Source organism: Terrabacter sp. 01T434 (assembly GCF_056398545.1).
This window is the reverse complement of record NZ_JBFTPP010000008.1, coordinates 113,452-169,280: the sequence shown is the minus strand read 5'-3', so window position 1 is coordinate 169,280 and position 55,829 is coordinate 113,452. Positions and strand designations below refer to the sequence as shown.

The window sequence follows — 55,829 nt, the reverse complement described above, 5'->3', positions numbered from 1 at the left end:
ATCCTCACGGAGCCCGCTGACCGTGGGGTGGTCGACCGGCACACCTCCACGCCCGCGGCGGGTGGCCCGGGAGGGGCGCTGCTCGAACCATCCCCGCGCCTCCGGCGTCCCGCGCCGCGGGTGGACCCGGTCGGAGGGTGCATCCTGGGGCGGCCGGACGTCCAGGTGGCCCGGGAAGCGCCGGTCCGCGCGGTCACGCAGGACGTCGACCGGGATGGGCTCCACCTCGCGGCCGGCATGGTCCACGACGGCAAGCCGAAGGCCGGCTCTTCCGAGGATGACCGACAGCGTCGCCGTGTCCACCTTGGTGACCCCCGACTCGAGCCGCCCGATGGTGGCCCTCGACATGCCGATCTCATCGGCGAGCTCCCGCTGGCTGAGGTCCGCGATTCGCCGCGCGCGCACGATGTAGCGCGCACCGTCGAAGATCTCGCTCGACAGGTCCGTGTCACCCGGCTCTGCAGACCCTGGGGAACCTTCCCGTTCCGTCTCGCTCACGGCCACCGCCTCCCTCGTGCACGAGATGCTGGCAGGGACGGCTGACACTCCTTCACTTTTGGCTACACTTCTTGCCGCGCTCGCGACCTGCTCCCCAGAGCGGAGCAAGGTCCGATACGCAAGCACCCGACAAACCGTCCCACGACTCGGCACTTGCTCCGGAAGGCGGAGCAGGTCACGAGGAGGCGGCGCGAAGTCCCACTCCCGACGACGTCCTGCTCAGAGTTCCTTGATGATGTCCTCGACGCGCTCCTTGGCGTCGCCGAAGAGCATGGCGGAGTTGTCGCGGAAGAAGAGCGGGTTCTGGACCCCGGCGTAGCCGGCGTTCATCGAGCGCTTGAAGACGACGACGTCCTTGGCGTTCCACACCTTGAGCACCGGCATTCCGGCGATCGGCGAGGTCGGGTCCTCGGCTGCCGCCGGGTTGACCGTGTCGTTGGCGCCGATGACGAGGACGACGTCGGTGTCGGGGAAGTCGTCGTTGACCTCGTCCATCTCCAGGACGATGTCGTAGGGCACCCTGGCCTCGGCGAGGAGCACGTTCATGTGGCCCGGGAGCCGGCCCGCGACCGGGTGGATGCCGAACCGCACGTCGACCCCGCGCTCGCGCAGCTTGGACGTGAGTTCGGCGACCGGGTACTGCGCCTGCGCGACGGCCATGCCGTAGCCGGGGGTGATGACCACGGACGACGCGTTCCTGAGCAGGTCGGCGACCTCGGCCGCATTCGTCTCGCGGTGGTCGCCGTAGTCGACGTCCGAGTCGAAGACCGCCCCGTCGGAGCCGAACCCGCCGGCGATGACCGACACGAACGACCGGTTCATCGCCGTGCACATGATGTACGACAGGTACGCACCGGACGAGCCCACGAGCGCGCCGGTCACGATGAGCAGGTCGTTGCCGAGCATGAAGCCCGCCGCAGCCGCCGCCCAACCCGAGTAGCTGTTGAGCATCGACACGACGACGGGCATGTCACCTCCGCCGATCGAGGCGACCAGGTGCCAGCCGAACGCGAGCGCGATGGCCGTCATGACCAGCAGCGGCACGATCGAGTGCGCCGCCACGAACCAACCGAGCAGGCCGGCGGACACCACAAGGGCAGTGAGGTTGAGCCAGTGCCGCGCCGGCAACATCAGCGGCTTGCTCGAGATTCGCGCCGACAGCTTGAGGAAGGCCACGATCGAGCCCGTGAACGTCACGGCGCCGATGAAGACGCCGAGATAGATCTCGACGAGGTGCACCGAGTCCCCCGCGCCGCCGGACGCGAGGAAGGTGTTGAGCCCGACGAGCACCGCCGCCGCGCCGACGAACGAGTGGAGCATGGCGATCAGCTCGGGCATGCCGGTCATCTCGACGCGTCGCGCGCGCCAGATGCCGATCACGGCGCCGATGGCCATCGCAACCGCCACGGCGATGACGTTGCCCCAGGGGGCATCGCGCAGGGCGAGCCAGAGGGTGGCGACGAGGGCGATCCCCATGCCGACCATGCCGAGCACGTTGCCGTCACGCGCGGTCTCGTGCTTCGAGAGCCCGGCCAGCGACATGATGAAGAGCAGGGCGGCGACGATGTAGGCGGCCTGGATGAGCGAGGTGCTGACGTCGGTCACGGTTCAGCCCTTCCGGAACATCGTCAGCATGCGGCGGGTCACGGTGAAGCCACCGAAGATGTTGATGCTCGCGATCAACGTGGCGAGGAAGGCCAGGACCATGATCACCAGCTGCGAGCCCGGCGACGTGCGCGCCGCACCCAGCTGGAGCAGGGCACCGACGACGATGATGCCGCTGATCGCGTTGGTCACCGACATCAGCGGAGTGTGCAGGGCGTGGTGGACGTTGCCGATGACGTAGTAGCCGATGACGACCGCGAGCGCGAACACGGTGAAGTGGCCGAGGAAGCTCGGGGGTGAGACGGCCGCCACCACCGCGAACACGACCGCACCGACGGCCATGACGGCATACCTCCGGCGTGGGTCCTTCGGTGGCTCAGGCTCTTTGACGACCTTCTTGCCGGCCGGGGACTGCGCTACAGAGGCAGCGCTGACCTGGATGGCGGGCGGGGGCCACAGCAGCTCACCGTCCTTCGCCACCGTCATGTTGCGCTGGACGACGTCGTCGAAGTCGAGGACGAGCTGGCCGTCCTTGCCCGGCGTGAGCAGCTTCATGAGGTTGACGAGGTTGGTGCCGTAGAGCTGCGATGCCTGGGTGGGCAGCCGGGCCGCGAGGTCGGTGTAGCCGATGATCCGGACGACGTTGCCGGTGACGACCATCTCGTCGGCGACCGAGCCCTCGACGTTGCCGCCGTTGGCCGCGGCCATGTCGACGATCACGGAGCCCGGCTTCATCGCCGCGACCATGTCGGCGGTGATGAGCCGGGGCGCCGGGCGCCCGGGGATGAGCGCCGTCGTGACGATGATGTCGACGTCGGGGGCCTGCGCGGCGTACAGCTCCGCAGCCCGCCGGTTGTACTCCTCGCCCATCTCCTTGGCGTAGCCGTCGCTCGACGCGGCGGCGGCGTCGACCTCGGGCATCTGCACGGCGAGGAAGTCGGCGCCCATCGACTCGACCTGCTCGGCCACCTCGACGCGGGCGTCGGTCGCGCGGACGATCGCGCCGAGCGACCGCGCGGTCCCGATCGCGGCGAGACCCGCGACGCCGGCCCCGGCGACGAGCACCTTCGCGGGCGGCACCTTCCCAGCCGCCGTCACCTGGCCGGTGAAGAACGACCCGAACTCGTGGGCGGCCTCGACGACGGCGCGGTAGCCGGCGATGTTGGCCATGGACGACAGGACGTCCAGCGACTGCGCCCGGCTGATGCGGGGGACTGCGTCCATGGCCATGGCCGTGACACCGGCGGCGCGGAGCCTCTCGACGAGATCGGGACTGATCGCCGGCGCCAGGAGCGAGACGAGGACGGTGCCCGGTCGCAGCCGAGCGATCTCCATGTCCGAGGGTGCGTTGACCTTGTGCACGACCGGCGAGGCCCACGCCTCGTCGGCGGTGACGACGCGAGCACCCGCGACGGCATACGCCTCGTCGGAGAAGCTCGCCCGGTCTCCCGCTCCGCTCTCGACGGCCACGTCGTAGCCGAGAGCCACGAGCTGCTCGACGGTCTTGGGCGTCGCGGCGACACGTGTCTCACGGGCACGGGATTCACGGGGGACACCGATCTGCACGCTGGGCTCCTTCGCGCGGAGGGCTGGGGCACTGGTTCCCGAACCTAGAGCACGAGGAGCGGCTGGCGGAGGGTCTGCCGGGCACGTCACACAAAAGAGACGCAGCCGAGCCCGGCATCTCTGATCGTGGGCAGCGGCAGCGGCAGCGGCGGCGGCGGCAGGGACGGTCCGACAGCGACGATCAGGCCAGGGCCTTCGCCTTGAGGGAGGCGAACTCGTCGGCGGAGATGGCTCCCGAGTCCAGGAGTTCCTTCGCCTTGGCGATCTGCTCCGGGGCCGAGGAACTCGTGCCCGCCACCGAACGGACGTAGTCCTCCTGCGCCGTGCGGGCCTCCTCGTACTTCTTCGCCGCGCGCTCGTTCATGCCACGCCCGCGGACGATGAGGTAGACGACGGCCGTGATGAAGGTGAAGAAGACGAGGCAGATGACCCAGACCGCCTTCATCACCCCGGAGACCTCGGGGTCGCGGAAGAGGTCGGCGACGATCGAGAACAGCACCATGAGGTACGTCGCAAACGCGAAGAAGACGATGATGAACCAGATGATGTCCCAGAACGACATGTCCGGACGACCTTTCTCGTAGGGCAGCGACCCCGTCGGGGGTGCTCACAGCCATCGTCTGGCCGCCCTCCGCTCGCGGCATCATCCCCACGGGGTGACTGTGCCTCCCGACGCGTCAGCGGTCCACGGGGTGACTGTGCCTCCCGACGCGTCAGCGGTACTCGGGGTTGTGCCACCCGAAGCGCTCACCCGAGTTCCAGGACGAGCGGACGTTGCCGTATGCCGGCACGCCGCCCGCGTCGTGCAGCATCCTCGCGAGGTGCATGAGGTTCCACGTCATGAAGGTCGTGTTGCGGTTGGTGAAGTCGTTCTCCGGCCCCCCGCTGCCGGGGTCGAGGTAGCTCGGTCCCGGGCCCGCCTCGCCGATCCATCCCGCGTCGGCGTTGGGCGGGATGGTGTAGCCGACGTGCTGGAGGCTGTAGAGCACGTTCTGGGCGCAGTGCTTGATGCCGTCCTCGTTGCCGGTGATGAGGCAGCCGGCGACCCTGCCGTAGAAGAGGTACTGCCCCTGGTCGTTGAGCATCCCGCTGAGTGAGTAGATCCGCTCGATGAGGCGCTTCGTGACACTCGAGTTGTCACCGAGCCAGATCGGGCCGGCGACGACGAGGATCTGGCTGTCGAGGATGCCGGGGTAGAGGTCCGGCCACGCGTCGGCCTGCCAGCCGTGCTCGCGCATGTCGGGGTAGACGCCCGTCGCGACGTCGTGGTCGACGAAGCGGATCTCCTCGACGGTCACGCCGTGCTCGCGCATGATGGCCGCGCTGGCGTCGACGAGCCCCTGGGTGTGGCTCAGCTCGGGGCTCTTCTTGAGGGTGCAGTTGACGTAGGTGGCCCTGAGGCCGCTGAAGTCCCAGTCGCTCATGACGGTCATGAAGCCGACTGTCCTCCGACAAGCGCGCGTGTCGCAGGGGATCGGGCGGTTTCAGCGACGTGTGTAGCGCATGACCTGTCGGATGATGAGGATGGCGACGACGGAACCAGCAGCGCCGGACAGGCCAGCGACCGCCTCGTAGGTCAGGCTCGTGCGGAGCGCGCTCATGAGCGCGTCGAGCGACTCCGGCTGCTGCAGGCCACCCTGGGTGCCACGTCCGAGCACCACGAGCACCACGTTGACGCCGATGACGATCCAGAACGCGATCACGAGCCGCGGGGTGGCGGCCGGACGTCCGGGCCGCGCCCGGGGGCTGGCGTGCTCGGTGCCCCAGATCAGGTCGCGCAGGGCGAGCGGTCCGAGGACGAAGTTGGCGAACGGGATGAACCAGCCGCCGATCGCGAGGCCGGTGCCGCGCGTGTAGAGGCTGTGGTCGGAGCGGTCCGAGGTCCAGACCCGGTGGAACCAGACGAGCAGGAACACACCCGCAAGCGAGCCGACGCCGAGGATGAGCCCGTAGAGGCCGTCGGCGCCCTGCGCTTCGCGCTCGATGGCCGCGAAGTCCCGGCCGTCGAGGAGCCCCATGACCTTGAGGTCGACCGAGGCCAGGTAGAGGTTGGCGACGGCGGCGACGACGAACAGCATCTGCGCCATGACCGCGAGCACGGCCGTGGACTGCCGCCACGGGCGCACCGTGACGTTCTTGAAGTTCGCGGTCACACCCGGCTGGAAGTCCGGGGCGCCCTCGACGGAATGGGCTGCGGTGGGAATCGGCGGCTCGGGCGGTGCGGCGGGCTGGGTCATGACGATTCTCCCCTGTTGGTGTGATGTGCGCCCGAAACGTACATCAGCCCTTGCGGTGCACGGGCGATTCCAGGGCAAATCGCCGCATGACCCCGCGGGTCACATCTGCTCGGGCGACTCCAGTCCCAGCAGGTCGAGACCGGTCGTCATGACCCGGAAGACGAGGGCGCACAGCGTCAGGCGCGACTCCTTGACCTCGTCGCGCTCGGCCTTGAGCACGGGGCAGTTCTCGTAGAACGCCGAGAACGCCTGGGCCAGCTCGAACAGGTAGCCGGCCAGCCGGTGCGGCTCGTAGGTGTCGCCAACCTCGGCCACGACGTCGCCGAACCCGAGCAGGTGCGTGGCGAGGGCCCGCTCGTGCGGCTCACCGAGCAGGATCGGCGCGTGCTGGGCAGCCGGGTCGAGCCCGATCTGGCGGAAGATCGACCGGATGCGGGCGACGACGTACTGGAGGTACGGGCCGGTGTTGCCGGTGAGCGCGACCATGCGGTCGAGGTCGAAGACGTACTCGCTGTCGTGCGCGACGGACAGGTCGGCGTACTTCACGGCCCCGATGCCGATCTGCCGGGCGATGGCCGCCCGGACGGTGTCGTCGAGGTCCGGTCGCGTCTCGTCGATGACGGCACGCGCCTTCTCGATGGCCTCCTCGAGGAGCGCCATGAGCCGCAAAGGCGCCCCCGAGCGCGTCTTGAGGATCTTGCGATCCTCGCCGAGCACGTTGCCGATCTGCACGTGGACGGGGACGACGTCGTCGGGCAGCCAGCCGGCCTTGCGCGCCGTGTCCCACACCATGTTGAGGTGCAGCGACTGCGGCGCACCGATGACGTAGAGCACGCGATGGGCGCCGAGATCGTGCACGCGGTACTTGATGGTCGCGAGATCCGTTGTGGCATAGCCGTATCCACCGTCGGACTTGCGGATGATGAGCGGCACCGGCTTGCCCTCGCGGCCGGTGTAGCCGTCGAGGAAGACGCACAGCGCCCCGTCGGACACCTCGGCGATGCCGCGCGCCTCGAGCTCCTCGCAGATGCCGGGGAGGGCGTCGTTGTACATCGACTCGCCCGCGAGGTGCAGGTCGGTCAGCGTCACACCGAGGGTCGAGTACAGCTTGTTGAAGTAGACCTTGGAGAGGTCGACGAGCTCGTTCCAGAGCCTCAGGGTCTCGGCGTCACCGGCCTGCAGGAGGACGACCCGCGAGCGAGCGCGCACGTTGAAGTCGCCGGCGCTGCCGGCAGGTACGGCCTTCTCGGCGGTGTCGAACTTGACGCGGGCAGCCTGGTAGAAGGCGTTCGGGTCGGTGACGAGCAGACCGGCCTCGTCCGAGCCCTCCCCGACGTCGAGCAGGTGCTCGATGAGCATGCCGAACGGCGTGCCCCAGTCGCCGATGTGGTTCTGGCGGATGACGTTGTGCCCCAGGTGCTCGAGAGTGCGAGCGATCGAGTCGCCGACGACGGTCGTGCGCAGGTGCCCGACGTGCATCTCCTTGGCGACGTTGGGCGCGGAGTAGTCGATGGGGATGTTCTGCGTCGGCTGGAGCGGGACGCCGGCGCGCTCGTCGGCCTCGGCCTCCTGCAGCAGCCCGGCGATCCAGGCGTCGGAGAAGGTGAGGTTGATGAACCCCGGGCCGCTGACCTCGACGGAGTCGCACACACCGTCGAGGTCGAGCGCGGCGACGATCTTGGCCGCGACTTCGCGTGGCGGCATCCCGACCTTCTTGGCCAGCGCGAGCGCGGCGTTGACCTGCACGTCGGCGAACTGCGACGGACGCAGCACCGGGTCGGCCTCGCGGAAGTCGTCACCGAGGGCGGTGGCGATCGCGGACTGGACCTTGGGCGTGAGCGCGACGAGCGGGGAGACCATGCCGGCAGTCTATTTGGGCCAGTCGGGTGCCCGCGCCACGGTTTCCGGCGGGCACCGAGGGCCGAGAACGCCGCTCCCGCCCCCGTATGGGTCCGGGCAAGGGTGTGGCCACGTGCACGTGTGCACGTGGCCACTCGGCCTGCTCTGACTCGACCCGTCAGGGCGAGGTCACTCGCCCTCGCGGTGGAAGCCCGCGCGGCGGGCTGCCTCCTCGTTGTAGAACCACACGTCGGGCTCGACGTCGTCGTAGCCGGCGTCGTCGGGACCGAGGAACGTCGTGCCCTCACGCCGACCCTTGACCGCGTGGCCGAGCGGTTGCGCGCCGTCGGCGATGGGTGCGGCCGAGCCGAGTCCGAAACCGCCGTCGACGACCTCGTCGAAACCGGACATCCGGCGGCCGGAGGTCGAGTCGTCGATGGACCAGGCAGTGTCGGTCGGCGCCGCCGTGCCGCGCTGCTGCTCGCCGTGCTCGGCGTGCTCGGCGTGCTCGGCGTGCTCGGCGCGGTCGTCGTCCGCGGGGCCGGTGCTGTCCGGGGCGTCGGTCCAGGCCGTGTCGGTGGCGCCGCCACTCGCACTCTCGGTCGCGTCGTCGCTGGCCGGCTCTGCCAGCTCGTCGTCCTCGTCGCTCTCATGGGAGTGCGGGGCCATGTCGACGTCGAGCCCCTCGTCGGCGGCGTCGCCATCACCGGTCGCGTCGTCGAGGCCGCGGTTGCCGGGTGTCGTCGCCCAGGCCTGACCGCGGTGGTCGCCGGGGTCGTTGGCCGGGGTGCCGCCATCGGCGACGACGTCGGCGCGCTCGGCCAGGGCCGGCACCTCGACCTGCTTCGGCTCGTCCGCATCGGCCACGGGCGGCGCCGGGACCTGCTCGGACGTGTCGTCGATGTCGCGGGAGGACTGGTCGCTCACGGCGGTGGGCCTTTCGTCAGGGGACTGCTCCGATGCAGTCCCTGTACCCACTGAGCCCGCGGACGAGCCTCTCGACGAGCCTTCGGACACGACCTCGGGCTCCTCGGACGCGTAGGAGGACTCGTCGACGTCGTGCTCGCCGATCTCGAGGTCCGAGGCGCTCGCGAGGTCCGTTCCCTCACCAGCCGCGACGGGGGTGGTCTCGGCGTCGGTGGGCGGGGCGAAAGGGTTCTCGGCGTCGGCGAGGTCGTCCTCGTCGTCATCGTTCGTGAACGCCGCGGAGCCGACGGCCGGCGACTCCTGACCCGACTGGCGGGGGCCGCTGCCGTCGACGCGGTGGCCCTCGTCGTCGGTGCGGACGTCGGGGTCGACGCGGTCGGCCTCGCGCTCGAGGCCCGCGTGCTCGACGCGGGCGGACTCGGCGGCGGCGCGGTGCTGCTGGGCCTGCTCCTCGAGGCGGCGGGCCTCGGCAGCCCGACGATCGGCCTCCTTGGCCTGGCGCTCGGCCTCGGCGGCCTGGCGCTCCGCCTCGGCCGCCCGGCGGTCGGCCTCGGCGCGGGCGTCGGCCGCCATCGCGGCGGTCACCGACGCGCGGTCCTCCGTGCGCTGCACCTCCGGCAGTCGCTCCTGGACCCCGGCCCGCAGGTTGCCCGCCTCGAGGCGGCGCGCCTCGGCCTCGCGGCGGCGAGCCGCCGAGACGAACAACCAGATGATCACGGCGATGACGACGACCGCCACCACGATCCACAGCACCGTCTTGCCTGTGTCGGACATGCCATTCCCCTCACGGATTACGGGTCCTCGCGACCACGTCCCCGAAACCTACTGCCCTCGAGCCCGGTCAGCCGAGTCCGAGCTTCTTCGCCGTGGTCTCTCGCATCTCGACCTTGCGGATCTTGCCGGTGACCGTCATCGGGAACTCGTCGACGATCTCGACGTAGCGCGGGATCTTGTAGTGGGCGAGCTGGCCGGTGCAGAACTGCCGCAGGGACTCGGCGGTGAGCGGCGTCGCGCCGTCCTTCATGCGGACCCAGGCGCACAGCTCCTCGCCGTACTTCTCGTCCGGGACGCCGATGACCTGGGCGTCGAGGATGTCGGGGTGGGTGTAGAGGAACTCCTCGATCTCGCGCGGGTAGACGTTCTCGCCGCCGCGGATGACCATGTCCTTGATCCGGCCGGTGATCTCGACGTAGCCGTCGTCGTGCATGACACCGATGTCGCCGGTGTGCATCCAACCGTCCTCGATGGCCTCGGCCGTCTTGTCGGGCTGCTCCCAGTAGCCGAGCATCACGGAGTAGCCCTTGGTCATGAACTCCCCGGCCTTGCCGCGCGGCAGGGTCTCGCCGGTCACCGGGTCGGCGATCTTGATCTCGAGGTGCGGCCCGACCCGGCCGACGGTTCCGACCTTCTGCTCGAACGTGTCGTCGGTGCGGTTCTGCGTCGACACCGGCGACGTCTCGGTCATGCCGTAGCAGATCGTCATCTCCTCGATGCCTGACGCGATGAGCTTCTTCATCAGCTCTGCGGGACAAGGAGATCCGGCCATGATGCCGGTGCGCACGGTCGACAGGTCGTAGTCCGCGAAGTCGGGCAGGTTCCACTCCGCGATGAACATCGTCGGCACGCCGTAGAGCGAGGTGACCTTCTCGTCCTGGGTGGCTCGCAAGGTCGCGGCGGGGTCGAACCCGGGTGCCGGGATGACCATGCAGGCGCCGTGGGTCGTGCACGCGAGGTTGCCCATGACCATGCCGAAGCAGTGGTAGAAGGGCACCGGGATGCAGACGCGGTCCGCCTCGGTGTAGTCGCAGAGCTCGCCGACGAAGTAGCCGTTGTTGAGGATGTTGCGGTGGCTCAGGGTGGCGCCCTTGGGGAACCCCGTGGTGCCCGAGGTGTACTGGATGTTGATCGGTTCGGTGTTCGAGAGCCCCGCTTGTATGCCGGCCAGCTCGCTCTCCGACACCTCGTCGGCGTGGGCGAGCAGGTCGTCCCAGTCGGACGTGCCGACGTAGACGACACGCTCGAGGCCGTCGACCTCCCCACGCACCTCGTCGACCATCTCGCGGTAGCTGCTCGTCTTGAACGACTCGGCCGAGATCAGCGTCGAGATGCCGGCCTGACCGAGCACGTAGTGCAACTCGTGCGAGCGATAGCTGGGGTTGATGTTGACGAGGATCGCGCCCATCTTGGCGGTCGCGTACTGGACGAGCGTCCACTCGGAGCAGTTGGGCGCCCAGATGCCGACGCGGTCACCGGTCCTGACCCCGACGGCCAGCAGAGCGCGAGCGAGCCGGTCCACGTCGGCCCGCAGCTCGGCATACGTCCAGCGGCGCCCCTGGGCCACGTCGACGAGCGCCTCACGGTCACCGAAGCGGCGCACGGTGTCGTCGAAGTTGTCGCCGATGGTCTGCTCGATGAGCGCTGGCTCGGACTCGCCGCGGGTGTGCGAGAGCGTCGGGTCGAGGGTCTCGAGCGGAGCGTCGGTCATCGGTGGCCTCTCGGGCGCGGCATCGGACGGGTCTCCCCACACCCAACTCCGGGCCCGGCCCTGGCGCAAGGGAACGGGACCGAAGTGGAGTGAACTCACATCAGCACGCCGACGCGCCAGGCTCAGGCCGGCCCGTCGGGCGCGGGCAGCGGAGGCAGGTGGACGCCGCGGTGGATCTCGTAGGCGCGCGCGTCGCCCGGCGAGTCGGGGTCGTCGCGGATCGGCTGGTCCGCCATGAACTGGCGCGTGACGTTCGCGAGCTCACCGGGATGGCTGAAGTTGATGGCGTGGGCGGCGCCGTGGATCACGACGAGCAGCACGTGGTTGTCGGTCTGCCCGGCGATCTGCTGGATCCGGGGCAGCGCGGGCATCAGGGGGTCGGCGCTGCCGACGACGACGAGGGTGGGGATGTGCAGCGCCAGCAGGCGGTCCAGAGCGGGGTAGCGCGTGAGCGCCCGGAACATCCGCATCGTGCTGGGCACGCCGAACCTGAGGTAGTCGGGGACCGCCACCGGCAGGAGCTGCACGGGTTCCCGGATGCCGTCACGGGCCAGCTGCCGGACGGCTCGGTGCAGCGGCTGGTTGTGGAGCCCACCCGCAGGCGCGACGAGCACGGCCCGTTCGAGCCGCTCCGGGTAGTGGTGCGCGAACTCGCAGATGACGGCGCACCCCATCGAGTTGCCGACGAGCGTCACCCTGTCGATGCCCCGGTCGTCGAGGAATGCCGCCGCGGCATGGGCGAGCTCGGGCACGTCGAGGGGTTCGCGCGGCTTGCCGCTGCGGCCGAAGCCCGGCAGGTCAGGCACGAGGGTGTGGAACTCCCCCGCCAGGCGCTCGGCCGTGGGGAGCAGGTAGCGGCCAGACAGCCCGAAGCCGTGCAGGTGCATCATCGACGCCGCACCCGGACCGCCGGCTGACTCCCGGTAGAAGACCCGGACGCCCGCGATCGTCGTCCAGCGTTCGGCCAGCACCGTCATGTCCTCATCGTGACGACGGCCGGACGGCGCAGCCTCACCCCCTCGGGATGAACGGGCCCGTCGACCAGGGCCGGACAGCACGACACCCCGACCGGGAACCGATCGGGGTGCGGTGTTCTGTCTCAACACAGAGTGCACCCGTAGGGATTCGAACCCCAAACCTTCTGATCCGTAGTCAGATGCTCTATCCGTTGAGCTACGGGTGCGTCGTTCCGTCACTGGGAGGAACGAAAAGTTACCTTAGCGCCTCGGGTCCGCATCCACGAAATCGGTCACCCGCGGGCGGCCGGCGCCGGCGTCGGCACGGTCGCAACCGGCATACGCCGTCTGGCCGTGACCGCGGCGCCCGACGGGCTCCCGACCTACGGACGGGTACTGAAATTCCTGCAAGAAACCGACAGACAGTCGTCGTATTTCTTGCGGCCCTCAGGCGGTGTGAGCCGTCTCACCGCCCTCCCCCCTGCTTGCGGCCAAAGGCGCTCCCGGCGGCGCGTACCTTGAAGTCATCACGTCATCTGTTCAGCATGTGGACACCTGCGGCCCGATCCGGGCCGGCCCGGGATCCACGTGGGGAGCAGCTTCACACCGGCACGACGTGGTGCCGGGCGGCACCGCGCGCGAAGGGATGGGCCCCGAGTTGACCACGACCCACGAGAAACAGACACACACGACGCACGCGGGACTGGCCGCATGGGTCGAGCAGGTCGCACAGCTGACGCAGCCGCGCGACATCCGCTGGATCACCGGCTCCCCCGAGGAGTGGACCGAGCTGACCGACCAGCTCGTCGAGGCCGGCACGTTCACGCGGCTCGACGAGAGCAAGAAGCCGAACTCCTTCTACTGCGCGAGCGACCCCACCGACGTCGCACGCGTCGAGGACCGGACCTACATCTGCTCCGTCGACGAGAAGGACGCAGGGCCCACCAACAACTGGATGGCGCCCGAGCTGATGAAGGCTCGGATGACCGAGCTCTACCGCGGCAGCATGCAGGGCCGCACGATGTACGTCATCCCGTTCGTCATGGGTCACCTCGACGCCAAGGTCCCGATGTTCGGCGTCGAGATCACCGACTCGGCCTACGTCGTGGTCTCGATGCTCGTCATGGCCCGCTGCGGCGACTCGGTGCTGCACAAGATCGAGGAGACGGACGCCACCTACGTCCCGGCCCTCCACTCGGTCGGCGCCCCGCTCGCCGAGGGTCAGGCCGACGTCGCGTGGCCGTGCTCCGACACGAAGTACATCGTCCACTTCCCCGAGGAGCGCACCATCTGGAGCTACGGCTCCGGCTACGGCGGCAACGCCCTGCTCGGCAAGAAGTGCTACGCGCTGCGCATCGCCTCGGCGATCGCCCGCGACGAGGGCTGGATGGCCGAGCACATGCTCATCCTCAAGCTCACCTCGCCGAAGGGCTCGGTCCACTACGTCGCGGCCGCGTTCCCCTCTGCGTGTGGCAAGACGAACCTCGCGATGATCACGCCCACCGTTCCCGGCTGGAAGGCCGAGATGGTCGGCGACGACATCGCCTGGATGCGCTTCGGTGAGGACGGCCGGCTGTATGCCGTGAATCCGGAGTTCGGGCTCTTCGGCGTCGCCCCCGGCACCGGCGAGTCGACCAACCCCAACGCCATGGCGACCATCGAGCACGGCAACTCGGTCTTCACCAACGTCGCCCTGACCGACGACGGCGACGTCTGGTGGGAGGGCATGACGGACGAGCCGCCGGCCCACCTCACCGACTGGCTCGGCAACGACTGGACGCCGGCCGACGGCGAGGCCGGCACCAAGGCGGCCCACCCGAACAGCCGCTTCTGCACGCCCGCCAAGCAGTGCCCGATGATCGCCCCGGAGTACGACAACCCGAACGGCGTGCCCATCGACGCGATCCTCTTCGGCGGCCGCCGCAAGACGACCGTGCCCCTCGTCTACGAGTCGCGCGACTGGCAGCACGGCACCTTCATCGGGGCGACGCTCTCCTCGGAGACCACCGCAGCCGCGACCGGTGCCGTCGGCGTCGTCCGCCGCGACCCCATGGCGATGCTGCCCTTCATCGGCTACCACGCCGGCGACTACATGAACCACTGGCTCGAGATCGGCAAGAGCGCGGACGCCTCCAAGCTCCCCCGCATCTTCGGCGTCAACTGGTTCCGTCGCGACCAGGAGGACGGCTCCTTCCTGTGGCCCGGCTTCGGTGAGAACAGCCGCGTCCTCAAGTGGGTCATCGAGCGCCTCGACGGCGACGCCGATGCCGTGGAGACCCCGATCGGGTTCGTGCCGACCGAGGGCTCCCTCGACATCGACGGGCTCGACATGACGCCCGAGCAGGTCGCCAAGGCCGTCAAGGTCGACGCGGCCGAGTGGGAGAAGGAGCTGCCCCTCATCCAGGAGTGGTTCGACAAGTTCGGCGACCAGCTCCCCGCGGAGCTGTGGGCCGAGTTCGACGGTCTCAAGGCCCGCGTCAGCGGTCACTAGAGGTCCGGTCCACCGCCTGCTGGCCGGCGGGCGGTGGACGACGTGATGCAGGGCCCGGCACCTCACGGTGCCGGGCCCTCCGTCATCCCTCGGTGCCCGTCGAAGCCGGCCTGAGCCCGACGAGGTATGCCGTGCCCCCGGGCCCACGGCATACGCCCCCTGTCGTTCGGCGGGGTCCGTGGGGTACATGTGGGCCATGAGCGACGCACACCCCTACCGGCGCGAGGAGTCGGAGGCCGAGCGGCTCGACCGCAACTTCGGCGAGCAGCTGCAGGAGGTGCGCATCGCCCAGGCCGGCGTGCAGATCCTCTTCGCCTTCTTGCTGACGATCCCCTTCCAGCAGCGCTTCTCGGCGCTGACGAACCTGCAGCGCGACATCTACGTCGCCACGCTGGTGTCGATCGCGATCAGCACCCTCGTGTTCATGACGCCCGTCGCGATGCACCGGATGCTCTTCCGTGAAGGGCTCAAGGACTTCGTCGTCCGGCACACCGACACCCTCATCGGGACCGGGCTCTTCTTCCTCGGGGCCGGCATCATCGGCGGGGTCGTGCTCGTGCTCGACGTCCTGCTGTCGCACACGACCGCCTTCTGGATCGGCGGGTCGCTCGCGCTGCTCGCGATCGCCCTCTGGGTGGTGCTCCCGTTGACGCAGCGCCGCCGGCGCAGCCGCGAGGACGCCGACGGCTCCTCCACCGACTGACCCGTCCGGACAGACGGAAGGACCCCCGACACACACAGCGTGTCGGGGGTCCTTCTTCGTCGGCGGAGGCGGCGGGATTTGAACCCGCGAGAGGTTTTATCCTCAACCCGCTTAGCAGGCGGGCGCACTAGGCCACTATGCGACGCCTCCGTGCCCACGACGACGCCGCCGAGGCGGCGGCGGATGCGCGGGCGAGCACAGGCTACCGGCACTGGCGCACCCGACCCAAACCGGGGGGCTCGTCCGCGGCGTGCCTTACCCCGCAGGATGCGGCGCATATCAGGTTGGCGAGGCACAATGTGCAGGCGGCTCGTGCGGACGGGTCGGTGAGAGAGGACTCCATGACCCAACCGAACACGCGAGGTCCGGCTGCGCCCCCGACCCGCGAGGCACTTCGACGCGAGCTCAGGTCGGGCTTCCGTCGCGCCCTCGGCCTCACCGCTCTCGGCACGGTCGTGCCCGGGGCCGGTCTGACCCGGACGCGCAGCCGAAAGATCGGTTGGGTCCTGCTCATCCTGGCCCTCGCCAGCCTCGTCGCGGGCGGCTACTACGTCGCACGACACGGCCTGACCAACACCGCACTGTCGATCGTCGCGCAGCCGACCGTGCTGCAGACCGTCGCCGTCGTGTTCGTGGTCGTCGGCATCGTGTGGTGTGGGTCCATCATCCTCACCGCGGTCCAGTCACGCCCGACCCGGCTGGACCGGGGCCGCACACGCGCGCTCGCGGCCTTCACCACGCTCATGGTCTTCCTCGTGGCGGCCTCGTCCTTCAAGTTCGCCGAGCTCACCACCATCACGAAGGACACCGTCAAGGGCGTGTTCCAGGCGGCGCCGGCGAAGCCCGGCGAGGGGGCCAAGATCGTGACGGGCGAGGACCCGTGGGCCGAGACGCCACGCGTCAACGTGCTGCTGCTCGGTTCGGACTCCGGGGTGGGCCGCACCGGCACCCGCACCGACTCCATGATCGTCGCCAGCATCGACACGAAGACGGGCCACACCGTCCTCATCTCACTGCCGCGCAACCTCGAGCGGGTCCCACTGCCGGCCTCCAGCCCCCTGCGGAACGTCTACCCGAGCGGCTCCTACGGTCGTCCGACCTGCCTGCACCAGGCAGCGAACGACGAGTGCATGCTCAACGCCATCTGGACCGAGGCGGACACGTACAAGCAGGAGCACCCCTCGGCCTACGCCGGCGAGCAGAGCGCCGGCCGCTACGAGACCCGCCAGGTGATCAGTGAGGTGCTCGGCCTCAAGATCGCCTATAGCGTGGTCGTCGACCTGCACGGGTTCGAGGAGCTCGTCGATGCCATGGGTGGTGTCACCGTCAACGTGAAGCTCGGCCCGAGCGGGCGCCTGCCCATCGGGGGCTACCAGAGCCACGTCGACCCCACCAAGGTGGTGAACAACGAGGGCTGGTTCAAGGCCGGGGTCCAGAAGCTCAACGGTCACTATGCGCTGTGGTACGCCCGAGCCCGCGCCACCGACAGCGACTACTACCGGATGCAGCGCCAGCGCTGCGTCATCCGCGCGGTCGTCCAGCAGGTCAACCCCGGGGCGATGCTCGGGAAGTACGCCGAGCTGGCCAAGATCGCCAAGGACAACATCTACACCGACATCCCGGCCGACAACCTCATGGCGTTCGTGGACCTGATGGAGCGCGTGCAGAAGTCGACGATCACGAGCCTCCCCCTCACTCCCGAGGCCGGGGTGAACACGGCGCGCCCCGACTACGAGAAGATCCGCGCCATGGTCAAGGCCGCGCTTGCTCCCCCGCCTGCTCCCGCGCCCAAGCCGAGCGGCTCCCAGACCGCGACGCCGGCCCCCTCCACGCCGAGCACCCCGACGCCGACCCCCTCGACGCCGTCCGGCGGGGCGACCTCGGCCCCGCCGACGGACGAGTGCGCGTGAGCTGACCTCGACCCGGTGCCGGCCCGCGACGTCCTCTGCGGGCCGGCGCCGCCGGGCCAGCCACGGCGACAACAACAACAACAACAAGGCCCCCCGGCCGAAGCCGGGGGGCCTTGTCACAAACGACGATGGGGTGTCGCTCGTTGCTGTTGATCCCTATCGATCAGAGCGGGCGAACTGCGTCGGCCTGCGGGCCCTTGGGACCCTGCGTGACCTCGAACTCGACTCGCTGCGCCTCTTCCAGCGAACGGTAGCCGTTCGACTGGATGGCCGAGTAGTGGACGAAAACGTCGGGGCCGCCGCCGTCCTGGGCGATGAAGCCGAAGCCCTTTTCAGCGTTGAACCACTTGACGGTGCCCTGTGCCATACGGGTAACTCTTCCTTCTTTAGCGTGTGGGACAACGCACCTCGCGCATCCCAAGCTGCCGCTTCGACCCCACTCGACGGGCGAACCCACCGATGTCGAAAAGAAATCCCGTCATCGTTGCGGATGACGGGCCCTGCTCGACGACGAGGAACTGCAACTGCAACCGCGACGAACCTAGCAGAATACCGATCGGTCGGCCCGTCAGATGACAGCATCTTCTGGGCGTTCAGGAGCCGTTGTCCCCGGCGACACGTCGGGTGCCTCGCAGCGCCAGTCGAGGTCGGCGATCTCCACGGATCGTCGCGACCATGTCGACCACCCGACGGGTCGCCCGCACGTCGTGCGCACGGAAGACCGTGGCTCCCAGCCACGCGGCGACCGCGGTCGCCGCGAGCGACCCCTCGAGGCGTTCCTCGGCTGGCAGGTCGAGCGCCTCCCCGACGAAGTCCTTCCGCGACATCGCTTGCAGCACAGGGTAATTGAGCGCCACCACGTCAGCCGTGTGTCGTAACACCTCGAGCGAGTGCGCCGTGGTCTTGCCGAAGTCGAGCGTGGGGTCCACGAGGATCCGTTCACGAGGTATGCCGGCCAGCTCCGCCGCATGGGCGCCGTCCGCCAGGGTGCGCACGACGTCCCGCACGACGTCGAGAGGGTCGTCGCCATAGGTGACGTCGACGGGGTCGGTGCGCGGCGGCAGGCCGCCGGTATGTGAGATGACGTATCCGGCACCGAGGTCCGCTGCGACATGGACGAGGTCGGGGTCGTGTCCGGCCCAGGTGTCGTTCACGAGGTCCACGACGCCGTCTGCCTCGCGGGCGACCTCCGAACGCCACGTGTCGAGGCTCAGGAGGACGTCCGGGTGCTCCGCACGAGCCCACTGGAGGAACGGGACGACGCGGCGGATCTCCTCCTCGGCATCGACGACCTCACCCTCCTGACCGGCCCTCACTCCGCCCACGTCGACGAGGTCGGCGCCGAGCTCCATCGCATCGACGAGAGCCGCCTTGGCCGACTCCAGATCGGCGTGCCGGTTGCCGCTGAAGAAGGAGTCACGGGTTCGGTTGACGATCGCCATGACCGCGGGCGTGGCGGAGTCGAAATGCTTGCCGCGCAGGACGAGCGGCCTGGCGGAGGCCAGCTCGAGCGGAGCCAGTCGCCCGAGGACGTCGGCAGTTTCGGGCGTGGGGTCCGGGCCGGGCTGTCTGGTCACACTGTCCTATCTCACGGCGTCGCCCAAAGGTCAACGATGGCACCGAGCATGGTTGCGGAACTGTTACGATTGCGGTGCAGACAACCCCTTTGTCCCGTGCCATGAACCGCGGCTCGGTCGGGGGCTGTCCGCCGGTCCTGACCGTCCCGCAATGACGGTCGACCACCGAGCCCTCACCCATGCACGAACTGGGCTCAACCACAAGGAAACTGAATACAGAGATGTCGTACATCGTGTCGTTGTTCGCGGCCATGAACCGTCCGTCCACGTCAGTGCCGGTCGGTCAGTACAACTCCAGCACGACGTTCGAGGAGCGGCTCGGCCTGCTCTGACAACGCGTGCACGCTGGACTCGTCGCGAGACCAGCGCATGAGAACAAAAGGGACTCCGGATCTCCGGAGCCCCTTTTTTCATGCCTGCGCCCGACGGGCGCACGTGGCGGAGGGCGTGGGATTCGAACCCACGATGGGCTATGAACCCATAGCGGTTTTCAAGACCGCCGCACTCGGCCACTATGCGAGCCCTCCAGTGTCCCGGGAGTCTATCCGCGGTGGGTCAGATGTAGATCGCAGGGTCGAGCCACTGGTTGGTGGCGTCCCGCTTCGGGAAGCGGATCACTGCCGGTATGCCGGTCGCCACCGCGCCTGCCGGAACGTCCTTGACGACGACGGAGTTCGCCCCGATCTGCACGTCGTCACCGACGTGGACCGGCCCGAGCACGCGGGCGCCGGCGCCGACGGTGACGCGGTTGCCGACCGTGGGGTGGCGCTTGACGTGCTGCAGCGACCGGCCTCCGAGCGTGACGCCGTGGTAGAGCATGACGTCATCCCCCACCTCGGCGGTCTCGCCGATGACGACCCCCATGCCGTGGTCGATGAAGAAGCGTCGACCGAGCCGGGCCGCAGGGTGGATCTCGACGCCGGTGATGGAGCGTGCAACCGTGGCGAGCACTCGCGCCGGCAGTCGGCCGCCTGGCTGCTTCCACAGCGCATGCAGACCGCGGTGTGCCCAGACGGCGTGCAGGCCCGGCGACGTCAGCACCAGCTCGAGCCGGGAGTTCGCGGCCGGGTCTCGCGCGATGGCGCCGTCGACGTCCTCGAGGGCCCGGTCGGCGAGCTTGCGCACGAGACCGAGCGGGCCGGCATACGAACGCTCGTCGGAGACGAGACGCGCGTCCGACCCGCCGTCACCGCGCACGAGCGTCAGCGGCTTCTCGGCCGGCCTCGGCTCGTGGTCCATCTGTGGTGCGGTGCTCATGCACGAACTCCTCGGGGTGCTTGATGTGCAACGACGGTCAGTCGACGAGACCCTCGAAGAGGATGGTGGACAGGTAGCGCTCACCGAACGAGGGGATGACGACGACGATCGTCTTGCCCTTGTTCTCCTCGCGCTGCGCCACCTGTACGGCGGCCGCGATGGCAGCGCCGGAGCTGATGCCGACGAGCAGACCCTCCTCGGTCGCGGCGCGCCGGGCCCACTTCACGGACGTCTCGGCGTCGATGTCGATGACCTCGTCGTAGATCTCGGTGTCGAGGATCTCCGGGACGAAGTTGGCGCCGAGGCCCTGGATCTTGTGGGGGCCGGGCTGGCCGCCGTTGAGGATCGGCGACTCCGCCGGCTCGACGGCGATGATCTGCACGCCGGGCTTGCGGGCCTTGAGGACCTGGCCGACACCCGTGATGGTGCCGCCCGTGCCGATGCCGGCGACGACGATGTCGACCTCGCCGTCGGTGTCCTTCCAGATCTCCTCGGCGGTGGTCTTGCGGTGGATCTCGGGGTTGGCCTCGTTGGCGAACTGGCGCGCGAGCACCCCGCCACGCTCTGCGGCGATCTCGTCGGCCTTGGCGACCGCGCCCTTCATGCCGGTCGACGGATCGGTCAGGACGAGCTCGGCGCCGAAGGCCCGCAGCAGCGCGCGGCGCTCCTTGCTCATCGACTCCGGCATCGTCAGGACGACCTTGTAGCCGCGGGCTGCGCCGACCATGGCGAGCGCGATGCCGGTGTTGCCGGACGTCGCCTCGACGATCGTGCCGCCCGGCTCGAGCTCGCCGCTCGCCTCGGCCGCATCGATGATCGCGACCCCGATGCGGTCCTTGACGGAGTTGGCGGGGTTGTAGAACTCGAGCTTGGCGGCAACGGTCGCCGGCGCTCCATCCGTGACCTTGTTGAGGCGCACGAGCGGCGTGTTGCCGATCAGCTTGGTCACGTCGTCGTAGATCGGCATTGCGGTGGGCCCTTTCGGCTGAGTGCGGCGGGACGGTCTGGCGACCCGGATCGCTATCGACAACCGGGCTCTCCTTATACATATTCCAACACGTCGTTATCCAGTGCCAAGTGGCGCCCAAGATCCGGGCGCAGGCCGTCCCGCGGGCTGGGGCGCGCGTGTGCAGCACCGGGACGAAGGGGACGAGCGTCACGGCGCGACGGCCGTCACATTCACTAAGCGCTTGCTAACTCGTCAGTAGACTCCCCGGCATGAGTGCGCTCCAGATCGTCGCCGTCGTCGTCTGCCTCGGCGTGACCGCCGTGGCCGTCGCCCTGCTCGTCAAGACGGTCAACCACTTCCTCGCCACGTTCCGGCTCGGGCAGCCCGAGGACCGCGGTGACGACAAGGGGGCCCGCACCCGGACGCTGCTGCGCGAGTTCCTCGGCCACACGCGCATGTCGCGCCTGCCGGTCGTGGCGATCGCGCACTGGTTCACGATGATCAGCTTCGGGGTCCTCTTCTTCACCCTCCTCAACGCCTTCGGCCAGCTCTTCGCACCGGACTTCGTCCTGCCGGTGATCGGCCACTTCTTCCTCTACGAGTGGATCACCGACTTCTTCGCCTTCGCCGGCTTCATATCGATCCTCGTGCTCATGGCGATCCGGCAGAAGAACCACCCGCGCTCGGCCGCCGGCGAGGACGGTCGTCGCAGCCGCTTCTTCGGATCCACCTGGTGGCAGGCGTACTACGTCGAGCTGACCATCCTCGGCGTCACCCTCTGCATCGGCCTGCTCCGTGCCCTCGAGTGGACCCTCGCCCGCAAGACGGGCACCGGCATGGACACCGCCCTGCACTTCCCGCTGACCGGCTGGATCGGCAACTTCTTCACCGGCCTGTCGATCGGGGCCATCGAGAACCTCATCGTCGTCATCGCCGCGGTCAAAATCATCATCAGCTTCGCGTGGATGATCACCATCGCCCTGCAGCCGACGATGGGCGTCGCCTGGCACCGCTTCCTCGCCTTCTTCAACATCTTCTTCAAGCGGCACCCCGACGGCCGCACGAGCCTCGGTGAGCTGCAGCCGATCCGTGTGGGCGGCGAGGTCCTCGACTTCGAGAACGTCGACGAGCTCGACGAGGACGCCGCGCTCGGCGTCGGCAAGGTCGAGGACTTCACGTGGAAGGGCCTGCTCGACTTCACGACCTGCACCGAGTGCGGTCGGTGCCAGAGCCAGTGCCCGGCCTGGAACACCGACAAGCCGCTCAGCCCAAAGCTGCTGGTCATGACGCTGCGCGACCACGCGTACGCCAAGTCGCCGTGGCTGCTCGCCTCCGAGGAGGTGCGCGCCGGCGGCATCGACGCGGCCGAGGGCTTCAGCGTCGCCACCAAGGGCGCCGTCGCCACCGAGCAGCTCGTCGGCGAGACCGGCTACGACATCCGTCACCCGCTGACGGCCTACAACCCGCACGGCCCCGACGCCGTCATCGACGAGGACGTCCTCTGGTCGTGCACGACGTGCGGCGCCTGCGTCGAGCAGTGCCCCGTCGACATCGAGCACGTCGACGCGATCGTCGACATGCGCCGCTACAAGAACCTCATCGAATCGGCCTTCCCCGCCGAGCTCAACGGCCTGTTCAAGAACCTCGAGAAGAACAGCAACCCGTGGGGCCTCGCGCCGCGACTGCGGATGGACTGGGCCAAGGACCTGCCCTTCGAGGTCAAGCAGGTCGGCCAGGACGTCGAGGACCTGAACGAGGTCGACTACCTCTTCTGGGTCGGCTGTGCCGGCGCCTACGAGGACCGCGCCAAGAAGACGACGCGCGCCGTCGCGGAGCTGCTCGACACCGCCGGCGTCAGCTTCGCCGTCCTCGGTGACGGCGAAGCCTGCACCGGCGACTCGGCCCGCCGTGCCGGCAACGAGTTCCTCTTCCAGATGCTCGCGCAGCAGAACGTCGAGACCCTCAACGAGGTCGGCGCGACGAAAATCGTCGTCACGTGCGCCCACTGCTTCAACACGATCAAGAACGAGTACCCGCAGCTCGGCGGGCAGTACGAGGTGCTGCACCACACGCAGCTGCTCAACCGGCTCGTCCGCGAGAAGCGCCTCACGCCGGTCGCCCGACCCGGCGACGCGTCGTCGGCCGGCACCCTGACCGGAGCCGCCTCGACCGGGGCCAAGGTCACGTACCACGACCCCTGCTACCTGGGCCGGCACAACCAGGTCTACGCCCCGCCGCGGGAGCTGCTCCAGATCCTGCCCGGGGTCGAGTACGCCGAGATGGAGCGCTCGAAGGAGAAGTCGTTCTGCTGCGGCGCCGGTGGCGCCCGCATGTGGATGGAGGAGAAGCTCGGGACGCGGATCAACAACAACCGCACGGAGGAGGCCCTCGCGACGGGCGCCGAGCGCATCGCCGTCGGCTGCCCGTTCTGCAAGGTCATGCTCTCCGACGGCCTCAACGCCGCGATCCAGGACGGCAAGGCCACCGACGCCGTCGAGGTCGTCGACGTCGCGCAGATGCTCCTCGCGGCCGTCCGCCGGGGCGACGGCGACGGCGGGGCGACCGAGACGCAGACGCCTGAGCCCCAGCCCGACCCGGAACCCACGCCGGTCGGCTGAGCCCGGCAGACGGCATACGTCCTCCCGTCAGCGGTCACGAAGGCCCCCTCCCCCGAGGGGGCCTTCGGCGTCCCACTCGCGGGTGCTTCGGCCTCTCGCCGGCCGCACCGTGAGAACGCTCTCACAAACTCTTGCCCAACCCGTCGCCACCGTGAAAGGTGAGCCCATGACTCAACGACGAGAACGACGCGGCCGGCCGGCCCGCGGACTCCACCTCCTGGCCATCGCGGCTCTGGCCGTCGCCACTGCAGCCGTCCCGACCATTGCCGCCGCCGGAGCCGGAGCGGCTCCGGCCCCGTCGTCCGCGACCACCGCGGCCGCCAGCACACCCGACCTCGGTGCGGGCACGCTCGTGCTCGACCCATCCATGTCGACCCCCGACATCCAGGCCAAGGTGGACGCGATCGCCGCCGCCCAGGTGTCCAACGAGATGGGTCCCGAGCGCCACGCCATCCTCTTCAGGCCCGGCACCTACGGCTCCGCCGACCAGCCACTGAACTTCCCGGTCGGCTACTACACCGAGGTCGCCGGTCTCGGGAAGAATCCGGGCGACGTCGTCATCAACGGCTCGGTCTACGTGCGCAACCAGTGCCGGCCGAGCGGGTGCATCGCACTCGACAACTTCTGGCGCTCGATGTCCAACCTGACGATCAACGTGACCAACCCGGACGCCGGCTGCTACAGCGGCCAGTTCTGGGCCGTGTCGCAGGCGGCGCCGCTGCGTCGGGTGCACGTCAAGGGCCTGACGACGCTGATGGACTACTGCACCGGTCCGTCGTTCGCCAGTGGCGGCTTCATCGCCGACTCGAAGTTCGACGGGACCGTCGTCAACGGGTCGCAGCAGCAGTTCTTCACGCGCAACAGCACCGTCGGCACCTGGACCAACGGCGTCTGGAACCAGGTCTTCTCCGGTGTCGAGGGTGCCCCCGCCGAGTGCTTCCCCGCCGCCTCGGCGTGCGGCGGGCCGTACACGACCGTGGCCAAGACCTCGGTGAGCCGCGAGAAGCCCTACCTCTATGTCGACGAGTCGGGGGGCTACCGCGTCTTCGTGCCGTCGGCCGCGACCGACACGAGCGGGGTCTCGTGGGCATCGGGGTCGACGCCCGGGCGCTCGGTCGGCCTCGGTGACTTCTACGTCGCCAGGCCCTCGGACTCGGCGCAGGCGATCAACCGCGAGCTCGCCCGCGGCCGCAACCTGCTGCTCACCCCCGGCGTCTACCACCTCGACCAGACCCTGCGGGTCAAGCGGGCCGACACCGTCGTGCTGGGGCTCGGCCTCGCCAGCCTCACCCCGACCACCGGGCAGGTAGCGATGAGCGTCGCCGACGTGCCGGGCGTCGACATCGCCGGCATCACCTTCGACGCCGGGCCGGTCAACTCGCCGGTCCTGCTCCAGCTCGGCACCCAGCGTGCCGCCAAGGGACAGGGTCCGAGCCGTGCCGGGTGGAGCAGCGCCGCCGACCCGACCGCCCTGCAGGACGTCTTCTTCCGCGTCGGCGGGCCCTACGTCGGCAAGGCCACGGTCAGCCTCGAGGTCAACAGCGACCATGTCGTGCTCGATGACATCTGGGCCTGGCGTGCCGATCACGGCAACGGTGTCGGCTGGACGAGCAACACCGCCGACACCGGACTCGTCGTCAACGGCGACTACGTCACTGCGACAGGGCTTTTCGTCGAGCACTACCAGAAGACCGAGGTCATCTGGAACGGTGAGCACGGGTCGGTCACGTTCTTCCAGAACGAGCTGCCCTACGACCCGCCGAGCCAGGCTGCCTGGATGTCGGCGCCGGGCCACGAGGGCTACCCAGCCCTGCTCGTCGGGTCCGACGTGAAGAGCTTCTCGGGGTCCGGGATGGGCTCCTACAGCTTCTTCAACCAGGGCGTCGACATCTTCGCCGCCAACGCGTTCGAGGTGCCGACGACGCCCGGCGTGCGTCTGCACGACCTGCTGACGATCTTCCTCGACCCGTCCACCGGCAAGGGCGGCATCCGCCACGTCGTCAACGGCGTCGGCGGGTCCGCGACGATCGCCAACCCCGACACGCCTGTGACGGTCGTCGACTACCCCTGAGCCGGGCCGTCGTCCCGGCCAGACGGCATACGCGATCGTGAGCGGCCAGCTCGGCGGCGGTGAACAGGCGCGAGCGGATGAGAAACCGCACGCCCTCCGGCGCCTCGACGGAGAAGCCGCTCCCCCGCCCCCGCACGACGTCGACAGTCAGGTGCGTGTGCTTCCAGTACGCATACTGCGAGGCCGACATCCAGAAGCCCACGGGCTCCTCGAGACCGTCGACCACCCGGTCGGCGACGTGGACGTCGGCCTCGCTCGTGATGAAGTCGCCGACCGGGAAGCACATGGGCGAGCTGCCGTCGCAGCAGCCGCCGGACTGGTGGAACAGCAGGAGCCCGTGCAGGCCGGTGAGGCGGCGGAGCAGGTCCGCCGCCTCACCGGTGAGGTCGACCCGGCTCGGGGAAGCCGAGGGCATCTGGCGAGTAGGAGACGAGGAGGTTCTTCGTCTGCTGGTAGTGGTCGAGCATCATCTTGTGGCACACACTCCGGGGCCCGTCGACAGGAGTGTGGTGGATCCCGCAACCCATGCGCCCGGGTCGGGTTGGACAGAAGGGGTGGCCAAGCGGCGGATTGAGGCGCACCATGAAGGAATCCGCGCAGGATCTCGAGGGAAAGTCCGAGGAGCGACGATGTCACGACGAGCCCCCTTCGTGCCCGACGGCGTGCCGGTGCTGTCACGCGGCCGCCACCGCAGCCCCCGCAAGGGCGCCTGCTTCATGGAGATGGCCTCGTTCCTCGCCGGTGAACGCTGGAGCGACCATCCGGAGTGCACCCACCCGGTGCTCGCGACGCTCGCCCGCTGCGTCAACGACATGCTCGACGAGACTCACCGGCAGCGCCTCGTGACGATGATCCCGGAGGTGGTGGGCCTCAATCCGCATGACCCGCGCGTCGCCACGGCACTCGTGCTCACGACAGCGCGCGCGGCACTGCCCATCGCCGCGGAGGAGCGTCAGAACGTCATGGCCCTGGCGATCCTCAACGCCGAAGGCATCCTCGCCGAGCAGGACGGCCGCTCGGCCGGGCAGCTCTCCCAGGCGTCACGGACCGCACTCGCGACCTCGCCGGCAGCGGAGCGCTGGGCACGGATCCATCTGGCACGCATGGGCTTCAACGCTGCAGCGGTGCGCCCCTCGAACGCGGCCAAGGTCGTCGCCCTGGCCGTCGACGGCATCGCGCGGGCCTGCGTCGACGACCCCGAGGAGCGCCTCGTCAGGCTGCTGCGCGACGGCATCGACGTCGTCGCGGCCTTCTCCCCGCTCGCCCCGACTGTCGTCCCGGCTGTCGTCCCGTGGGTGGCGCCGACCACGAGACCGGCCAGGACGTCGCCCAGCGCGCCCGCCGACCAGCAGGCCCGGACGCTCGCCCGCTGACCCGCTGTTCGCCCAACGATCGAAAGAGCAGTTCGTCGGCCCTCCTGTGGGCTCGAGACCCAGGGACTCGGCGACGAACTGCTCTTTCGATTGCGGTCTTTTCCGACAAGCTGCTCTTTCGATCAGGTCAGCGGGTCTCGCGGAAGTCGACGTGCTCGCGAGCGACGGGGTCGAACTTGCGCAGCACCATGCGGTCCGGGTTGCTGCGCCGGTTCTTGCGGGTCACGTAGCTGTACCCGGTACCGGCGGTCGAACGCAGGGTGACGACGGGGCGCAGGTCGGTGCGCTTGGCCATTGAGTGCTCCTTGGGTCTCGGTGTCACGATGTTTCGTGACAGGAATGAGAACCGTTATCGCCCCCTGGGCATTCCCTGCCAGCACCGGGACTGCCCGTGACCGGCACGACGAAGGCCCCCGCAGCCGCGGGGGCCTTCGTGCTGTCCTGTCGGACGAGGCGGTGTCAGGTCAGGCGAGCCCGGCGCTCGCGAGCCACGTCTTGGCCACCTCGCTCGCGTCCTTCTTGTCGACGACGACCTGCTTGACCATGTCGGCGAGAGCCGCCGTGTCGAGCTTGGCCGAGACCGAGTTGAGAACGGTCTTGACGCTGTCGGCCTTCTCGGTCCGGACCAGCGGCACGACGTTGTCCGAGCCGAAGAGGCTCTGCGGGTCAGCGAGCACGACGAAGCCGTTGGCTGCGATCGACGGGTCGGTGCTGAAGATGTTGGCCGCCTTGACCTGGCCGTTCTTCAGAGCTTCGACCGTCGCCTGGCTCTGCAGCGGGCGGAACTCCTTGGGCGTGATGTTGTAGACCGACTTCAGGCCCACGAGGCCCTGCTGACGGGTCTTGAACTCCGGCGGAGCTCCGATCGTCAGGTCGCCCTGGTGGGCGGCCAGGTCGGGGATCGCCTTGAGCGACCACTCGCTGGCGGTCTGCTTCGTCACAGCGAGCGAGTTCTTGTCCTCGGCGGCGGACTTGTCGAGCACCGTGAGTCCCTGCGGGACCGCCTTCTGGAGGGCGGCGTAGACCTCGTCGGGCTGCACGACCTTGGCGTTCTTGTCGTAGTAGTTGAGCAGGGAGCCGGTGTACTCGGCGAGCACGTCGACCTCGCCCCCGGTGATGGCCTTGAGGTAGGTCTCACGGCTGCCGATGTTGAACTGGCGCGTCACCTTGGTGCCCTTCGCCTCGAGCGCCTGGGCGTAGATCTCGCCGAGCAGGGCGGCCTCGGGGAAGTCGGCAGAGCCGATCTTGATCGAGCCGGCGGCACCGGTCGAGCCGCCGGTCGAACCTGCTGCGGGGCTCGAGGCCGGGGTGAGCGGGTTGCCGCCGCCACCGCAGGCGGCCAGCGGCACGACAGCGGCGAGCAGCAGGCCCGCGGCGAGGAAGCGCGTGCGTGTCATGTTCGGTCCCTTTCGGATGGGGTGCCCGTGGCGGCGGTCGCCTCCACAGGTCCGGAACTGCCAGTGCCGCCGGAGCCGACGACGGCGGCCTGCCGCGCGTCGCCGTCTGGACGGTCAGCGCCGGCGGAGTGTTGTGGGTCGGAGTGGGGATGGGCGTTTCCGGCGCGTGAACGAGCAACACGCGGGGCCCGGCCGGAGATTCCCGGTGAGACCGCCCATCTCTCGAGCAGGGCCAGGACGCCGTCGGCGACGAGCGCGAGGAGGGCGACGAGGATCGATCCGCAGACCATCTGGACGTAGTCGCGCGAGGCCAGACCGTCGATGAGGTAGCGGCCCAGACCCCCGAGGCTGACGGACGCGGCGATGGTCGCGGTGGCGATCACCTGGAGGGTCGCGCTCCGCAGTCCGCTGAGGAAGAGGGGCAGCGCGCAGGGCGCCTCGACCTTCGACAGCACCTGCCACCCGGTCATGCCCATCCCGCGCGCGGCATCACGCGCCGCGGGCTCGACGCTGTCGATGCCGGCGTAGGTGCCCGACAGCAGCGGCGGGATCGCGAGCAGCACGAGCACCGTGATGCTCGGGATCACGAAGGCGAGGTCGCTGCTGATGAGCGGCCCGACGAACATCGACACGGCGAAGAGCAGGCCGAGCGTCGGGATGGCCCGGGCGGCGTTGGCACCGGTGACGAGCCACCGCAGACGACCCGAGTGCCCTACCCACGCGCCGAGCGGCACGGCAATGGCGAGGGCGATGACCAGAGTCAGGCCGGTGTAGAAGAGGTGCTCTAGCAGGCGGTTGGGCACGCCGTCGGTGCCCTGCCAGTTGGCCGGGTCGGTGAACCAGGCCCAGATGGTCGCGAGGCTCATGCGGGCACCGCCCGGGTCCACGGCGTCAGCACCCGCGAGACGACCTGGATGACGAGGTCGAAGACGAGGGCAAGGAGCAGGCAGGCGACGATGCCGACCCACACCTCGGTCGGGAACGAGCGGGCGTAGCCGTCGGTGAGGAAGTAGCCGAGCTGGGAGATGCCGATGAGCGAGGCCACGCTGACGATGCTGACGTTGCTCACTGCGGCCACGCGCAGGCCGGCCGCGATGACCGGCACGGCGAGCGGGAGGTCGACGGCACGGAAGCGCGCGAACGAGCCGTATCCCATCGCGATGGCGGCCTGCCGGGTGGACGCGTCGACCGACGAGAGGCCGTCGGCGACGGTGCGGGTCAGCAGGGCCACGGTGTAGACGGTCATGGCCACGATGACGTTGACGGGGTCGAGGATCTTCGTGCCCAGCAGCGGGGGCAGGAGGATGAAGAGCGCGAGCGACGGGATCGTGTAGAGCAGACCCGTGGTCGTCAGCACCGTCGCTCGAAGCCCCGGCCGACGTGCGGCGAACCAGCCCAGGGGCACGGCGATGACGAGACCGAGCACGAGCGGCAGTCCTGCGAGCCAAGCGTGCTGGGCCGCTCGCGACAGGATGTCGCCGATGTGGTCGAAGGCCCAGGTCACCGGGTGACCGCCCCCTCGTGACGTCGCGCCTCGATCGCGGGGATCACGTCTGCAGCACGGATGGTGCCCACCAGACGGCCGTCGTCGTCGGCCACGACGCCCCGACCGCTCGGCGAGGAAAGAGCCGCATCGAGCAGGGCCCGGAGCGATCCGGAGGTCGACGCGACGGTGCCGCCCCGGTGCAGGACCGTGCGCGTCACCTCGGACTCGACGGCCGCAACGCGGACCCACCCGATCGGCTCGCCTGCGTCGCCGACGCAGAGCACCCACGGCGCACCGATCGCGCGGACGTCGGCGGCGGTGGCCCCGAGCCGGACCGTGGGCTCGTCGGTGAGCGAGAGCTCCGGGGCGGCCGCGAAGGACAACGCGCGATAGCCCCGGTCGCGGCCGACGAAGCCGGCGACGAAGTCGTCGACCGGGTCGGCGAGCAGCTTGGCCGGCGAGTCCAGCTGTGCGAGAACGCCGCCCACGCGCAGCACGGCCACCTGATCACCGAGCTTGACGGCCTCGTCGATGTCGTGGGTGACGAAGAGGATCGTCTTGCCGAGCTCGGACTGCAGGCGGAGGAACTCGTTCTGGAGCTGCTCGCGAACGACGGGGTCGACGGCCGAGAAGGGCTCGTCCATGAGCATGACGGGCGGGTCCGCGGCGAGCGCCCGGGCCACGCCCACGCGCTGCTGCTGGCCACCGGACAGCTGGGCCGGGTAGCGACTCGCCATCGCCGGGTCGAGGCCGACGCGTTCGATGAGCTCCATGCCCCGTGACCGTGCGGTGCGCTTGTCGGTGCCGAGGAGGCGCGGCACGGTCGTGACGTTGTCGAGGACCGTGCGGTGCGGGAAGAGGCCGGCGTGCTGGATGACGTAGCCCATCCCGCGACGGAGCTCGGCGACGTCGAGCTCTGCGGTGTCCCGGCCGTCGACCGAGATCGTCCCGGACGTCGGCGTGATCATCCGGTTGACCATGCGCAGCGTCGTCGTCTTGCCGCAGCCCGAGGGGCCGACGAGAACGGTGATCTTGCCGGTCGGGGCCTCGAGGGTCAGGTCGTCGACGGCGACCGTCCCCTGCTGGCCGTCGGTGCCGGACGCCTCGGCATACTGCTTGGTCACGCCCTCGAAGCGGATCATGCTCCTCAACGTACCCGCCCCCGCCGACCGGGGAGCGTACCCCTCGACACGTCGTCAGATGTCGATGACGACTCCGCCGGAGTGCACGACCCGAGCCACGACCGCGCCGATGGGGCCGGACCGCGGCTCCCCTGTGCCGCCGAGCTCGCTCGCGAAGCTGGCCTGGACGACCTCCGTGACGAGTGCGGTCCAGACGCGGGCCCGCACGAGCATCGCGTGGTCCGCACGGGCGACACGGACGAGCGACGCGTCGAGCCCCTCCGCCTGCATCTGCTCGACCGCGGCGCGCGTCCGCGCGAGGGAGCAGATGACGTCGCGGTCGCCGTGGAGCAGCACGGTGCGCGTGCCGGCCCCGGGGCGCGGGTCGCCGGGCTCGACCCAGGGCGCCAGCCCCACGACGAGCCGCACGTCGGGGTCGTCCCCGACGAACATCGCCACCCGTCCGCCCATCGAGTGACCGACGAGCGCGATGGGAACGCCCGGGTATGCCGCCCGCACCTGTGCGAGCGCCCACCTGGCGTCCTCGACGGGCATCGCGTCGCCGTTCCAGCCGCGGACCCGGAACCGCAGCCGCGCGACGGCGAGCGGGCCCGGCACCTTCTTCAGTGCGCGAGCGAACGGGACGAGCCGCGCGACGTTGTGGGACCACGCACGGTTGAGCTCGTGGCCTTCGACGGCTCCGCCGTGCATGACGAGGGCGACGACGGTGGCATCTGCGGGCTGCGCGTCCCAGATGAGGGACGCGAGCGGCATTCCGGAGTGATCGCCAATGGCGTCCGCCCGCTCGCCCGCAGTGCCGCTCCCCGGCTCCACGGGCGGCGCGTCGCCGGCAGCGCCGGCGGGTGCCTGTGGAGCGCTCACACCGGTGTGCGGTGGAAGTTGGCGAACGACCGGCTCGCCGTCGGGCCGCGCTGACCCTGGTAGTGCGAGCCGTACGCCGCTGAGCCGTAAGGGTTCTCGGCCGGCGAGCTGAGCCGGAAGAAGCAGAGCTGGCCGACCTTCATGCCCGGGTAGAGCATGATCGGGAGGGTCGCGACGTTGGACAGCTCGAGGGTGACGTGGCCGGAGAATCCCGGGTCGACGAAGCCGGCCGTCGCGTGGGTCAGCAGGCCGAGGCGGCCGAGCGAGCTCTTCCCCTCGACCCGCGCAGCGAGGTCGTCGGGGAGCGTCACGGTCTCGAGCGTCGAGCCGAGGACGAACTCCCCCGGGTGCAGGACGAACCCGTCCTCCTCGGACGTGACCTCGACGAGCCGCGTCAGGTCGGGCTGCTCGGCCGCAGGGTCGATGTAGGGGTACTTGTGGTTGTCGAAGAGCCGGAAGAACTTGTCCAGCCGGACGTCGACGCTCGACGGTTGGACCATCTGCGGGTCCCACGGGTCGAGCACGACGCGCTCGGCAGCGATCTCGGCCCGGATGTCCTTGTCGGAGAGCAGCACGGCACGAGGCTATAACGCCCCGCCGAATTCGCCCGGCGACTCCTGCCACTCGGACGTCGCGGCGCCCTATCGTCACGTCATGGACCCCTTGACGCCCGCCACCTCCTCGGACAACAACGGTGCGGGTCGCGGCGACGCGCTGCTCGCCGACTTCCACACCGTCCTGCGGCGGATCCTCGAGGAGCTGCCGGGCGCCGACGGCGGCCGACGGTTGTCCGAGGCCCTGCAGGAGCACCTCGGGGTGGAGCCGCACCTGCTCGCCGTCGTCGGGGCGCCGGTCCCGGCCCATCGGCTCGTCGACGCGGACATCGCCCTGTCCGAGGTCATGGCCGCCGACCCGGACGCCACGGTCATCGGCATCGCCGGGGACGCCCGCCACCACATGTCGCTCGGCGACCTCGTGCAGCGCTTCCACGGGCCCGGGATGGCGGTCGGCCAGGTCGACTACGACCGGATGCCCACCGGGCCCGGCACGGACGACCAGCGGCAGGTCGTGACGTCCGGCATCCGACTCTTCACCTTCGAGGGGCGTCCGGTCGCGGTCCGCCAGCAGGGCATGAACCGGCAGTTCGGCCGGGAGGCCGGCACCATCGAGGTCGTCGCCGAGGACCGCGAGCTCTCGGACGCCCTGATGGCCCGGGTGCAGGCGCTCATGGACGAGCGCAGCGTCATCCGGGGACAGGTGGTCACGTTCGGCTCGGATCCCTACGGCCCCGGCCTCGCCGGCGTGACCTTCATCGAACGCCCCACGGTCGACGCCGCCGCGGTCGTGTTGCCCGACGGCGTGCTCGGCCGGGTGGCGCGTCACGTCATCGGCATGGGCGAGCAGCGCGAGCGCCTCGTCGCCCACGGCCAGCACCTCAAGCGCGGCGTCCTGCTCTACGGTCCTCCCGGCACGGGCAAGACGCACACGGTGCGCCACCTGCTCTCTGCGACGCCGGGCACGACGGCGGTGCTGCTGAGCGGGGGTTCGCTGCGCTTCATCCACGACGCCGCCAAGGTCGCCCGCGCGCACCAGCCGGCCATCGTCGTGCTCGAGGACTGCGACCTCGTGGCCGAGGACCGGTCGTTCGCTCCGATGGGTGCCTCGCCGCTGCTCTTCGAGGTGCTCGACGCCCTCGACGGCCTCGACGCCGACGCAGACGTCGCCTTCATCCTCACGACGAACCGCGTCGAGGACCTCGAGGTCGCGCTGTCGCAGCGTCCGGGCAGGGTCGACCTCGCCGCCGAGATCCCGCTGCCCGACGCCGAGGGGCGCCGCGAGCTGCTCCGCCTCTACGGCGGCCACCTCTTCGGCGCCGAGGCGATCTCGGCCGCCGCCTCACGGGCTGAGGGGACGACCGCGTCGTTCGCCAAGGAGCTCGTGCGGCGCGCGGTCCTGGCCGCGGCGCTCAGCGACGAGCCGCCGTCGGACGAGCACCTCGGCCTCGCGCTCGACGAGTTGCTGTCGGACGCTCAGCGGCTCACCCGGAGCCTGCTGGGCGTGGGCTCGCGAGACGAGGATGCCCTCGACGGCGCCCGACCGGGTATGCCGTCCGGCCGGGTCCCGCGGGCCGCCCGCTCCGTCGCGGTCCTGGGGCCGTCCACCGACGGCGGGATGCCCGAGCCCAGCTGATCGCGGGACCCCGGCACACGGCATCCGCCCTCGGTGGCCGTCGGCCGCTCGTCAGCCTGCGAAGGCGCGCACCGGCCGGCCCTGCACGGCGACGCGGACGCGGAAGAGCGCGCCCGCCTCGGGCTCGGGGTCCTCGAGGTTCTCGCGGGACGTCGTGACGTAGAGGTCACGCAGGTCGTCGCCCCCGAACGTGCAGGCGGTGATGAGGCGCACGGGCAGCGTCACCTCGGCGAGCAGCTCGCCCGACGGGGAGAAGCAGCGCACGCGACCGGCTCCGTTGAGGGCGACCCAGACGTTGCCGGCGCTGTCGACGGTGAGCCCGTCGGGGTGGCCGACGTCGTGGGAGACGAAGGTCCGCCGGTTCACCAGCTCGCCGTCGACGACGTCGAAGACGTCCGTGCGGCCCGTGGGGGTGTCGTCGTAGTAGGCGAGCCGGCCGTCGGGCGAGAGGTCGATGCCGTTGGAGATCGTCACGCCGGGCAGGACGAGCGCGACGCTGCCGGCGGCGTCGACCCGGTAGAGGCGCGCACTGCCGGGCACCCGGTCGTAGCCCATCGTCCCCGCCCACAGGCGGCCCAGGCCGTCGACGCCACCCTCGTTCATCCGCACGGACGGGTCGTCCCACAGGTCGAACCACGGGGTGGGTATGCCGTCCGCCTCGTCGGCGCGCGCCAGCCCGCGCTCGGTCGCGACCACCCACCCGCCGCTGGTGCGCGGCCGCAGGAAGGCGGCGACGTCGCCGACGTGCATCCGGTCGACGGCGCCGTCCTCGCGGAGGGACAGCACGTCGCCGGCGAACATGTCGACCCACCGCAGGCCGCCCCACGTCGCCGACCAGACCGGGCCCTCGCCGTGGTAGCAGAGGGCGTCGGTGACCTGTTCGATCTCACCCTCCACGAAGTCGACCATCAGTCCCACCACACACCGACGTAGTGGTGCCCGTCGGGCACGGTCGGTCCGTCGACGAGCCAGTCCGCCTTTGCGGCCGGGCCGCCGCTCGACTCGGTGTCGGCGTCGATCGTCATGGCGTCGACCTCTTCCGGCTCCAGCGTCGTGATGACGGCCACCCCACTCGCATAGGGCCATTCGTCGTGCGGGAAGTCCTGGAACTCCAGGACGTCGAGCTCGACCCGCACGTCGTGGACCTCCGGGTGCTCGCGCAGCTCGAACAGCACTCGCCGCACCGTCTCGAGCGGCAGGTCCTCGGGTCGGTTCGGCGCGATGGACCACTCACAGTCGTTGCCGTCGAAGAACTGCTCGAGGGTCACGGCGACCTGCGCGCTGGCTCCCCCACGCTCGCGGACGTGCTCGACGAAGGCGGCCTGCTTGGCGAGATCCATGACGGTTTCGGCCCCTGGGGTCGTGGTCTTGGTACTGGCACGGCGTCGGCTACACTGGCGCCGCGTGCCGCTCACGGCCCCTTGCGGGGCACCTTCGGCGGCCCGTGCGAGCGTAGCTCAATGGTAGAGCGCCAGCTTCCCAAGCTGGATACGCGGGTTCGATTCCCGTCGCTCGCTCCGATCCGATTCGACCCGTCACCAACCGCAGGGCGGTCCCGGCCCGATCTGTGGCCCAAAGCCGTTGGCGACATCCCCGCAGATAATGGGTGGACCCCCACGGCGCCCTGACGCATGATGGATGCCGCTCCGTCCGGGAGCGCGTCAGTTGTCGGCGGGGTGGCCCGCGGAGAGGTGGGTGGCCGTCATGGCCTGCTCAGCGGTCACGGTCCCGCGCCACCTCCCCCATCCTGGCTGACCGGGTCATCCGGTCCTGCCCGACTGACAGGTACTGACCGTGAAACCATTGACAGAGAACGAGATTCGCGCCTCCTTCGTCAACGCCTCCCGGCGTGAGGCCAAGCAGGCACCGCTCCCCAGACACCTCGAGACGCTCGGCGACCGCTGGGAGGAGCTCGACCTGCTCGGCTGGGTCGACAGCAGCAACCCCCAGCGGGCGTATGCCGTGGTCCCCGTCGACGACGAACCCGTCGGCTTCCTCCTGCGCACCGCCCAGCGCACGCGCAAGGCCAGCGCCATGTGCGCCTGGTGCGAGGACGCGTTCGCGACCAACGAGGTGTCACTCTTCGTCGCCAGGCGTGCCGGCGCCGCCGGTCGCGACGGCAACAGCCTCGGCACGCTCGTGCACGCCGACTTCAGCTGCTCGGCGCACGTCCGGCGGATGCCGAACGGCATGGAGGGCGGGCTCGACCCGCTGGCGCTCATGGACCGGCGCGTCGCCGAGCTGCGAGCCCGGTCGTCGGCCTTCGCCCGCCGCGTTCGCGACGGATCGTAGGAGCGGCGCGGCGGATTTGGACGACGCACCCTGTCTGTTGCTACGGTGGGCGACGCCTCGCAGGCGTAGTTCAGTAGCAGAACAGCCTTCTTCCAGAAGGAAGACGTACGTGCAATTCGTGCCGCCTGCTCCAGATCAGAAGGGCCCGGTCACCACGACCGGGCCCTTCTGCTGTCCCCGGGGCGGCATGCGGCATACGTCCCCGGGCGGACGGTGTGTCGCAACCGTGACCTTCCACCCTTGCGATCGTTACCCGTGAGTAGCATCATGGAAGTGACCGGCCAGTAACTTGGCGCGTCCGCCCCGACGAAGGCGCGGGCGCACGACGAGCGACAGAACGCGGAGGGTCCCGGATGGGCCACTACAAGAGCAACGTGCGCGACCTCGAGTTCAACCTCTTCGAGGTGTTCAACCGGCAGGACGTCCTCGGGCACGGCATCTACGCCGACGTCGACGTCGACGCCGCGAAGGACATCCTCCGCGAGGTGTCACGGCTCGCCGAGAACGAGCTCGCTGCGAGCCTTCTCGACAGCGACCGCAACCCGCCGGTCTACGACCCGACCAGCCAGACCGTGACGATGCCCGACTCGTTCAAGCGCTCGTTCAAGGCCTACGTCGACGGCGACTGGGGCAACCTCGACGTCCCGGCCGAGCTCGGCGGGATGGTCGTCCCGGCATCGCTGCGCTGGTCCGTCGCCGAGATGGTCTGCGGCGCCAACCCGGCCGTCCACATGTTCACGGCCAGCTACTCCTTCGCCAACCTCCTGTGGCACCTCGGCAACGACGACCAGAAGAAGCTCGCCAAGCACATCGTCGACAAGGCCTGGCACACGACGATGGTGCTGACCGAGCCGGACGCCGGCTCCGACGTCGGCGCCGGCCGCACCAAGGCGGTCCAGCAGCCCGACGGCACGTGGCACATCACCGGCGTCAAGCGCTTCATCACCTCGGCCGAGAGCGACCTGGTCGACAACGTCGTCCACTTCGTCCTCGCGCGCCCCGAGGGCGCCGGTCCGGGCACCAAGGGCCTGTCCCTCTTCATCGTCCCGAAGTTCCACGTCGACCTCGAGACCGGCGAGCTCGGCGAGCGCAACGGCGCCCACGTCACCAACGTCGAGCACAAGATGGGCCTCAAGGTCTCCACGACGTGCGAGGTGACGTTCGGCGAGCACGCACCTGCTGTCGGCACCCTGCTCGGCGACATCCACGACGGCATCGCGCAGATGTTCAAGGTCATCGAGAACGCCCGGATGTTCGTCGGCACCAAGGCGATCGCCACCCTGTCGACCGGCTACCTCAACGCGCTCGAGTACGCCAAGGAGCGCGTCCAGGGCGCCGACCTGACGCAGATGACCGACAAGTCGGCGCCGCGCGTGACCATCACCCACCACCCCGACGTCCGGCGCTCGCTCATGCTCCAGAAGGCGTATGCCGAGGGCCTGCGCGCGCTCGTCCTCTACACCGCGAGCCAGCAGGACGCGGTCAGCCAGGCCCAGTCCGGCAACCCGGCCGCCCCGCTCGAGCAGGGCTCGGCCGCCGAGATCGCCAACCGGATCAGCGACCTCATGCTCCCGCTCGTCAAGGGCCTCGGCTCCGAGCGCGCCTGGGTGCTGCTCGGCACGGAGTCGCTCCAGACCTACGGCGGTTCGGGCTTCCTGCAGGACTACCCGATCGAGCAGTACGTCCGTGACGCGAAGATCGACACGCTCTACGAAGGCACGACCGCCATCCAGGGCCTCGACTTCTTCTTCCGCAAGATCGTGCGGGACAAGGGCCAGGCCCTCCAGCTCGTCGCCGGCCAGATGCAGGAGTTCGCCAAGGACCTCGGCGGCTCGCTCGACAAGGAGCGCGAGCTGCTCGGCAAGGCCCTCGAGGACGTCCAGGGCATCGTCGGCCACATGATCGGCGATCTCGTCAAGAGCGACCCACGGATGGGGGGCGACGCCGCCAACCTCTACAAGGTCGGCCAGAACACGACGCGCCTGCTCCTCTCGGCCGGCGATCTCGTCGTCGGCTGGCTGCTGCTGCGCCAGGCCGAGGTCGCGCAGAAGGCCCTCGACGGCGGCGCCACCGGCAAGGACGCGGACTTCTACCGCGGCAAGGTCGCGGCAGCCTCCTTCTACGCCAAGAACGTCCTGCCGAAGCTCGCCGCCGAGCGCGCCATCGCCGAGGCCACCGACAACGACCTCATGGACGTGCCCGAGTCGGCATTCTGAGGCGTCCACAAGCGCCTGTACACGACGCAGCACAGCAGTGAGTCCCCGCCGGCCTTCGGTGGGGACTCACTGCTGTCGGCCACTGGACCGTGTCACTCTCCCCGGCGCCGCAGCAGTAAGGCGACGTCCGGAGCCAGGGCTCGCACCACGGGGAGGACGGTGAGGCAGACGAGCGCCAGGAGGAATCCGCCGCATGCGACAGCCACCGTCCAGGCGGACGGGGCGGCCACGCCGATGCCTGCCGCCGGGTCGACGAGGCTCGACGGGCCGCCGGAACGCATGAGCAGCCACGCCAGGACCGTGCCGAGCCCGATGCCGATCGGAGCCGAGGCGAGGGCCAGGATCGTCTGCTCGACTCCGACCATGCCAACCACTGCGCGTCGGGACCGGCCCCAGACCCGGAGGGTGACGAACTCCCCCAGCCTGGAGCGGACGCTCCACCGGGTGACCGACGCGAGCACGAAGAACGAGACGACGCCGAGGAGCAACGCGATGAGCCCGATGATGCCGGTGCTCTGTGAGGCGTCCATGGCCCCGGCCGCAGCAGCGGAGAGCGACTGCGCGACATACTTGTTCGCGAGTCGCCCGTCCTGCGTGGTGACGACGAGCTGGCTGGCGGCAGCCTGGTGCGGCAGCTCGCACGTCGTCAGCACTGTCGCGCCGTTGACGAGGGGATAGCTGCGGTCGATGATGCCCACGACGAGCGGCTCGACCGAGTGCCCGGCAGCCTGACCTCCGGCGTCGAGACCGACCGTCATCGGGGCGTCCAGCTGCGCCCCGGCGACGTCACGGCTGACCAGCGCCTCGCAGGCACCGGCCCGCGGCGTGCGTCCCTGCACGACGGGTACGTCGAGCACTGGCACATAGGTGCGCAGCTGCACCACGTCGTCCCCTGACGGTCCCTGAGCCGTCTCGACCGGCGTGACCGAGGTGACGCCCGGCTCGTGCCCGAGTGCGGCGATCTCGGCTGGACCCATCGGCTCGGACGCCCCGGCGATGCCCTCGACCAGGAAGGTCGACCGCCAGCTGGGGTCGTCGTACTGCGCCCGGAGGTTCGCACGGACGTCGTGCAGCGGCACGAGGAGCGCCACGAGCGCCGCCATGAGACTCGAGACGATGACGATCGTCGTCAGGGACGCGACCCGCCGGCCGGTGACGTTCGCCCAGGCGTTGCCGAGGGTCTGCTCACGCATCGGAGCCTCCCAGTCGGACGCGCACGGTGGCCCACTCGGCCCACGCAGGATCGTGGCTCGACACCACGACGGCTGCGCCCGTCTGCGACGCGTCGAGGAATGCCGCCATCACGGAGTCGCGAGCCGTCTCGTCCAGGCTCGAGGTCGGCTCGTCCGCGACGATGACGGCCGCGCCCTTCGCCAGCGCCCCGGCGGTGACGACCCGCTGCCGTTCGCCACCGGACAACGAGCGCGGCTGCCGACCCTCGACCTCCACGCCCCAGCCCGAGAGCCGTGCGACGGCGTCGGGACAACGGTCTTCGCCCGCCATCGTCGCGAGGTTGCGCCGGACCGACCAGTGCTCGACGAGCTGGGCATCCTGCAGGACGAAGCCGACGTGCTGGCGACGGACCAGGTCGGCCTCACGAACGCTGCCCACGACCTGTCCTCCGATCGTGACGGTGCCGCTGACGGCTCGGGTGAGCGCGCCGACGACGTACAGGAGGGACGTCTTGCCCACCCCCGACGGACCGCTGATCCAGACGCGCGAGCCGGGATCCACGTCCAGGTCGATCGGGCGTCGCCGGGTGTCGCCGTGGGCAGCGCTGACACCCCTCAGCGCGACGGCTGGGGCTGTGGTCATCGGGGTCCCTGTCTGGTCGTGAACTCGTGGTAGAGGTCTGCGAGGAGAGACGCGCGGATGTCGCACGTGCCTCGAGTTGATATCAGCCAGGCAGCTCCCCCACAACCGGAGACGAGCTCCGGCGGGTCGGTCTTCTCACCGGCAGCGCTGAGCGCGGTCGCGCTCAGCTGGTCGAGGACCGGAGCGTCCTTGTCGGCCGCGTCCTTCGCGAGCGACACGATCTGCTTCACGTCCGCGCTGGTCAGCGTCACGGGCTTGCCGGTCAGCACGCGCTGCGTGATGGCCCACGAGGCCAACGCCGTGGCGCTGCCGCGGGCCGCCTGCTGCGTGAAGGCCATCGACACCAGCGAGAGGTCACCGGAGTCCCGGGCCGCCATGGCGATGAAGGGGTTGTAGGGCCCGTCAGGATCTGCCATCCGCAGGGGCCCCCCGCGGGCGGGCGAACTCTGACCGTGCAACAACGCCAGCCCGGCGCGAGCGAGCATCACGCGATCCGGCGCACCGCCCGTGTCCTCGCCGCGGACGGCCGTCTCCAGCTTCGCCGTGTCCAGACCTCGTCGATCCGGTCCGGCCAGGTGGAGCAGTGCCCACGTGGTGAGCAGGGTGCCCTGTGCCGGGGTCTCGTCGAAGTAGATGCCCTGCACCTGGCTCTCGTCGAGCGCGGCCTCGACCTTCTCGCGCAGTGCCGCTGCATCGATCCCCGACTCGCGCGCGATGACCGCTGCGGCCCACAGCTCGTCGCTGTCGAGTGTGTTGCCGTCGGGTCCGGACAGGACGGCGTCCAGCTGCTCCCGCGTCACGGCTTTGCCGCAGGTAGCAGCTTGGAACAGCTCTGCGAGCGTCTTGCCCGGTCCGGAGCAGGCGGCGGGCCGGGCTTCGGGGAAGGCGCGGTCCACATCGGCGAGGCGGCTCGACCGGGTGACCTGGAGAAAGGCCCGCACCGACCTGACCGTCGGGGCACAGGTGGCATCGGGCGACGCGGTGCGACAGAGGTCGCGCAGGCCGTCGAGCGTGTGGCGGACCCCCTCGGCGTCCTCTCGGTAAGCCGCCCAGCGCAGCTGCAGACTCACGCGTTCGACGGGGTCGGCGTCGGCCGCCAGGCTCTCGACCATCGCAGCCGCCGGCGCGTGCTTCGCCGGCACCCCGAGCAGGCGGGCTGCCCAGAGGCGGTCGAGCGTCACCTGGAGCGAGGGCCGATGGATCGTGGCGACGGGATCCGCCAGCAGGCCGTTGGCCCCCACGTACTGCGTCAGCGCCGAGGGCTTGCCGCCCCCGCCGACCTGCAGTGTGCAGGCGGCGGTGACGGCAAGCGCCAGGAGAAGCGGCACGACCCGGAAGGCCGTGCGTGAAGGGCGAAGACTCACCAAAGCCCGATCTTGGCGCACTTCGCGCTGACCGAGCCGTAACCGGCGGGCCCGTTGCCGGTGAGGCAGGCCTCGGTCGTGATGCCCACTGCGGTCCACGAGGGCCGAGCCTCGCCGCTCAGCTCGACGAGGTTGGACACGTACTTGGTCCAGCGCACCTGGCCGATGCTCGTCTGGTTGCCCGTGATGGTCGCGCTGGGCTGGTCCTTGGAGATGGTGACCGACGCCGAGATGCCGTTGGCGTAGATCTTCGTGGTGTTGGTGATGCTGTCCATGATCCTGCCGCCGTTGTTGCGCAGCTGGACCTTCGTGTACCAGCTGCACGACGTGAGGTAGGTGTTGCACTCGTACGCCGACACGTACAGCTGGCCGTAGGGCACGTTCCAGTAGTTGTCCGACGATGCCGCCTGGGCCGATCCGCCCGTCCCGACGAGCAGGGCGGCTGTTGCCGCCGCTCCCCCGAGAACCATTCCGAGTCTCTTGACTCCAAACATGTGAAATCCCCTGTCGTCCAAGCCCTTTCGAGGGCTAGAGATGTGTAGACACGTCCCCGGGGTGGCGACGCAAGGCGAACGTATGGGTCTCCGGGAGGCCGCTTCAACGCTCCGGAACGTCCACCTCGGGCCATGTCCGGTTGCTGCCACGGCAGCCTCGAGGCGCGTCCACCTCCGGGCTCAGGACGGCCGGACGGCGAAGGGCCACCACAGGACGAGGTCCGGCCAGGACCAGAGCAGGAGGCTCAGGCGCTTCCGTCCGGTCGCTCTCGAGAGCCGACGTGTCAGCAGCGCGGGAGATCCGGTGGCGACGGATGTGGTGACGGGCGGAACAGGCATGGTCTATCTCCCTGCAGAGGGGCGGGGACGGGCGGCCTGCCCGTCGGGTCGAGCGTGGACGGAACGCAGGGACCTCGCACGGACAAACGCGGGCACAAAACGGACGTGGCCGGTTTCGGCCACGTCCGTGAGCACCTTCCCTCCCAGACCTGTGCGCGGGGGCCGTCGTACGGCTATTCTCGCCCGCGAACAGGATCAGTCAGGGGAAGGATCCGCATGCTCGAGATGTTCGGGGTGCCCGCCACGACGGAGGCCGTGTACCGGGTCATGCTCGACAAGCCGACGGCCGATCTGGACGAGCTGGCTGCTCACGTCGGGCTGTCCGCGGAGGCGGCCCGCGCCGAGCTGACGGTCCTCGCGGAGCTCATGCTGGTCAACGCCGGCCCGGGCGGCGGTCCCTACTTCGCCATTCCGCCCGAGCAGGCCCTCGAGGTGCTGCTCGCCGCGGAGGAGGCGCGGATCTCCGAGTGCCAGCGCAGGGTGGGCCGGGCCAGAGAGGACCTCGGCGAGCTCGTCGAGGCCTTCGTCGCCAGCCGGAGCCTGCGCGACTCGGGCGGGTTCGTCGAGCAGATCGACGACCCTGCGGTCGTCACGTCCCGGCTGTTCCAGCTCGCTCGTTCGGGGACGCGCAAGGTCTCCTTCATGCTTCCCGGAGACGCCGTGCCCCCCGAGGCGATCGGACCCTCCGCCCGGCTCGACAACGAGCTGCTCAGTCGAGGCATCCCGCTACGAGCGATCGTCTCGGACACGTCCCTGGAGTCCCGACACTGGCGCGACCACCTCACCGGCCAGGCCGGGCGCGGGGTGCAGGTCCGTTCCCATCCGGCGCCCCCACAACGACTCGTCATCGTCGACGAGACCGTTGCGATCGTGTCGCGTGCGCAGGCCCCCGGTGCGCTCGTCATGAAGGACCCCGACCTCGTCGCGCCCATCACGGCCTTGTTCGACGCGGTGTGGCACGCCTCCGCCCCGGTCCTGGCCGAACGGAGCCCGGCGGAGGGCGATGAGTTCAGCGATGCGCGAGTGCGACAGGTGGTCGCGCTGCTCGCGCAGGGACAGAAGGACGAAGCCATCGCTCGTCGTCTGCAGATCTCGGTACGCACTGTCCGACGGCTGGTGTCAGCGTCCTTGACCGCACTGCACGCGGAGAGCCGCTTCGAGGCGGGGGTCATCGCGGTACGCCGCGGCTGGGTGTCGTGACGGATCGCGGGCCCGATCACCGGCCGGCGCCTCGCCGGCGCCTCGCCGGCGCCACGGTCGCGTGAGGTGTGCCGGGACTGGATGCCTCAGACGACGCGGTGGTAGGCGGGGCAGAGCTCTACGACGCGGAATCCGAGGTCCTCGTTGATCGAGACCATCCATGAGTTCGTGTCGTCGTTGCCGGTGACCACGCGCCGGCGCTCGGGGTGGTCGGCCTGCAGGCGCCGGAGGTTCTCGACCTTGACCGCCATCCCGAGCCGGTGGCCCCGGTGTTCGCGGTGCACGAGGGTGCCCCACTGCCAAGCCATTCCGGGGGCGCCGGACGGCAGCATGAGGTCGGTGTAGGCGACGACGTCACCCGTCGACCGGTGCACGGCGACGGTGGTCAGGCGCACCCGACCCTGCTGCCGGAAGACCTCTAGGTACTCCTCGTAGCGGGCCGGGGTCAGCGACTCCTCCTCGAACTCGATGTCGCCGGTCGGGGCGTCGACGGCGAGCTGGTTCATGACGGAGCAGAGCGACTGCTGCAGGTGCTCGGGGACTCCCCCGACGTGGGTCTCGAGACGATACGTGTCCTCCCAGAGCGGACGCGCGTGATCCGCGTGGCGATCGAGGAGGTCGTCCGCGACCGGCAGCTCGAGGTGTCGCATGATCTCGGTGTTGCTGAGGTGGAAGCCGTGGCGCTCGGCGAACCGACGGTAGCCGTGGCCGTCGGAGTCGGGCGGGACGAGGAAGTCGACGATGGCCGAGGCGCGGCCCTCGTCACGGGCCCGGCCGAGCACCCGCTCGACAAGAGCCGTGCCGGCGCCACACCGGCGGTGGGGCGGGTCGACCTGGACGTCGAACCACGTCATCGAGGTGTTGTCCTCCATCGGCAGCCACAGCGTCGCGACCCCGACGAGCTCCCCGGCGAGGAAGGCGCCCCACATCTCCATCCGCTCGGCCTGGTCGACGTGACGCCACTCCACGAGCGTCTCGGCCAGCGACGGGGGCTCGTTCCATGGCCGCTCATGTCCCTTGCTGGCACAGATGACCTCGTAGGCGCGGGTGCACTCCGAGTCGTCGTGCACGTCGATGAGCCTCGTCTCCATGCCTCGACGGTAGGGCCCGGCGTCCCCGCCGTGCCATCGGGTTTCCCGCCCCACCCGCAACACACCCGGCAATGGCCAACTCACACGGGTTGCAACCGCCGCCACCTGACGACAGCGGGGTGTGTTGCGGTCGGCGGGGGTCAGACGGCGGCGGGGGCTCGGTGCCGCGAGGGGCGGGTGGTGCGCAGGAGGAGCAGGCCGGCAGCAAGGACGGCGAACCCGACGATCGGGGTGACGTCGCCGACGAGGAAGAAGACGGGCCGGTTGCCGAGCACGTCCACCCCGACGATCGAGATGATGAGGATCCCGAAGAAGAGCACACCCGCCGACACCGCGGCGACCGGGTCGACCCAGCGGCGGCGCTCGTCGGGGCCCGCCTCGGCAGCCCGGGCCCCGCGGTCGAAGCGCACGAAGACGACGACGAGGACACCGGTCACGAGAGCCAGCACCGTGAACAGCAGCGGCCTCGTCAGCCACCACGTCCACGACGCGACCGGCGGCTGGCTGATCCCCGCGCCCCGCGCCGCGAGCACCACCGCCATGAGCGCGGTGAGGTGCCAGAGGAAGGCGGTCATGGCGAAAGGACCGGCCATGACGACCGCCCGCCAGACCCTCGGCCTGCCGAGCACCCGCGCCATGCGGGGACGCAGCACCACGGCGACACCGCAGATGCCGACGCCCTGGGCGAGCAGGGCCGCCGTGGGCGGCGCCATGTTGGAAACGGCCTCGCCGGGCAACCCCACCATCGATGTCGGGTAGGGGCCGAACGTTATGGCCAGGCCCATCGCCCCGAAGCCGACGACGGCCATGACCCATCCGCGCCCAGTCGTGAGAAGGCCGTCGCGCCAAGCGAACCCGAGCTGGTGCAGGGCCAGCCACACGAGTGCGAAGTTGAGGTTGCCGACGAGCTCGGGGCCGCCTCCGAAACGGACGACGTCGACGATGCACGCCAGCGCGACGAGCACCGCCACGACCCGCAGTCCCCAGCGCCGGTGCAGGTCCCGCATCACGGGGGCAAAGGCGCAGGCGCCGAGATAGATCCCGACGAACCACAGCAGCTGGGGCACCATGACGAGCGCGTCGCGCGCGAGCCGCCCCGCGTCACCCGGCCGCGAGGTGAGGCCCGACAGGTCGGCGACGACGCCGAGGAGGACCCAGACGCCGAGGAAGGCGAGGGTGGGGTGCAGGAGGCGCGTGGCGCGCGCCCGGAAGAACGCGGCATACCTGCTCGGACCGGCCGGCCGGCGCCGCTCGAGCGACTCGAGCGTGTGTGCCTGGGCGACCCCACCGACGAGGAAGAAGAGCGGCATGACCTGGAGCAGCCAGGTCAGCGGCTGGAGCGCCGGCACGACGGCGAGCGCGTTGGTGATCTGCCCGGCAGGGGTGATCGCGACCATGAGCCAGTGGCCGAGGATGACCACGAGCAGCGAGCCCACGCGGAGGGTGTCGACCCACCGATCACGGTCGGCAGGGGACGCGGCGTGGATCTCGGACGCCGTGCGGGGCGCCGCGGCGGCGCGCGTCTGGCTCACGTCTCATCGAAGCACGAGCGGCGGCCCGAGCAGGTGAGTTCTCCTGCTCAGACCGCCGTCGAGTCGCTGGGTGGAGGGACCCGGCCTCAGCCGGGACGAGCCCGAGCCTCGCGACTCAGAGGGTCTCTTCGCGACGCTCCACACGCCGCTCGACGACGTCGTCGCCCTCGACGCGACGCTCGACGACATCAGGCGCACCACGGCGCTCGGTGACGACGGTGTGCTGCGTCCGGGCGCGCTGGGCGTTGAGCACGAGCGCGAGGATGATCGCGAGCGCACCGGCGACCATGAGGATGATGCCGATCGTGTTGCCTGTGCCGCTGCCCAGGTTGAGGACGCTGGAGTCGATGTTGGTGAAGTAGAAGATCGCTCCGACGACGAGCAGGAAGATCCCGAGTCCGATACCCATGCGCTCTCCTTGGCTGGGGTACGCCCTGAATGCGCACCTTTGCCACCCCATACCCGCCCATCGCAGAACGCGCACGCCCGACCGGTCGGCGCTGGGCGACCGGGGTCAGTGGGAGCGCCGCCGCCCGACGGCGAGCGTGACCGAAGAGATGAGGAGCATGACGACGCCCACGCCGACCGCGATCGCGATCTCGTAGTAGAGGTTTCGCGCGGCGAGGCCGTAGGCGGCGTCGGCGATGGTGCGCGCCACCTCCGGGTCGACGCGTCCCATCAGCGGCTCCCTCGCCATCATGACGACGAGCGCGAGCGCCAGTGCCGTCACGATCCAGCCGAGAGCCACGAGCGTCGTCGCCGTGCGCCAGCGCCGGGCCAGGGCGATGGACAGCAGTGCCAGTGCCGCGACGACCAGCGGCGCCCACGGCCCCCAGGCGCCGGCGATGCGGTATGCCTGTTGCGCGTTCTGCAGGTCTGCGGCCTTGACGAGGGGGATCGTCACGACCGGCGCGAGCGAGCCGGCATTCGGAACTCCGGCCTGCTCGAGGGTGGAGGTGAGCGCCGGGACGGGGATGGTGACGGCCACCGAGACCCGTCCCTGGTCGTCGAGCCGGGTGTCCGCACGGCCCTGCATGACATTGATGAACTGGGTGTGCACGGCACGGATGCCGTTCGTCCAGGCGTCCGCGACCTGAGGGCTGGCGACGAGAGCAGCGGCCTGGGCGCGGAGAGGCACCTCGAGCGCCTTCTCGATCGCGGGTTGCAGGTCGACGGCGCCGAGCACGCCCTGCACGAGGCCGTCGGTGAGCGCCTCCTGGACCTGCGGCTTGGCGACGACGGGCCGCAGCTCCTCGACGAAGACATCGGTGCGGGTCAGCAGCACGGCGGCCCAGAACCCCACGAGCGACACGGGGAGCAGCACGATGGCCAGCAGCCCGCACACGGCCGAGAGGACGGAGCGGCCGCCACCACCAGATGCCTGTCGTGCCACGTCTGCCGCCTCGTCCGCTCGGTGTCGTCCGCGCCGGGTCGGGCGCGCTAGTCGCCCGCCTGCACCCCGCGGAGGTCGAGAGTCAGTGTGGCACCGGCGGTCGGGTCGAGGGCGACCGGGATCCCCCAGTCCTGCTGGAAGAGATGACAGGCGGCATGCTCGGGCACCTCACCCGTCTCGGGGTCGCCGTCGCACGCAGCGGCCTGGACCGAGATGTGCAACGTGCCCGACCCGATCCCCTCGCGGAGCACGAGCGTTCGGGTCAGTCCCTCGGCCCGGCCAGCGCCCGAGACGAGCAGGGCGTCGGGGGTGGCGGACACGTCGAGCCGGGTCGGATCGCCCCAGCGGAAGTCGAGCTTCTGGCCGGCCGGCGGCACGAACGTGACCTCGAGGGCCACCTCGCCGGCAGGCAGCGCCGTCGGGGGTCGCTGGGTGCGGTGGGCGGGCCCGTCGACGCGCTGGGCGGCCTCGGGCAGGGCCACACGGGTCAGCCGGTGCGCTGCGGACTCGACGACGACCAGCCGCGTCCCTCCCGTCTCCTGGTCACGCTCGACGACGACGTCACTGGGCTCGGCGAGGCCCTGGGCGAGGGTCGTCACCTGATCCGTGGACGGGTCGAAGCGGCGGACGGCCCCGTTGTAGGTGTCGCTGACGGCGACGGAGCCGTCAGGCAGCTCGGTGACGCCGAGCGGGTGCTGGAGCAGCGCGTCCGCCGCGGCGCCGTCGCGGTGGCCGAAGTCGAACAGGCCGGTGCCGACGTGGGTCTCGACGACGAGCGCGCCATCGGGCGACGACGTCACCGAGCGCAGCGCGGAGGTCTCCGAGTCCGCGACCCAGACGCGGTCGCCCGAGGCCGAGGCTGCGAGCCCGGACGGTTGGGCGAACCAGGCCTCGCGGGCCGGGCCGTCGACGAGACCCTCGTTGGACGTGCCACCGACGACCTCGACCCGGCCCTGCTCGAGGGTGTCGCCGGGTGTCCACGCCCACAGCTGGTGGGTGCCGGCCATGGCGATGACGAGCCGGTCAGCGAGCCACGCGAGGTCCCACGGCGTCGACAGCGCCTGTTCGAGGGCAGGCCCCCCGCCCGTGCGCTCGCGCAGCTGTGCACCCGTGCCTGCCACGACGTGGATCGAGCCGTCGGAGAAGCGGATTCCCTTGAGCTGGTGGTTGACCGAGTCCGCGACGAGAAGGTCCACCCCGAGCCTCTCGGCGATCTCGGGCGTCGCGAGGAGCACACCCTGCGGCTCGTTGAACTGGCCCTCGCCGCCCCATCGAGCCCGCTCGGTGAGCAGGTCCTCCTCGAGGTGCACGACCTGGTGGTTGGCCGTGTCGCTGACGACGAACGACCCGTCGGGAAGGGCGACCGCCTTGCCCGGGAAGCGCAGGGCGGTGTCGGGCGCCGGTGGCGGGACGTAGGGGTCGTCACCGGGCTGGAGCGTGCCCTTGGCCCCGTGCTCCTCGATGAGCTCGGCGACGAGGGAGGCCAGACCCGGGCCGTGGCCCTCCCCCGACATCGACGCGACGACGTAGCCCTCGGGGTCGATGACCACGAGCGTCGGCCAGGCGCGGGCGGCATACGCCTTCCACGTCACGAGCTCGGGGTCGTCGAGCACGGGGTGGTGGACGGCATACCGCTCGACGGCGGCCGCGAGCGCGTCGGCGTCGGCCTCGTGCTCGAACTTCGGCGAGTGCACGCCGATGAGGGTCAGCGCGTCGGGGAACTGCGCCTCGACGGGGCGCAGCTCGTCGAGGACGTGGAGGCAGTTGACGCAGCAGAAGGTCCAGAAGTCGAGGACGACGACGCGTCCGCGCAGGTCGGCGAGCGACAGCGACCGGCCACCGGTGTTGAGCCAGCCACGTCCGACGAGCTCGGCCGCGCGGACCTTGACGCGCGAGCGCAGCGAGCCGGTGTCGGTCTCGGCCGTCACGAGAGCCTCCGGTCGGCCAGCACGGGGAAGGTGCGGCGCCACTCGGGCGTCGCCGCCGTGTCGATGTCGATGCTGAGCACCTCCTCGTCAAGGCCCGCAGCGGCCAGAACCTTCCCGGTGGCGTCGACGACCTGGGAGTGACCGCCCATCTCGTGGCGCGCGTGCGTGCCGGCGGTGTTGCACTGGAGCACGACGCACTGGTCCTCGACCGCCCTCGCCTGCCCGAGCAGCGTCCAGTGGGCCACCCGCTTGCGGGGCCACGCAGCCGGGATGACGAAGACCTCGGCGCCCCGGTCGAGCAGGCGACGGTAGAGCTCGGGGAAGCGCAGGTCGTAGCAGGTCGACAGGCCGACGGGGACCGTGCCGCCGGCCGCGACGGGCACGTCGACGACGACGACCTCATTCCCGGCGTCCATGAGGCTGGGCTCACCCTCGCCGAAGCCGAACCGGTGGATCTTGCGGTAGGTCGCGACGAGCTCGCCTTCGGGCGAGAAGACGAGGCTCGTGTTCCAACGGCCTTGGCCGTCGGGCTCGACCGGGGCGGCCCGCTCGACGATCGAGCCGCCGTGCAGGGTGACGCCGGCGTCGCGCGCGGCGAGGGCCAGCGCCTGCGCGACGGGTCCGTCGACGGCCTCCGCGCGCTCGTTCCACGCCGTGTAGTCGAAGCCGCCCGCCGACCACAGCTCCGGCAGGACGACGAGGTCGTGGCCGGCTTGGGCGCGCACGAGGTCGGTGACGCGGGTGGTGCGGTCGGCGACCGACTCGTCGTCGCCGTAGGCCAGCTGGATGAGCGCAACCTTCATGGCCCAACTCTCACATGTGCGGCGCCGACTGGTCAGGCCGCGTCCGGGTCAGCGGACCCCACAGGTCGAGTCGGGTCAGCGGGAGGGGTTGGCGTCGCGCTTCGCGAGAGCGGCGAGACGCTCGTTGTATGCCGTGAGCTCGGCATCGCCGTCCCGGTCGGCACGCCGGTCCTGCCGCACCGACTCCGCGCTGTCGGTGCGGAACCACTGCAGGGCGACCGTCAGGGCGAGCACGAGGCTCGGCAGCTCCCCGATGGCCCAGGCGACACCGCCGCCGTAGCGCTGGTCGGCCAGTGGCCCGCCGACCCACGGGATGGCGATGGTCGGGAAGAAGTCGCCCCCCAGCAGCATCGTGCCGCTGATCATCGCGACCCCGAAGAACGCGTGGAAGGCGATCGTGGCGAAGAGCACGACGAGGCGCAGCGCCGGGCTCCACCGCTTCGGACCGGGGTCGACCCCGACGAGCACCCAGGCGAAGAGGTAGCCGGCCACCACGAAGTGCGCGGTCATGAGCATGTGGCCCGTGTGCGTCTCCAGTGCCAGCTGGAACAGGCGTGTCCAGTAGAAGACCACGAGGCTCATGAAGAAGAAGGCGGCCGCGAAGATCGGGTTGCCGACGACGGCCAGGAGCCGGGAGTGGATCATCGCGAGGAGCATCTCGCGGGGGCCGAGAGTGCCGTCCCGGCGGGGCTTGATCGTGCGCAGCGCCAGCGTCACGGGCGCGCCGAGCACGAGGAAGATCGGCAGGACCATCGCCTCGAGCATGTGCAACGTCATGTGCCACGAGAAGGCGACGCGACCGTAGATGCCGAGGATGCCGTTGGTCGCATAGAGGAAGAGCAACCAGCCGACGACCCAGCTCAACGTGCGCAGCACGGGCCACGCGTCGCCACGCCGCCGCATCCGGACCACCCCGGCGACGTAGAGGCCGATGGCGAGCAGCCCCGTGGCGAGGAACAGCCACTCGACCCGCCACGCCGTGACCCAGTCCAGCGCGGTCGGTGCGGGCGGCGCAGGGTAGCCGGTCAGCGACAGGGCATTGCTCGGGTTGGCCACCGTCTCGGGCACGGGCGGCGCGCTGCGGGCCAGCGCCGTCGCGACACCGAAGGCGAGCCCCATCACGAGCGTCTCGACCACGGCGAGACGCACGAAGAGTCGGGTTCGCGCGCCGCGAGCGTCAGCGACACCGCCGGCGTCGGTGCTGTCCATGCGGTCGAGGGTCACCCGGCGGTGCACGACACCGGCGACACCGAGGGCCGAGAAGGCGACCACCTTGATGAGGATGAGGACGCCGTACGGCGTGGCGAGGTCGGACCACGACCCGAGTCGCGTCGTCGCCGACATGACGCCGGAGACGCCGAGGGTGACGAAGCACCAGAGGGCGACGGTCGAGTAGCGCCGGACCACGACGGGGAGGGACTCCCCGAGCGCGCCCCGCAGGACGATGAGGGCCAGCAGGCCGCCGACCCAGACGGCGGCGCTCAGCAGGTGCGCGGCCAAGGCGTTGACCGCGGTCTCGTGGTCGGCCGAGCCGCCGGCATGACCGGCGAGTCCGAGGACGAGCAGGCCGAGCGTCGAGAGGGCCGTCAGGGCAACGGCCACGGAGCGTGCCCGCGACACCGCGGCGACAGACGCCACGACGAACGCCGCGATGGTGCTGAGCAGGGCGACGCGCAGCGTCTCGATGGGCCACACCGACCCGGCGAGGTTGCTGGCGAACGACGGGTCACTGAGCGGCATACCAGCAGCGTCGGCGAACGTGAACACGACGCCGACCGCTCCCGCGACCGCCCAGACGAAGGCTGCCGCGGTCGCGACGCGGAACGCCGCCGCGCGGCGCGGCTCGTCGGGGGCGGCGCTCTCCGCACGGGTGCGGCCCGGGATCATCGTCGCGGCGAGCAGCAGGGAGCCGATCGTCAGCGAGGCCGCGACATCGTGGACGACGCGCACGAGCGGGAGCGCCCAGCGCACGACCGGGCCCGCGTCGGTGAGGCCACCGGCCATGGCGTCGGCCGCTCCGGTGTAGCGGGCGGCAATCACACTCGCAACGAGGCCGACGGTGACCACACCGGCCACCACCAGCGCCGCACCCGGTATGCCCGACGAAGTCGATCCGGTGCGTGGACCGGTTCGGCCTTCTCGCGACAGGGTTGGCATGCCTCAAGGGTAAGTACTCTGAGCACATGCCCATGCACCCGGCCGCCCCCGACGACCGCACCGGACTGATCGACGCGTTCGACCACTCCGTGAAGTCGATCATCGACCTCGGGTACTCCTGCCGCGACGAGGACTTCGAGATCCAGACCGAGTGCCCCGGTTGGACCGTCAAGGACCAGATCGCGCACGTCGTCGGCGCCGAGAAGTCCTTCGCCGGTCTGCCGCGACCGCGGGTCACGGTGCCCGACTACGCCCACGTCCGCAGCGACTTCGCGCGGTTCGTCGAGGTCGACGTGGAGGCCCGGCGGGGCATCACCGGACGTGACATCGTGGCCGAGCTGGCGGAGTTCCACCCCCGTCGGGTGGCCGAGCTGCGTGCTTCCGACGCCGATGTCGACACCGTCATCGGCGGGTTCTTCGGGCCCGACACGACCTTCGGCCAGCACCTGCATCGCCGGATCGTCGACGCGTGGGTGCACGAGCAGGACATCCGCGCAGCCCTCGACCGGCCTGGGAACCTCGACTCCGCGAGCGCCGCGATCTTCACCGCCGACATCCTGGAGGCCCTCCCGCGCATCGCGTCCCGCGTCGCCGACATCGGCGCCGGACATGCCGTCGTGCTCGACGTGAGCGGTCCCGTCGTGGCCCGCGGCGGTGCGCGCATCGTCACCGGTGAGGACGGGCGCCCTTACGGCGAAGCACTTTTCAGCGGCAACGACCGCCCCCAGGGTGAGGAACAGCTCGACGTCACGTCCATCCACCTGACGACGGACGCGCTGACGCGGCGGGCGGCCGGGCGTCGCTCGGTGGAGCAGATCCACTACACCGTGACGGGTGACGCGGAGATCGCCCGGAAGGTCCTCGAGTCTCTCGTCGTCGTCACGCACTGAGCTCTGCCAGCTGCCGCCGCCCGTCCCGTCGGGGCGGATCACGGGAGCGGGATCGGACGGCTTATACACCTCAAAGACGTCACACGGGAGCTAAGTCCACCTTGTGTAAAGGGGACGGACGGCCTAGCGTCGTGAGTAGACGGTCAAGCCAGCGCCGCATCGGGGATCCGATCCATCGGAGTTGAAATGACCGACCCGTCCATGGGTCCGCGCAAGGATGCGCGGACCAGAGAGCTCATCCACACCCTTCGCAGCTCGGACTCGGAGTCCGAGCGCAGCGACGCTCTAGAGGCCGTGGCGAAGCTGCACATGCCGCTCGCACGCTCCCTCGCCCATCGCTACTCCGGCAAGGGGCTCGACCGCGAGGACCTCGAGCAGGTGGCCTTCTTGGCCCTGCTCAAGGCCATCCAGCGGTTCGATATGACCAAGCCCACCGAGTTCGGCGCCTACGCCACACCGACCATCACCGGCGAGCTGCGTCGCCACTTCCGTGACCACGGATGGCTCGTCCGGCCCCCGCGGGAGCTGCAGGAGCGTCGACAGCTCGTCACCGACACCCGGTCGCGGCTCGAGCAGCGACTCGGCCACGACCCGGACGTCGGCGAGCTCGCCCGCGAGCTCGACATCCCGCTCGAGTCCGTCCGAGAGGCCCAGGTCGCGGCGACCAACCTGCGACCGGCCTCCCTCGACGCGACGACCGCCGACGGCGGCCGTCCCGTGCTCGACCTGCTCGACGCCCGCGGCGACTCCGGGTCCGACCCGGCGCTGGACGAGGGCATCGTCGTGCGCACCGCCCTGGAGCGGCTGTCCGCCCGTGATCAGCGGCTCGTGCAGCTGAGGTTCGCGGGTGACATGACCCAGGCGGAGATCGCCGAGTCCATGGGTCTGAGCGCGATGCAGGTCAGCCGCCTGCTCCGTCGCACCCTCGACGAGCTGCGCCGCCAGCTGTCATCCGAGGGCATGGCCTCCGCCTGACCCTCCCACCGTCGAGAGGCCACGTGTGGCCGCTGGACGAGAGTCGAAAGGCCACCTCTGGGGACCAGAAGTGGCCTTTCGACATGTCGGGGGCGGCCACACGTGGCCTCTCGACGGTGTGGCGTTGGGCGGGGCCTGTCGGGGCGGGTAGGGGCGGGGCGGGTCGGGGCTGGTCTCGGTCAGACCGGTGAGCTCGCCGCGCCTCTGGCGGCCCCGGCATCCGACGGCCCGAACTGGGACTCCTGACCGTCGATGATCTGCGAGGCGACCCGGGTGAGCTTCATGTTGAGCTCCTGCGACGTGCTGCGCAGCAGCTCGAACGCCTCCTGACCGCTGATGTGGTGCGCGGCCATGAGCAGTCCGACGGCCTTGCCGATCTCGCGGTTGCTCTGCAGGCCCTGGCGCAGGGTTGCCGCCTCCTCCCGCGCCCGGATCGCCATCAGGGCGACGGAGGCGAACGAGGCGATGACGGCCCCGACGTCAGCCGACCGGGACGTCAGGGCCCCAGGGGTGTCGGAGAAGACGTTGAGGGCACCGACCTTGTCTCCGTCGAGGAGCAGCCGGTAGCCGATGGCCGAGCGCACCGGCGTCTCCGCGACGATGCGCTCGGTGAAGCGCGGCCACGGGGTCGTGGCATCGGTGAGATCCGCGTCGTGCTGGTACGCCTCCGAGACGATGGCGTCGACGCAGGGGCCCTCGCCGACCTCGAGCTCGATCTGGTCGATCCGGCGGGCGATGTCGTCGGTGCTCGCGGCAGTGACGTAGCGGTCGCGGGTGCGCACGAGCAGCGACGCCCGGTCGCAGCCCGCGATGAGCTGGCGGGCGGACTCGACGAGTGACTGGTGGATCGACCCTGAGTCGGCGCCGGCGTAGATCAACGCCGACATCTGTCGGAACGTGTCGTTGACCGTCGGGTCGATCGGAACGTCGCTCGTCATGGCACTCCCTGCAGTCCGGCCCCTTCGCCCAGCACACTGCTGGACGGCCTGGGCGCGTCCGTCATCCTCGCACCTCCCCGCCGGCGTGAGTCCACAGACAACCACACCAGCCTCTCACGTGGCGACCCCTGCTCATCATTCTACAAAGGTTGTACACGCAAGTTGACGTCCACACGTTCCGGACAGATACTTGCATGCCGCAAGCAAGTAGTCGACACCCAGGAGCATCCCAATGGCCGTCACCGAGGACCAGGCGAACTCCGT

Annotated in this window: 50 protein-coding genes and 5 tRNA genes (2 of these 55 only partly in view); 15 read left to right on the top strand and 40 right to left on the bottom strand. The window is 70.2% G+C overall.

All coding sequences use genetic code 11. From position 1 onward, the window contains the following. The 11 genes from AC1DIW_RS17250 to AC1DIW_RS17200 all read right to left on the bottom strand — a co-directional run. Window positions 1-498 carry the 5' portion of a helix-turn-helix domain-containing protein gene (locus AC1DIW_RS17250; protein WP_442279360.1) on the bottom strand. The gene continues 183 nt to the left of window position 1, outside the view, so 498 of the gene's 681 nt are visible here — the first part of the coding sequence; its start codon is at window positions 496-498; its stop codon lies off the left edge, out of view. Between the two features lie 219 nt (window positions 499-717). Beyond that, the gene (gene pntB / locus AC1DIW_RS17245) at window positions 718-2,040 is read right to left on the bottom strand and encodes a Re/Si-specific NAD(P)(+) transhydrogenase subunit beta (RefSeq protein WP_442279459.1); all 1,323 of its coding nucleotides are present in this window, start codon (window positions 2,038-2,040) and stop codon (window positions 718-720) included. 66 nt (window positions 2,041-2,106) lie between these two features. Continuing rightward, entirely contained in the window at window positions 2,107-3,669 is a 1,563-nt protein-coding gene (locus AC1DIW_RS17240; RefSeq protein WP_478109707.1) for a Re/Si-specific NAD(P)(+) transhydrogenase subunit alpha, read from the bottom strand. Window positions 3,670-3,850: 181 nt separating this feature from the next. After that, window positions 3,851-4,231 carry an SHOCT domain-containing protein gene (locus AC1DIW_RS17235; protein ID WP_478109705.1) on the bottom strand — a complete coding sequence of 127 codons (381 nt, stop codon included), beginning with the start codon at window positions 4,229-4,231 and terminating at the stop codon, window positions 3,851-3,853. A 151-nt stretch (window positions 4,232-4,382) separates the two neighbouring features. Continuing rightward, window positions 4,383-5,102, bottom strand: coding sequence for a flavodoxin family protein (locus AC1DIW_RS17230; RefSeq protein ID WP_478109703.1), 720 nt, complete (start codon window positions 5,100-5,102; stop codon window positions 4,383-4,385). Between the two features lie 51 nt (window positions 5,103-5,153). Beyond that, window positions 5,154-5,906: a DUF4328 domain-containing protein gene (locus tag AC1DIW_RS17225; RefSeq protein WP_478109701.1), complete on the bottom strand. Its 753-nt coding sequence runs from the start codon at window positions 5,904-5,906 to the stop codon at window positions 5,154-5,156. A gap of 99 nt (window positions 5,907-6,005) precedes the next feature. Next, a complete protein-coding gene (argS, locus tag AC1DIW_RS17220) occupies window positions 6,006-7,766 on the bottom strand; it encodes an arginine--tRNA ligase (RefSeq protein ID WP_478109699.1) in 1,761 nt (586 codons plus the stop codon). Between the two features lie 168 nt (window positions 7,767-7,934). Further along, entirely contained in the window at window positions 7,935-9,446 is a 1,512-nt protein-coding gene (locus AC1DIW_RS17215) for a sunset domain-containing protein (RefSeq protein ID WP_478109697.1), read from the bottom strand. Window positions 9,447-9,513: 67 nt separating this feature from the next. Further along, window positions 9,514-11,157 (bottom strand): AMP-binding protein, encoded by a 1,644-nt coding sequence (locus AC1DIW_RS17210; protein WP_478109695.1) that lies wholly within the window; start codon window positions 11,155-11,157, stop codon window positions 9,514-9,516. 122 nt (window positions 11,158-11,279) lie between these two features. Beyond that, window positions 11,280-12,134 (bottom strand): alpha/beta fold hydrolase, encoded by an 855-nt coding sequence (locus tag AC1DIW_RS17205; protein WP_478109693.1) that lies wholly within the window; start codon window positions 12,132-12,134, stop codon window positions 11,280-11,282. A gap of 133 nt (window positions 12,135-12,267) precedes the next feature. Further along, window positions 12,268-12,340 (bottom strand) — tRNA-Arg (locus tag AC1DIW_RS17200). A 419-nt stretch (window positions 12,341-12,759) separates the two neighbouring features. Here AC1DIW_RS17200 and AC1DIW_RS17195 point away from each other — a divergent pair. Next, a complete protein-coding gene (locus AC1DIW_RS17195) occupies window positions 12,760-14,604 on the top strand; it encodes a phosphoenolpyruvate carboxykinase (GTP) (RefSeq protein ID WP_478109692.1) in 1,845 nt (614 codons plus the stop codon). A gap of 196 nt (window positions 14,605-14,800) precedes the next feature. Further along, entirely contained in the window at window positions 14,801-15,307 is a 507-nt protein-coding gene (locus tag AC1DIW_RS17190; protein WP_478109690.1) for a DUF6328 family protein, read from the top strand. 63 nt (window positions 15,308-15,370) lie between these two features. On the opposite strand, the gene AC1DIW_RS17185 is transcribed toward AC1DIW_RS17190, so the two are convergent. Continuing rightward, a tRNA-Ser gene (locus tag AC1DIW_RS17185) sits at window positions 15,371-15,457 on the bottom strand. A gap of 191 nt (window positions 15,458-15,648) precedes the next feature. Between AC1DIW_RS17185 and AC1DIW_RS17180 the strand changes: the two genes are divergently transcribed. Beyond that, a complete protein-coding gene (locus AC1DIW_RS17180) occupies window positions 15,649-17,217 on the top strand; it encodes an LCP family protein (protein ID WP_478109688.1) in 1,569 nt (522 codons plus the stop codon). Between the two features lie 163 nt (window positions 17,218-17,380). On the opposite strand, the gene AC1DIW_RS17175 is transcribed toward AC1DIW_RS17180, so the two are convergent. The 5 genes from AC1DIW_RS17175 to cysK form a co-directional block, all read right to left on the bottom strand. Next, window positions 17,381-17,584, bottom strand: coding sequence for a cold-shock protein (locus tag AC1DIW_RS17175; RefSeq protein WP_030200907.1), 204 nt, complete (start codon window positions 17,582-17,584; stop codon window positions 17,381-17,383). Between the two features lie 226 nt (window positions 17,585-17,810). Then, window positions 17,811-18,737, bottom strand: a complete 927-nt coding sequence (gene folP / locus AC1DIW_RS17170) for a dihydropteroate synthase (RefSeq protein ID WP_478109808.1) — start codon at window positions 18,735-18,737, stop codon at window positions 17,811-17,813. Between the two features lie 493 nt (window positions 18,738-19,230). Then, window positions 19,231-19,321, bottom strand: a tRNA-Ser gene (locus tag AC1DIW_RS17165). A 28-nt stretch (window positions 19,322-19,349) separates the two neighbouring features. After that, window positions 19,350-20,051, bottom strand: coding sequence for a serine O-acetyltransferase EpsC (gene epsC / locus AC1DIW_RS17160; RefSeq protein WP_478109686.1), 702 nt, complete (start codon window positions 20,049-20,051; stop codon window positions 19,350-19,352). 37 nt (window positions 20,052-20,088) lie between these two features. Beyond that, window positions 20,089-21,018, bottom strand: a complete 930-nt coding sequence (cysK, locus tag AC1DIW_RS17155; protein WP_442279373.1) for a cysteine synthase A — start codon at window positions 21,016-21,018, stop codon at window positions 20,089-20,091. A gap of 251 nt (window positions 21,019-21,269) precedes the next feature. Between cysK and AC1DIW_RS17150 the strand changes: the two genes are divergently transcribed. Together AC1DIW_RS17150 and AC1DIW_RS17145 are read left to right on the top strand one after the other, a co-directional pair. After that, entirely contained in the window at window positions 21,270-23,618 is a 2,349-nt protein-coding gene (locus AC1DIW_RS17150; protein WP_478109684.1) for a (Fe-S)-binding protein, read from the top strand. 166 nt (window positions 23,619-23,784) lie between these two features. After that, a complete protein-coding gene (locus AC1DIW_RS17145; RefSeq protein WP_478109682.1) occupies window positions 23,785-25,689 on the top strand; it encodes an adenylyl cyclase in 1,905 nt (634 codons plus the stop codon). Here the strand turns inward: AC1DIW_RS17145 and AC1DIW_RS17140 are convergent. Further along, window positions 25,619-26,104, bottom strand: coding sequence for a DUF779 domain-containing protein (locus tag AC1DIW_RS17140; protein ID WP_478109680.1), 486 nt, complete (start codon window positions 26,102-26,104; stop codon window positions 25,619-25,621). The genes AC1DIW_RS17145 and AC1DIW_RS17140 overlap by 71 nt on opposite strands. Before the next feature lie 214 nt (window positions 26,105-26,318). On the opposite strand from AC1DIW_RS17140, the gene AC1DIW_RS17135 reads away from it, so the two are divergent. Further along, entirely contained in the window at window positions 26,319-27,062 is a 744-nt protein-coding gene (locus tag AC1DIW_RS17135; protein WP_478109678.1) for a hypothetical protein, read from the top strand. A 127-nt stretch (window positions 27,063-27,189) separates the two neighbouring features. On the opposite strand, the gene rpmG is transcribed toward AC1DIW_RS17135, so the two are convergent. The 7 genes from rpmG to dcd form a co-directional block, all read right to left on the bottom strand. Continuing rightward, the gene (rpmG, locus tag AC1DIW_RS17130) at window positions 27,190-27,357 is read right to left on the bottom strand and encodes a 50S ribosomal protein L33 (RefSeq protein WP_020143871.1); all 168 of its coding nucleotides are present in this window, start codon (window positions 27,355-27,357) and stop codon (window positions 27,190-27,192) included. Between the two features lie 169 nt (window positions 27,358-27,526). Then, complete coding sequence (locus AC1DIW_RS17125; RefSeq protein ID WP_442279378.1) at window positions 27,527-28,459, bottom strand: ABC transporter substrate-binding protein; 933 nt, start codon at window positions 28,457-28,459, stop codon at window positions 27,527-27,529. Then, on the bottom strand, window positions 28,456-29,325 hold the full coding sequence (locus AC1DIW_RS17120; RefSeq protein WP_442279379.1) for an ABC transporter permease: 870 nt from the start codon (window positions 29,323-29,325) through the stop codon (window positions 28,456-28,458). The genes AC1DIW_RS17125 and AC1DIW_RS17120 overlap by 4 nt, the downstream gene beginning before the upstream one ends. Then, the gene (locus AC1DIW_RS17115; RefSeq protein WP_442279380.1) at window positions 29,322-29,963 is read right to left on the bottom strand and encodes an ABC transporter permease; all 642 of its coding nucleotides are present in this window, start codon (window positions 29,961-29,963) and stop codon (window positions 29,322-29,324) included. The genes AC1DIW_RS17120 and AC1DIW_RS17115 overlap by 4 nt, the downstream gene beginning before the upstream one ends. Next, window positions 29,960-31,087 carry an ABC transporter ATP-binding protein gene (locus tag AC1DIW_RS17110; RefSeq protein WP_478109675.1) on the bottom strand — a complete coding sequence of 376 codons (1,128 nt, stop codon included), beginning with the start codon at window positions 31,085-31,087 and terminating at the stop codon, window positions 29,960-29,962. Before AC1DIW_RS17110 ends, AC1DIW_RS17115 begins: the two co-directional genes overlap by 4 nt. 54 nt (window positions 31,088-31,141) lie before the next feature. After that, on the bottom strand, window positions 31,142-31,840 hold the full coding sequence (locus tag AC1DIW_RS17105; RefSeq protein ID WP_442279382.1) for a serine aminopeptidase domain-containing protein: 699 nt from the start codon (window positions 31,838-31,840) through the stop codon (window positions 31,142-31,144). A gap of 104 nt (window positions 31,841-31,944) precedes the next feature. Further along, a complete protein-coding gene (gene dcd / locus AC1DIW_RS17100; protein WP_442279383.1) occupies window positions 31,945-32,523 on the bottom strand; it encodes a dCTP deaminase in 579 nt (192 codons plus the stop codon). Window positions 32,524-32,602: 79 nt separating this feature from the next. Here dcd and AC1DIW_RS17095 point away from each other — a divergent pair, with 79 nt between their 5' ends. Next, complete coding sequence (locus AC1DIW_RS17095; RefSeq protein ID WP_478109673.1) at window positions 32,603-34,138, top strand: AAA family ATPase; 1,536 nt, start codon at window positions 32,603-32,605, stop codon at window positions 34,136-34,138. 51 nt (window positions 34,139-34,189) lie between these two features. On the opposite strand, the gene AC1DIW_RS17090 is transcribed toward AC1DIW_RS17095, so the two are convergent. Together AC1DIW_RS17090 and AC1DIW_RS17085 are read right to left on the bottom strand one after the other, a co-directional pair. Next, entirely contained in the window at window positions 34,190-35,047 is an 858-nt protein-coding gene (locus AC1DIW_RS17090) for an SMP-30/gluconolactonase/LRE family protein (RefSeq protein ID WP_478109671.1), read from the bottom strand. Next, window positions 35,047-35,478, bottom strand: coding sequence for a hypothetical protein (locus tag AC1DIW_RS17085; protein WP_478109670.1), 432 nt, complete (start codon window positions 35,476-35,478; stop codon window positions 35,047-35,049). Before AC1DIW_RS17085 ends, AC1DIW_RS17090 begins: the two co-directional genes overlap by 1 nt. Before the next feature lie 106 nt (window positions 35,479-35,584). On the opposite strand from AC1DIW_RS17085, the gene AC1DIW_RS17080 reads away from it, so the two are divergent. From AC1DIW_RS17080 to AC1DIW_RS17065, 4 genes are all read left to right on the top strand, one after another. Next, window positions 35,585-35,655 (top strand) — tRNA-Gly (locus AC1DIW_RS17080). A 277-nt stretch (window positions 35,656-35,932) separates the two neighbouring features. After that, a complete protein-coding gene (locus tag AC1DIW_RS17075; RefSeq protein WP_478109668.1) occupies window positions 35,933-36,430 on the top strand; it encodes an FBP domain-containing protein in 498 nt (165 codons plus the stop codon). A gap of 59 nt (window positions 36,431-36,489) precedes the next feature. Beyond that, window positions 36,490-36,563: transfer RNA gene (locus AC1DIW_RS17070), tRNA-Gly, on the top strand. Window positions 36,564-36,783: 220 nt separating this feature from the next. Further along, window positions 36,784-38,646, top strand: coding sequence for an acyl-CoA dehydrogenase (locus tag AC1DIW_RS17065; RefSeq protein WP_478109666.1), 1,863 nt, complete (start codon window positions 36,784-36,786; stop codon window positions 38,644-38,646). A 92-nt stretch (window positions 38,647-38,738) separates the two neighbouring features. Here the strand turns inward: AC1DIW_RS17065 and AC1DIW_RS17060 are convergent, their stop codons facing one another. The 5 genes from AC1DIW_RS17060 to AC1DIW_RS17040 form a co-directional block, all read right to left on the bottom strand. Then, a complete protein-coding gene (locus tag AC1DIW_RS17060) occupies window positions 38,739-39,839 on the bottom strand; it encodes an ABC transporter permease (protein ID WP_478109665.1) in 1,101 nt (366 codons plus the stop codon). Beyond that, window positions 39,832-40,461, bottom strand: coding sequence for an ABC transporter ATP-binding protein (locus tag AC1DIW_RS17055; RefSeq protein WP_442279390.1), 630 nt, complete (start codon window positions 40,459-40,461; stop codon window positions 39,832-39,834). The genes AC1DIW_RS17060 and AC1DIW_RS17055 overlap by 8 nt, the downstream gene beginning before the upstream one ends. After that, a complete protein-coding gene (locus tag AC1DIW_RS17050) occupies window positions 40,458-41,825 on the bottom strand; it encodes a hypothetical protein (protein WP_478109662.1) in 1,368 nt (455 codons plus the stop codon). The genes AC1DIW_RS17055 and AC1DIW_RS17050 overlap by 4 nt, the downstream gene beginning before the upstream one ends. Then, on the bottom strand, window positions 41,822-42,295 hold the full coding sequence (locus AC1DIW_RS17045; RefSeq protein WP_442279392.1) for a hypothetical protein: 474 nt from the start codon (window positions 42,293-42,295) through the stop codon (window positions 41,822-41,824). The genes AC1DIW_RS17050 and AC1DIW_RS17045 overlap by 4 nt, the downstream gene beginning before the upstream one ends. Window positions 42,296-42,499: 204 nt before the next feature. Beyond that, a complete protein-coding gene (locus AC1DIW_RS17040) occupies window positions 42,500-42,658 on the bottom strand; it encodes a hypothetical protein (RefSeq protein WP_478109659.1) in 159 nt (52 codons plus the stop codon). Between the two features lie 216 nt (window positions 42,659-42,874). On the opposite strand from AC1DIW_RS17040, the gene AC1DIW_RS17035 reads away from it, so the two are divergent. Continuing rightward, window positions 42,875-43,858 carry a helix-turn-helix transcriptional regulator gene (locus AC1DIW_RS17035; protein ID WP_478109658.1) on the top strand — a complete coding sequence of 328 codons (984 nt, stop codon included), beginning with the start codon at window positions 42,875-42,877 and terminating at the stop codon, window positions 43,856-43,858. A gap of 86 nt (window positions 43,859-43,944) precedes the next feature. On the opposite strand, the gene AC1DIW_RS17030 is transcribed toward AC1DIW_RS17035, so the two are convergent. The 7 genes from AC1DIW_RS17030 to AC1DIW_RS17000 form a co-directional block, all read right to left on the bottom strand. After that, window positions 43,945-44,949: a GNAT family N-acetyltransferase gene (locus tag AC1DIW_RS17030; protein WP_478109656.1), complete on the bottom strand. Its 1,005-nt coding sequence runs from the start codon at window positions 44,947-44,949 to the stop codon at window positions 43,945-43,947. 140 nt (window positions 44,950-45,089) lie between these two features. Continuing rightward, a complete protein-coding gene (locus AC1DIW_RS17025; RefSeq protein WP_478109654.1) occupies window positions 45,090-46,481 on the bottom strand; it encodes an acyltransferase family protein in 1,392 nt (463 codons plus the stop codon). A 115-nt stretch (window positions 46,482-46,596) separates the two neighbouring features. Continuing rightward, a complete protein-coding gene (locus tag AC1DIW_RS17020; RefSeq protein WP_442279396.1) occupies window positions 46,597-46,890 on the bottom strand; it encodes a DUF6458 family protein in 294 nt (97 codons plus the stop codon). A 105-nt stretch (window positions 46,891-46,995) separates the two neighbouring features. Continuing rightward, the gene (locus tag AC1DIW_RS17015; RefSeq protein WP_478109653.1) at window positions 46,996-47,874 is read right to left on the bottom strand and encodes a hypothetical protein; all 879 of its coding nucleotides are present in this window, start codon (window positions 47,872-47,874) and stop codon (window positions 46,996-46,998) included. 47 nt (window positions 47,875-47,921) lie between these two features. Continuing rightward, window positions 47,922-49,802: an NHL domain-containing thioredoxin family protein gene (locus AC1DIW_RS17010; RefSeq protein ID WP_478109652.1), complete on the bottom strand. Its 1,881-nt coding sequence runs from the start codon at window positions 49,800-49,802 to the stop codon at window positions 47,922-47,924. After that, complete coding sequence (locus tag AC1DIW_RS17005) at window positions 49,799-50,605, bottom strand: carbon-nitrogen family hydrolase (RefSeq protein ID WP_478109651.1); 807 nt, start codon at window positions 50,603-50,605, stop codon at window positions 49,799-49,801. The genes AC1DIW_RS17010 and AC1DIW_RS17005 overlap by 4 nt, the downstream gene beginning before the upstream one ends. A 75-nt stretch (window positions 50,606-50,680) precedes the next feature. Further along, on the bottom strand, window positions 50,681-52,762 hold the full coding sequence (locus AC1DIW_RS17000; RefSeq protein WP_478109649.1) for a bifunctional copper resistance protein CopD/cytochrome c oxidase assembly protein: 2,082 nt from the start codon (window positions 52,760-52,762) through the stop codon (window positions 50,681-50,683). Window positions 52,763-52,788: 26 nt separating this feature from the next. Here AC1DIW_RS17000 and AC1DIW_RS16995 point away from each other — a divergent pair, with 26 nt between their 5' ends. Together AC1DIW_RS16995 and AC1DIW_RS16990 are read left to right on the top strand one after the other, a co-directional pair. Beyond that, window positions 52,789-53,652 carry a maleylpyruvate isomerase family mycothiol-dependent enzyme gene (locus tag AC1DIW_RS16995; protein WP_478109648.1) on the top strand — a complete coding sequence of 288 codons (864 nt, stop codon included), beginning with the start codon at window positions 52,789-52,791 and terminating at the stop codon, window positions 53,650-53,652. Window positions 53,653-53,838: 186 nt separating this feature from the next. Next, a complete protein-coding gene (locus tag AC1DIW_RS16990; RefSeq protein ID WP_442279402.1) occupies window positions 53,839-54,627 on the top strand; it encodes a sigma-70 family RNA polymerase sigma factor in 789 nt (262 codons plus the stop codon). Window positions 54,628-54,806: 179 nt separating this feature from the next. On the opposite strand, the gene AC1DIW_RS16985 is transcribed toward AC1DIW_RS16990, so the two are convergent. After that, window positions 54,807-55,565, bottom strand: a complete 759-nt coding sequence (locus tag AC1DIW_RS16985; protein WP_442279403.1) for an ANTAR domain-containing protein — start codon at window positions 55,563-55,565, stop codon at window positions 54,807-54,809. Window positions 55,566-55,797: 232 nt separating this feature from the next. Here AC1DIW_RS16985 and AC1DIW_RS16980 point away from each other — a divergent pair, with 232 nt between their 5' ends. Further along, a protein-coding gene (locus tag AC1DIW_RS16980) for a MarR family winged helix-turn-helix transcriptional regulator (protein WP_442279404.1) crosses the window boundary here: on the top strand, window positions 55,798-55,829 show its start. It continues 481 nt past the right edge of the window; 32 of the gene's 513 nt are visible here — the first part of the coding sequence; the start codon lies at window positions 55,798-55,800; the stop codon falls past the right edge of the window.

Excerpts from the sequence above, each read along its gene's own strand:
- pntB (WP_442279459.1), bottom strand. The coding sequence starts at position 2,040 with ATGTCGCTGGCCGGGCTCTCGAAGCACGAGACCGCGCGTGACGGCAAC.
- AC1DIW_RS17235 (WP_478109705.1), bottom strand. The coding sequence starts at position 4,231 with ATGTCGTTCTGGGACATCATCTGGTTCATCATCGTCTTCTTCGCGTTT.
- AC1DIW_RS17230 (WP_478109703.1), bottom strand. The coding sequence starts at position 5,102 with ATGACCGTCATGAGCGACTGGGACTTCAGCGGCCTCAGGGCCACCTAC.
- AC1DIW_RS17225 (WP_478109701.1), bottom strand. The coding sequence starts at position 5,906 with ATGACCCAGCCCGCCGCACCGCCCGAGCCGCCGATTCCCACCGCAGCC.
- argS (WP_478109699.1), bottom strand. The coding sequence starts at position 7,766 with ATGGTCTCCCCGCTCGTCGCGCTCACGCCCAAGGTCCAGTCCGCGATC.
- AC1DIW_RS17215 (WP_478109697.1), bottom strand. The coding sequence starts at position 9,446 with ATGTCCGACACAGGCAAGACGGTGCTGTGGATCGTGGTGGCGGTCGTC.
- AC1DIW_RS17210 (WP_478109695.1), bottom strand. The coding sequence starts at position 11,157 with ATGACCGACGCTCCGCTCGAGACCCTCGACCCGACGCTCTCGCACACC.
- AC1DIW_RS17205 (WP_478109693.1), bottom strand. The coding sequence starts at position 12,134 with ATGACGGTGCTGGCCGAACGCTGGACGACGATCGCGGGCGTCCGGGTC.
- AC1DIW_RS17195 (WP_478109692.1), top strand. The coding sequence starts at position 12,760 with ATGGGCCCCGAGTTGACCACGACCCACGAGAAACAGACACACACGACG.
- AC1DIW_RS17190 (WP_478109690.1), top strand. The coding sequence starts at position 14,801 with ATGAGCGACGCACACCCCTACCGGCGCGAGGAGTCGGAGGCCGAGCGG.
- AC1DIW_RS17180 (WP_478109688.1), top strand. The coding sequence starts at position 15,649 with ATGACCCAACCGAACACGCGAGGTCCGGCTGCGCCCCCGACCCGCGAG.
- AC1DIW_RS17175 (WP_030200907.1), bottom strand. The coding sequence starts at position 17,584 with ATGGCACAGGGCACCGTCAAGTGGTTCAACGCTGAAAAGGGCTTCGGC.
- epsC (WP_478109686.1), bottom strand. The coding sequence starts at position 20,051 with ATGAGCACCGCACCACAGATGGACCACGAGCCGAGGCCGGCCGAGAAG.
- cysK (WP_442279373.1), bottom strand. The coding sequence starts at position 21,018 with ATGCCGATCTACGACGACGTGACCAAGCTGATCGGCAACACGCCGCTC.
- AC1DIW_RS17150 (WP_478109684.1), top strand. The coding sequence starts at position 21,270 with ATGAGTGCGCTCCAGATCGTCGCCGTCGTCGTCTGCCTCGGCGTGACC.
- AC1DIW_RS17145 (WP_478109682.1), top strand. The coding sequence starts at position 23,785 with ATGACTCAACGACGAGAACGACGCGGCCGGCCGGCCCGCGGACTCCAC.
- AC1DIW_RS17140 (WP_478109680.1), bottom strand. The coding sequence starts at position 26,104 with ATGCCCTCGGCTTCCCCGAGCCGGGTCGACCTCACCGGTGAGGCGGCG.
- AC1DIW_RS17135 (WP_478109678.1), top strand. The coding sequence starts at position 26,319 with ATGTCACGACGAGCCCCCTTCGTGCCCGACGGCGTGCCGGTGCTGTCA.
- rpmG (WP_020143871.1), bottom strand. The coding sequence starts at position 27,357 with ATGGCCAAGCGCACCGACCTGCGCCCCGTCGTCACCCTGCGTTCGACC.
- AC1DIW_RS17125 (WP_442279378.1), bottom strand. The coding sequence starts at position 28,459 with ATGACACGCACGCGCTTCCTCGCCGCGGGCCTGCTGCTCGCCGCTGTC.
- AC1DIW_RS17120 (WP_442279379.1), bottom strand. The coding sequence starts at position 29,325 with ATGAGCCTCGCGACCATCTGGGCCTGGTTCACCGACCCGGCCAACTGG.
- AC1DIW_RS17110 (WP_478109675.1), bottom strand. The coding sequence starts at position 31,087 with ATGATCCGCTTCGAGGGCGTGACCAAGCAGTATGCCGAGGCGTCCGGC.
- AC1DIW_RS17105 (WP_442279382.1), bottom strand. The coding sequence starts at position 31,840 with ATGCCGCTCGCGTCCCTCATCTGGGACGCGCAGCCCGCAGATGCCACC.
- AC1DIW_RS17095 (WP_478109673.1), top strand. The coding sequence starts at position 32,603 with ATGGACCCCTTGACGCCCGCCACCTCCTCGGACAACAACGGTGCGGGT.
- AC1DIW_RS17090 (WP_478109671.1), bottom strand. The coding sequence starts at position 35,047 with ATGGTCGACTTCGTGGAGGGTGAGATCGAACAGGTCACCGACGCCCTC.
- AC1DIW_RS17085 (WP_478109670.1), bottom strand. The coding sequence starts at position 35,478 with ATGGATCTCGCCAAGCAGGCCGCCTTCGTCGAGCACGTCCGCGAGCGT.
- AC1DIW_RS17065 (WP_478109666.1), top strand. The coding sequence starts at position 36,784 with ATGGGCCACTACAAGAGCAACGTGCGCGACCTCGAGTTCAACCTCTTC.
- AC1DIW_RS17060 (WP_478109665.1), bottom strand. The coding sequence starts at position 39,839 with ATGCGTGAGCAGACCCTCGGCAACGCCTGGGCGAACGTCACCGGCCGG.
- AC1DIW_RS17055 (WP_442279390.1), bottom strand. The coding sequence starts at position 40,461 with ATGACCACAGCCCCAGCCGTCGCGCTGAGGGGTGTCAGCGCTGCCCAC.
- AC1DIW_RS17045 (WP_442279392.1), bottom strand. The coding sequence starts at position 42,295 with ATGGTTCTCGGGGGAGCGGCGGCAACAGCCGCCCTGCTCGTCGGGACG.
- AC1DIW_RS17040 (WP_478109659.1), bottom strand. The coding sequence starts at position 42,658 with ATGCCTGTTCCGCCCGTCACCACATCCGTCGCCACCGGATCTCCCGCG.
- AC1DIW_RS17035 (WP_478109658.1), top strand. The coding sequence starts at position 42,875 with ATGCTCGAGATGTTCGGGGTGCCCGCCACGACGGAGGCCGTGTACCGG.
- AC1DIW_RS17030 (WP_478109656.1), bottom strand. The coding sequence starts at position 44,949 with ATGGAGACGAGGCTCATCGACGTGCACGACGACTCGGAGTGCACCCGC.
- AC1DIW_RS17020 (WP_442279396.1), bottom strand. The coding sequence starts at position 46,890 with ATGGGTATCGGACTCGGGATCTTCCTGCTCGTCGTCGGAGCGATCTTC.
- AC1DIW_RS17005 (WP_478109651.1), bottom strand. The coding sequence starts at position 50,605 with ATGAAGGTTGCGCTCATCCAGCTGGCCTACGGCGACGACGAGTCGGTC.
- AC1DIW_RS17000 (WP_478109649.1), bottom strand. The coding sequence starts at position 52,762 with ATGCCAACCCTGTCGCGAGAAGGCCGAACCGGTCCACGCACCGGATCG.
- AC1DIW_RS16995 (WP_478109648.1), top strand. The coding sequence starts at position 52,789 with ATGCCCATGCACCCGGCCGCCCCCGACGACCGCACCGGACTGATCGAC.
- AC1DIW_RS16990 (WP_442279402.1), top strand. The coding sequence starts at position 53,839 with ATGACCGACCCGTCCATGGGTCCGCGCAAGGATGCGCGGACCAGAGAG.
- AC1DIW_RS16985 (WP_442279403.1), bottom strand. The coding sequence starts at position 55,565 with ATGACGAGCGACGTTCCGATCGACCCGACGGTCAACGACACGTTCCGA.